The organism is Amylibacter marinus (assembly GCF_030160015.1).
Taxonomy (GTDB): domain Bacteria; phylum Pseudomonadota; class Alphaproteobacteria; order Rhodobacterales; family Rhodobacteraceae; genus Amylibacter; species Amylibacter marinus.
The window spans coordinates 1-57,671 of sequence record NZ_BSNN01000008.1; the positions used below are offsets into that span (position 1 = coordinate 1).

Below are 57,671 nucleotides of genomic sequence, written 5' to 3' on the forward strand. Positions count from 1 at the left end.
TCTTGGTATGCGCCCACCAGCGCCAGAAACCTTATTGGAGAAACCGCAAATTTGTGGAACTGAAATTGGGGGCTAGACAACAACAAGGTGCTGATACGTCTTTTTGGTTTTTCTCAAAAAACAATGTACCCTCCTCTTTCAACGCAAACAATTCGGCATAGAGAGCTCGGTGCTCATTTTCAAAATCGGCATCGTCCAACTTGTCCTCTGGTAACATGCGCAGAGATGAGATTCTTGAAGCACAGTTGAGACAACGCTGACCCCATTCAAAAATATGTTTGTCGACTTCGACGCCTACAGAACGTTCCGCGATTGAATTTGCTTGTCTGGCTATCATAATCGCGCCGTAGGCAAGTGCAGAGGTGGCAATAAGAGTAAGAATTTCGATAAGCATGTTGTTCCTGTTTTTTGATTTTGTTGTAGTGAGGTATTACCAATACGGAGTCGGTTCATTTGGGTCTTCGGGTGGATCTTCCGCAATTTCCGTCTCTGACCCTAAATCCGAATAGTGGTTGGCATAGTCGCGGCGCATCTTTTCTTGCAGGGCCGTTCGTTGATCAGCACTCATCTGCTGCAAGGCTTCCAAAAAACCAAACGGGAACTGCAAAGGTACGGCCTGCTTTGTGGTTCCCCGAATGTGTGCAGCGAATGAGCCTTTAACTTGAGCTTCGATGAGGCTTGGTTCGCAATACATCTGGGACGCTAGTGTCCGTGCGTCCTTGGCCGACACCCCACCTGCAAACTTTATGGATGTGTTGGCAGCGAAGGCTTCTTGGAGAGATGAACTTAACTGCCCCATGTACTGATGAGCCAAAACCATGCCGACATTGTATTTCCGTGCCTGCGAAAGGATGAGACCAACATTCCGGTCGAGATAGTCTGCGGCCTCGTCGATATACACCATCGTGGGCATTCGTTCGCTCTCAGGCAGAACAGCGCGTTCTTGTGCGGCTTGGGCAATCATTGCGATAAAGAAGCGGCCAAAGATTTCTGTACCGCTTTCCTTCAACAGGTCCTTGGCTGTGTTCACCAGAATGACCTTGCCAGCGTTCATTTCGTTGAAGAGATCAATTTTCGACTGAGGGTGCGAGAACATCCTTTCGAATGTTTGGTTCTCTAGAATTCCCCAAAGACGGCGCAATACTTGACGTTTCGTCTGTTCAAACTCGCGGGACGAAAATTCAGTTTCAAAGAAATGCTTGGCACTGCCTGAAAGTTTGGCGATGTCACCCGCAAACTTCACCTCAGCTCCCGGCTCCATCAGCTCTCTGAGCGTATGGATAGTTGCGTTGGGGATATGTAACATCAGACGCGTGACATAGCGAAAGATGACAGACTGTTTTTGCGTCATCTGAGCATCAAGTAAAGTTCCCAAAACAAAGTCGTAAAGCTCAAGGATGGAATTGGACAATCGTTCCCGCTCAAGAGGTCCATAGTCTGAAAGTCGATCCTGTCCTACGTCGAACAGGTTTAACGAAACAGGATATTCTACATCGGTCGGGTCAATAATGACGATGTGGTCATGCAAATCACCACCTTCAGCAAACACAGACAGATTTGAGATGTTGCGTATGAGGTCGCCTTGGCTATCGAGCACAACAACTGAGCGTTCACTTCGGGTCACGGCCTCGATGTCTTGCGCGATCAAATATTGCAAAGTTTGGGTTTTACCATGACCCGAACCTGCAACAATATGGTGGTGTTCAAAACGGGTATCGTTTGGAATTTCAAAGTCCAAATGCCCACCGAAGACATCAGCTAAGGGTGTCCCACCCAGATATGTATGCACTAATTCATCAGCGTTTCGGATGTCTGACTTTGCCGCGTACTTTGGGGCGCGGGAAAAGATTTTAGGATCGTGAGGATTGCCACCGGAGGCTAGAATGAGTTTTGTCTCCAGCGTCGAACGTAAGGCTTCAAATACTAGTGGCTCATCCAAAACTTTGGCGAACGGTAAATCAGCGCAAGCATGTACTGTAGCCCCTAAGTCAGCAATGTGATGAATGAGCTCGGAGCGCACCCGTATGCCACCCGAAGCCTTAGAATGCGGCACATCACCCCAAACGCAACTGAGCGCCTCGTAGCATAAATCTGCAAGCTGGGATTGGACTGCTTCGACTTGCCCTACAAGCATCGACTGCCGTTCGATTAGTTCTTTCAGCTCCCAAGTCTTGGTAATTGGCAAAGGTCGCTTGAAGTCAACATAGGGCAATTTGAAAAGGCTTTCGTAATCCAATAGCCCGAGAACCAAATTATTGACGTCTTCAACTTTCTGAACGTCATCAATGACACCCAAAGCTTCGATAACCGTTTCTGATATTTCTTTTGCAAAATTAATACGCTGGGCTTGCGAAAATATCCTTTCGGATTTTAGTTTAGCTTCTACATCTTTATACAACCTAACCAGCTCAAGATGTTCTGAGGGCTGCCCTATCCCATTGAGCATTGCATGCAAACGTGCCCCGAGGTGTAAGGGCATTTTAAAGCATGGGTCCAGCAAGGATAAAGCGTTTGGCTTCTTCTGGCGGTAGAGGTTCAATCGGTTTGCTTTGAGTGCCACCCCAATGCTTTGCGCTTTCTACCACTTGGCGGAAATATCCGGTGATGGATTCCAAATGAGCTTCTCGTCTTGCAAGTTCGATGATTGAACGGCACTTAAAAATACGACCATGAATAAGATCGCTGACATAAATTGTTTCACGCTTTTCATGGAAATATGCGTATCCGATGATCAATCCTAGTATGACGGATACGGTCATCGTTTGGGCTGTGCCTAAGCCAGCAACGATAGCTACTACCACTGCACTCCCAAGAAATCCGAAGATACTGACGATCAACGAACGACGAATGAGTCCTGGCTGAATGGCTTCAACCAGGACAGCGTTATGCATTTTGTATTTCTCAATGAGATTTTGTTCTTCATCTGTTAGTTCAGCCTTAGCCCAAAGATTGAACGTAATGCGTCTTCCGGCTTTCTGTGACCGTTTGAATAATAAATTCATAAAATGATCTCCAATCTAAAAATATACCTTAGATTGAAACCAGAAGTGACCGCGCACGTCAAGAACATCAAAAGCGTCAAGTTGCATATACGGTTATATGCTTCTTCATCATGAAATGATGAAGAAGTCACATTGGTGACCAAGACGAGAATGCGAAGGCTTAGTCACCAATGTGACGCGGTGTTTGCACATAGATTGAGGGGTAAAATGCATATATAGGGATATGCATTTTTAATGCACTTTCATTAGCTTGAAAATGGCATCCAATAACTCGGGTCAAGAAACGATTTTGCTTTTCGTTTCCCGAACAATGCTTCACTCAAATCACGCTTAAGGTCACGGTCTACGTCAGCATTCGAATAGCTATTCCAAGCTGCCTCTAGCGCCGAGTTTGTGCCGTCTTGAGCAGCCACTTGGAAGTCTTTGAGTCTCGAATAGGTCATACCTGCAAAAATTCTTAAGGCCTTCGAATTCCCTCCTTCGAGCGCTGGTATCAGAAGATTCCTAAGAACATTATCCTTCTCGTTCTTGGATATCGAACTGCCAGTTTTCGCCACGTCTGACATTAGTCCGGGGCAAAGGCGCATGGCCTGTTCGAGAGAGTTTCCAGTCACCCCAGATATAGTTTCGCGCAACGTCCGCCAAATTTCTTCATGATACTTGTCGTCCATAGCGGTCAGCAGCGTATCGAGCGCCCCGTCACCAGCATCAAGCTCAATCTGTCCAGCTAACACACCTTTAATAACTTCTATGTACGGAGCTCGGAAAGTTCCGCCATCGAGCGTGCAGCCCGACGACCCCAGTTTTTCGATGAGTACCTCTACTGTCGCGTCCATAGCCCTGATATGTTCGGGCCAAGCGCTCGAGTGTATGCCATGAAGCAGCTCGTCGACCTTAGCGTGCAAAGAATCCCATTGACGTGAACCGACTTGGTTGGTTGTCTTCAAGAATCCTAGGGGTAAGTCATCCAGTTCAAGTTTCTCAATCTCGTCCGTTTTGGCTCGCGCTGAATATTTGGTGAGCGCACTTGAAAGTGTATCGGTTGATAAGAGCTCGCGAAGGTAAGAAAAATGCCCCATTAGGCCGCTGAGCGTTAGGTACGGCGGCACCTCTCGCTCAAACATTTGGGCGACAACTTGACGAACAGCAATGTGGTCATGGTTTGCACTTCCGTATGATAGCCAGTGAGATGCACTGAAAGAATCTATCGCTTTCGCGGCGACGATGTCAGCTTGCGAGCTGGTTAGTTCTCCCTCGCCATTTAAGATGGCTTTGAACTCAACAAAGGCATCAGAACTGTCGGCGGGTCTAGTTCCATTGGGCAGTAACTTTGTGGGGGGAACAAGAGCTTCACCGAGCTTTTCCCTGCAGAGGAAAAACAGCAATGCTTGAGGCAAATGACCTTTCTCGCCGTTAGACAGATTCTTGAAGAAATGGCCGTCGGCAAGCGCGTCGTCCACCTCAATCTCTGGACGCTTTTTTGTATCCACGTGCTGCCATGTTAGCACAACAATATCAAGAAGATGCTTTACTCTCTCTTCGTCTAATTCTTCGCCTTTGCATTCTAACAAGCAGGCGTTCGCCAGCGACACCCATTCCTCATCGGTAAGGAGCTTGCACTCCTTGAACTGTTTGAGCGCGTTCAAGGCATTCGTTGGATACTTAGGAAACTCAGTTTCGAAATAATCAGCGTCAGCATCTTCGCCAAACATTGAAGCGAAGGTTCTAGATATATTGGTTCTTGGGACTATCGCAGTGCCAAAGTCCGCCAGTTTGAAACCGCTCTCTGCAATGGAAGCGCTCAGGCCAAAAACAAAATCTGGCGACATGGGCAGTTTTTGACCGCGCAAAGACTTCCTCAAAGCATCGTGGCCGTTAAGGTCCGCCAGAGCCTCATCACTCTCTGTTAGAAACTTGGAAACGTTCATGCCAGTGGAGTAGTTCGGGGTTTCCTGAGCGTTCACACTTTCCATGGCCGCTTTGGTGTAATTCTTGACAGTTGAATCTAGCGAACCGTTCGTTGCCAGTTTGAAAATGGGAATATATGCGAGGTGTTCTTCTTCCTCGACTGAGATGCTTTCAACTTTCTTGAAACCGTCAAGTAGTGCTCGAGTGATGTAGTCCTTTGCGTCTCCACTATAACTACGCAGCAGGTCCGAGGCGTTCCCAATGGACTGTTTCAAGTCACTCGTACTTGTCCATTCACCAATATTGTCTTGCAGAACGTCATCGACCCGATAGTCGAAGCCAGGCGCAGAGGAAATTTTGATCAAATCTTCCGCATTTTCAGAGATAAATGCGGATGCAATTTCATCATCAAGCAGGATTTGAAAAGCCAGCTCCTCATCCACATTGAAAACCATCGCTGCGAGTTGCTCAGCGAGCTTTGGGTTCGCTGTCAGTCGAGTAATCTTGGCATTCAAGCCGTCCTCGCTATTGAGGATTGTGGGGTTGTTGGTCAGCCGATCTTGATGGGCGATGAATGCGGCAACTGTGGGAAGCTCGTACTTTCCATCCTGAAGTTCGTACAAGCTACTCAAGTCATTAACGAATGAAACGATTTGGCGCGGTGTCGTCACCCCACCTTCTACACGCAATAGCTCGCAGAAAATTCGGTACGTTCTGAACCTATCGTCTGCTGACACCTGTTTAGGGAGCGCTTGCTCCAGCTTTTTAGCAAAAAATTCCCGTGCATTTGAAAGCACGGGTGGGGCCACAACAAGTATCTCATCGAACGTCTTTGAGAAGAGTTCACGCGATGCAAGACTGGTTAGGTCGCTTTCAGTCTCCGATTCATCGCCATCTTCGTTAACGTTGGCTTCAATGAGTTTGCGGTCGTAAGGAACGATTGCAGTTATGTCGGCATTTTTACCTGAGGCATGTTCTCCCTGCGTGCGCGAGAAAATTGACCGCACCAAGGCCCAATACTCTTTGATTTCTTTTTGAGGTAGCCTGTCGATGTTGTCTAAGACGACTACAACGCGGTCTGTCTTGGTCTGAACAACACTCAAAATTTCTCGAAGGGTCGAGTGAAATTCGTAGTCGTTCGGGTCAATTTCGCGGACTCTTTGAACAACTTTTTGGTCTTGATGCTGACGTGAACTGATAAGTAACAGTCTGGATATCGAAGTTCGGTAGCTTGACCACCATTTCTCATCTTTTTTTCGCTCAATGCGATATACGGCCAAAATAAGAGTTATCGCCAAAAAACCGAGCAGGATGAGAAACGGTAAAGTTACTAGAAAACGCCATAAGCCTAAATCTGGGGCCTTGTTGACGGTGTCGAACGCGCTTTTCGCCCAGAAATAATACAAAGGAAGGAACGGCAAAAAAACCAATACGCATACCCCGTACCAATCGAGGATAGGTTGGTTATTGGTCTCGATTTCCTTTGTCTTGCCTTGAATTTGTTTTTCTATCTCCTTGAGCTGAGGCTTTTTCTTTGGGAAGCTCTGTTTGGCCCACGTTATGAAATGTTCTAAGTAGGACCTGCGGAAACCAGAGCCCTGAGATTTCCAGATATCAAAGGTGAAAAAGTGGTACGTCTTCTTACCCTTGCCGTTTTGCTCTTCAAGTTTCCTTGCTGCCATCTCGACAACACTGGATTTGCCGCTACCCCAAGAACCATCAAGGCCGATTGCACGGTCCCCGTCATCAAACTTGACGATTGCTCGAGACAGTGAATGTGCTGTCCGTTCATGACCACCTCCGTGAAACAAGTCGGTCTTTGTCGGTTCATCTTGAATTATTTTTCTTATAACTTTTCTGCTCATAATCTCGCCTTGAAAAACACTTTGCTCTACCAATAATTGATTTCGCGCTTGAAATCACTCCCCAAAAGACGACCCTAGTGTTCACCTCGGGCCGTCCATGCTCCAAAGAAGCATGTGGTTACTCTCGAACGAGTAAACGCTCTTCAAGCCATGCCTAAACTTCACTCTCAATTAAGCTGCATCTTCATTCTTAAACTTTTCAGACTTGATTAGTTCCTTGGCTAACTTCCTCGCCTGATTAATGCTTTGCTTAAAATCATCCGCTGCAATGGAAAGCGATTCAGGGGTTGTTGCCCGATCTAAGTCATCGCTTGTCCAATCTTCCGCTCGCCGTTTGCTAATAGCAAAACATGCGGCCTTGCCAACTCGGTAGGCAAGTGAACGGCGTGCGACTTTCAGTATAACTTCGCGAACAAATTCCGGTTCAGCCAAATTGCGTAATTCTGGTTCTAGCTCGCCGGCCATACGATCAATCACAGAATAGAGTCCATTGATGAAAAGCGTTTGAGATTCTTTGTAGTAACGCCCAGCCCTTCCCTTGAGTTCTTTCTCGGCGATATCCTCTGGCTCAATTAGAATTTCAATTTCTGGCACTCTTTCAAGTGCAAGAGAAGATCTTGATGCCCGTGCACCATCAGGAGCTTTTCTCGCCTTATCCTTTTGTGCTCGTTGATTCCGTTCTGAACTATCCGCTGGATGATCGCTTATTTCCTCATGCAGCTCTAGTTTTTCAAAATCGTTGTCCACATTAGTACACTCCGTTGTATCAAAACCTTCTTCACTGTTTGACGAAGCAACGGCGGATTTATGATGAGATGGACGAAGGGTCGGCGTGGGCACACGAAATTCATCAAGAAGCTTCTGAAGGTCAGCTTGAATATCATCAAGCTTATCGTCGGACTTTGGTGATTCTGATTTGACAATGTCCTTCACCCAATCTGGCATCAACTCCCGTACATAGAACGCAAAATCGTTGGCTTCCATAGGTGAACGGTCGTTTGGCCAAGTCAGACCGTCTCGATATTGATTTGGCAAAGCAAGCTCGTCATCAATTTCTATTTCTACTGTGATTACCTTTGATCCGAATGGTACTCCAAATATCGGAGCAACCGCCGACCAACCTTTACCTGTTTTCAAATCATAACGCTCCCCTTTGTGCACAATTGCACAAAATGTCGTCGAGGCTGTAGCGGGATTAGCTAAGGCACTAAGAGAGTGGCTGTAGTTTTTGTGCTTGGGATCATGGATGTAATGCACACATACGTCACCTTCTTTGATCCGTTCATGACGAGGCAGCTTCTCCAATACGCTTTCAAGCGTTTTCAACTGGCGCGTTTTGCCTGTTTCATCCTTGCCACCTCCTTTTGTCATCGCAACATCAATTCGTACATCCAGTCCCTCTTTAAAGGATGCAAATCGTCTAAAAATATTGGATGTTATGTAACTGCGATCAACCTTTACCCCCAAACCGAGTGGGTAAACAACAGTGTCATGCTCGGGGCTTTCCCCAAATAAAACTACTTCCGTCCAATCGAATGTAACGTCAACGCCCTCTGCCGTTACTTGCTCAGTCACATCAAGGACAGTTTCAGATGATCCGTCTTGGAGTTCAAAATCGTATCGAACATACGTACCTTCGTTGTCATCGAAGCCAATCGTAACCTCGTTCACTACACCGCTCTTACATGAACGATAGCGAATGCCATGCTTCGACATCGTCAAACCAGAGACCTTGGCACCAATACCAAAATTACCCTCTAGAGACATTTCTTTGTTAATGGAGGACGAAAGGTCTGTTGCCCGCCTTAGTTCTTCATCATCCATTCCAATACCAGTGTTCCAAAACGCCAATTTTTTCACGCCATCTATTACGACGGGATAAATCTTAACCTTGCGATCCCCCTCTGTAGCAGTTGCCGCGCTCTCCTCTGCATTCTTAAAAAACTCCCTTACAAGCGTACTCTTGGGCGCTTGATCAATTAAGCGGTTAATCAAAAAGCGTTCATCATTAATCTTTAGTGGCTCGGATGCCATACAATCACCTATAATTTAAATTTATTGTCACCATTATTTTCAGTAGACGAGTTAAACTTGCGCTCAACTTCGCTAGTTGCATCGCGCAGCGCTTTAATCAATTTTTTGATGTCAGCGTCCGAGTATTCATATGCTCGGCGATTGGAAAGATTTCCAATTTTGCGAATTGCATCAAGCGCACTTTGCGCCCGACCTTCCGCCAATCTTACAAATTTCTCTCTCTTTTCGCTTACAGAAACCACCATATACCTCCTGAAATTCATCAAATATTTTATAAATTAAAATCCAAAAATATGCAACAAAGTTATAAATTTCTTTGAGATATTCATAAAATACGAGAATAAAAAACCGTATCACATTGTAAATTAAAAATTTTTAGAAACTATTTACATTAATAATATGCTCTTTGAACTGACAGGTCGGTCCTTTGATTTAGTTCAACGATGTTCAAAATATAGCATTGTGTTTATGTCATAGAGATGATTCCAATCTCAACTAAACGCCATCAATGTTCACATTAATACATTTGAGTTGAAGAACGACCCAACCTTTGATAGTCGGGCCGCCCCGCTCCGAAAGGAGCTTGCTGGTTACTCTCGTTGCAATAAGCGCCGTTCCAGCCAGTCCAATATTTCCTGTTCAACCCATCCCACCCTGTTTGGACCCAGTTGTACCCGTTTAGGGAATAAACCTGCCTTTTCCAGTCGTGCTATGTGTTGGGGCGAATATAAAACCAACTCTTTCAGCGCCTTCTTCGATAGTATCCTCATCACAATGTCTCCTATGTAAATAGGAGCATCGCGATGCCCCAAGGGTTAAGCCTCGAGAACACATCCTTTCTATCATGGGTTGATTGAATTGAAAGCACTTAGTAGATTGAAGCTGCTAAGGAAAACGAAAATTTATAGCAATTTTAGGAAACATATAGATGCCCAGTGAAGCCACTATACCAATTGTTACGGCAATTATTGGCGCTGTGGTTGGTGCGATATTGGCATGGTTATTAGGCTTCGTCGATTTACGAACTTACCCGCCGAAGGCAATATTGTCTCCCTCAGGACTTGTGCCCATAGTAGCTGGTGAACTTGTAGAATTTAATGGTGCTAGTTCTAACGATCCACAGCAGCAGGATTTGGAATATCAATGGTCAGTTGCAGGCTCCAAAATTGATGAAACACACATCGCTTCATGCAAGTCAAAGAAACGAGAAATTTTAGAATGTAAATTTTTTAGACCGGGTACTTTTGGGGTAACGTTAAAGGTTACCAACGAAAAAGGGTTAACTGACTCAACAAACAGTTCAGTTCAAATTTCGACATCAAGAGGGTACGCTGTACTGGTTCTAAATCGTGAGAACCCAAAAGAAAACAATCAACTACAACGCATTTTTTCAAAAGCAATCAACTGGCCAGAGGTTGTTGCCCTGGCTGACGGCGAAATTCTTGCCCTCTGGAATCCTGATAAAGAACAATTTATCTATGCAACAACTTTAAATCAAAACTTAGATGAAGCTGTTCAGCTCTTATCCAACTTACCTGAACCACACTCTGGAACATTAGTTATTACGAGATGGATGAGGCCTGCCGCAAAAATGATTCAAGACCAGTTAGGCGAAATAGGCTTTAAGCTAGAGCTTGAAGATGCTCCGACAAGTAATATCCGCTCAATGAGCGTAGAAGATAGAAAATCTGGATTTGCGCATGTCGGTTCTTTGGAGGACATTCGGAGCTTTTTTGAATGAATTTCAAGAACCTATTGGGTGCACTAAATAGGCGTCATATTCTGAAACTGCGTGGCGCATTTCATCCATATATGAATGCCTGTTATAAACAGCCGCCACCCCACTAATCGTCCCCGAAACATGATTCAATAACTTCTCGGTAACATGAATGGGTGTGCCGATCTTGGCATGCACTGTGGCAAATGTACGACGAAGGTCATGTAGGGTATACGGCTCAACATCCTCCAAACCTTCGTCAAAACGCTTCTTATGCCAAGCCCACGTGGTAAACGGCTTTTCATAATCCGTGGCGGCAGGAAATAATAGATCACCTGTATCAGGCAATCGTGCAATTAATTCTTGCGCTAATGGCGACAATGGGAAGCGATGCTCTTTCTTGTTCTTGGCAAAACCATGTGGAAACACCATTTCGCCATCATTGATCCAAGATCGGCGGAACTGCCCTACTTCCGAACGTCGTTGACCGGTTAGTAAAAGCAATTGAACAATTGGGCCAAATGGAAACGGTGTTTCGATGGCTCGTAAGTAAACCTTCCGAAGTTCATCTTCGGATAGGACGCGGTCACGTTGAACCGAATTCTGCTTCATTGGTGGTACAACCGAGTGATCAATCAATCCGTGACGAACGCACCAATTCATCATAGTGCGAATAGCGACATAGGCATGAGATTGTTCCGAAGGAGTAGAAGAAAGTTTGGAAATAACTTTCATCACCTGTTGGCGATCGACTTCTCGTATCTCACCTTTAAACTTAAAGTGCTTGTTTAATAGGCGGCGATAGTCAGCAACAGTACGTGGTTTGTTACGGCTTTCGCAGTCAGTGAGAAAACGTGACTTCGCATCTTCGAAAGAAATCACCTGTCCCCGTGGCACAACAAGCTCCTCTTCCAACGCGTTAGCTGAAAGCAACTGTTTGGCTTGTTTTCGTGCATCAGAAAGTGAAAGCTCTGGGTAACGCCCCAAAGTCTTGCGTCTTCGTTTTTCTCCCAGCAATACGATATACGATTTACTACGCGTCGAACACCGAATGCCAAAATTGGGTGTTAGTTCATCCCAATAGGTCACTTGCCCATTTTGAGACAAAGGTAACTTCTTCACAGCTAGATCAGTCAATCGAATACGCATCTTAGGCTCATTTTAGGCTCAGAAATCACATCCGTAATAGCGGTATCTTATGTTCAGCTATGTGCATGATTTTCATATTTATGTATATAAAATATATAGTTAAGTGAACATATGTTCAACAGTAAGTTCATACAGACACTGATTGCAAATCCGTGTACACCGGTTCGATTCCGGTACTCGCCTCCAATAAAATCAGATCGTTAGGTATCTTTCGGCGTAACTATTTTTGATGACGTAATTGGACCGAATACTCCTTACCAATTAGCCCACGACCGCTTTAAATTTCTCTATTTTTTTGATGTACCTTACTCATTAAGACTACCAGTAATCAGGCTCCCTTGACTATTCAAATGCTCATGTTTGTCCCAAAGACGCTGACGCCTGATGGTTTGTAAATCGACAATTTCCGCTTTGGTTTTCACGCGGCATAACGTAGACATCATCCGTTTCTTCAGACCAATTGCGTGGTTATTACACGAAGCCCCGTTTTCTCGGGTTCCAAGACTGGCAGGAAGCTGACAAAACATAGCATGTAACTCGATCGCACGGGGTCACAACATGCGCTAAAAATTGATCGACCCCTTCACATTTTCAAGAACTTGTCTTCTGGTCGGTCGCCAGAAATTCCAACCACATCCGCGCTGAAGATGTTTGTCGATATGACAAACGGCGTAGATAGAATTGGCGTTAATTTCATGGGAATTACCCCTTTAGAGTGATGTACGGACTTGGGGCTGAGCCGCCCTCTAGAATTCGGGCGACCCAGACAAGGGATTTAGGACGCCGCTTTGATTTGCGCGACAGCTTCTTGCGTAGACCAAACAGCATTGGCCATGAAACGGAAATTGATTAGCGCAGCAAGGTAACCATCACCTTCGGGCAGCATCGCAGCAGCGGTCGCATCACGGACAACCGCCACTTCAAAACCGTCTTCAAGCAGCTCACGCATATGAGATTCTGTACATAGGTTTGCTGACATACCTGCGAGGATCACCTGATCTACACCTTGCTTACGCAGTTGAAGTGACAGGTCATTGGTATCGTTGCCGTAAACCTTGTGTGGTGAAGTTACGATGGTCTTTCCATCGTTAATATACTGCTTGTACTGGGGCATCCAATCGGCGCCTGATCCTTCGAATCCGTCAAGATTCAGCGGGCCGGGGCGATCAAACATTCCGATTTTATGCATCAACTTTTCCAATGCGCCTTCAAATTTCCAACCGTGATCGGTGGGATAGTAATAGTGCGGAGATACGGCGACGGTCATATTTGCCGCCTTGGCGGATTTAAACAGAGTCTCAATGTTCTCGACTGTGTTATGTTCCTCGACGCTGGCGCCGATCACGCCCCATGTCACACCATCTGGGTGCAGGAAATCGACCTGTGGATCAGTAACGACAAGTGCGGTGCGGCTCAGGTCTAGTTTCATATTTGATGGCGGAAGCGCGGGTTCCGCCGGCGGGGCATAGGGGTTGGCGGTTTGCGCCTGGGCAGAGGTTGTTGTCGCGGCCGCGGCGGCGGCGGTAACGGTCGTTGCCACACCGCCGCGCAGCGCGGCCCGCCGTGTTATCCGGCCATGATTGTGTTTTGGGTCATCGCATTGGCACATAATCTGTTCCTTTCAGTGTTTGTGTGATTTCAGGCTACAGCGCCCAATGTGCCTTTTTGTCTCGAATTCGTGCCCTTACTTAATATCTAGTGCCCATTCGTCCAAAAAGAGTTATAAAAGCGGTCATGAGGTACGATTATATATTCGACGAGCTTGAGATTACGACCGATCCCTTCGCCCTATGCGAATTAAGTGGAGCGTGCACTTTGGGGATGGGGCAGGATACATCGGCGACTCTACACTATATATTGTCCGGCGATGGAGAGATCACATTCAAATCGCGCCCTCCACTGAAGGTCGCTCGCGGCTCGCTCGTCTTTGTACCGGCATTGCAAAAGCATAGCCTGAACAACTTTGGAACCGGTGGCGATCCTGTTCCAGATTGCAAGCCTGCCGAGATGAATCTATCCCGTTTGATGGCGGGAACATGCGAAACGCACGCCGGGCAGATGACCGCTCTTTGCGCGCATGTCGGTGTGGGGCTGCGCGGTGTAAACGATATCATTGACCTAATCAAAGAACCGTTGGTGGAACATGTGTCGTCCTCCCACAATATGCGTCCAACCTTACAAATGTTGTTGCGAGAAGTGTCGCATCCGGGATTGGGAAGCCGCGCGATGATCAAGGCCTTGTTGACGCAATGCATGATCGCAATGCTGCGCGAACGCCTATCATCACAGGATGCTTCATTTCAATGGATGGCGGCCCTAGCCGACCCATCTGTCTGGAATGCGCTGCGGTTGATGTTGGATAGGCCGGGTGACCCGCACACTGTCGAAAGCCTTGCAGACAGCGTACGAATGAGCCGATCTGCCTTTGCCAAGCGCTTTGCTGCCGCATATGGATCAGGCCCGATGGAGTTATTGCGAGAATTACGTATGCGCCGCGCTGGCGTCCTACTACGCGATACAGACCTTCCCGTGAAGCGTATTGCAGAGATGGTCGGCTTTGCATCCCGCAGTGCCTTCACCCGTGCCTTTGAGGGCCAAGCTGGGCTGTCTCCTCGAGCATTCAGAACGGCACAACAATCCTAAATGTTTAAGGCGTCGTCTGCGCTTTAGCGTCAAACCTTTCGGCATGGTTTTCTCTAGCCTTACGTCAAATCGGATTTTCACGAGAATCCAATGGCTTTGTGATCTCAGCCTGAAGGGGGATCGTGGAGAAATCATCATTTCACACACTAAAGGCAATCTCTTTATCTTTAATGTCACAAAATTTAGCCGGATCGATTTTAGGCGAACAATTTGTCGCGCTAAATCCAGCGCGAGGCGCTAGAGCAATAGCCCCATTACCTCTCTAGTGAAGCAATGGGCGTTTCTGTGGATCGGTTTCTTCTATGATCAAAATCACCCTCAGCGCAGACACGCGAAAATCACGGCTCAAGACTTGTGAAGCTGATGCTCTCGACACGCTTGTCTTGCCCAAAGACAATAACCGCATTCATGTGTGCAATATCTTGCACCCCCTCGGAGCAAACGAAGGCGCTGAATCTGTCCGCATCAGGTGCCGCACCCCTTGGAAGACCACCTAGTATCGCAATAACCTCGCCCCGCGTCAGACCAACCCGCAGCCCCGATGGCATGTCCCAAACCGGATCCGTGGCGCTCATCCCAATTACAAGGTCATTCAGGATATCAATTTCCAAACCATGCGCGCTCACCCGGTTAATCTCGTGTCCATCCAACCGGAACAGCCCCGTTGGCTCGGGTGATCCAAGTTTGTGAAGTGTTGACCCGCGATCGCCCATCGCGATACCGCCAAACATAAATTCGGTTCCTGCCAAGCACCCGCCTGTCTCATCCAAAAACAAGATGGGTTCTGGGGGCACTACATCCCCTATCCAAGTTTTACTACGATCATCCCAGACCAGACCAGCAGCGTCCTTGGCATCATAGATTCCGCCGCCCCACCCATAGGTTACTGTGTCGGGAATGCATTCCAGCCTGCTTAGATTTTGGCCGTTCTGGGCTACATTGATCCAACCAAAGCGTCGGGGGCCAAGCGCCATCTCCTCTTCCGAAAACGGTCGATCAAATCCGCCAGCAACCTCATAACTGAAACCCTTGTTGTAGAAAGTGACCGTTTCACTGATCGCCTTACCTAAGCCCGACCATGGTTCAAAATCTACCTGTATCACGGTGTCTGACAAGACAAGATCAGGCGTTCCCGCGACCGGCCCGTAGCGATAGGTAGCGACCTGATCGTCAAAGCAAACAAAAACTTCGGTATTGCGCCCCTTGATCTGACAGGAGTTGAACACCTCTTGCCCCACCGGACAATCCGCCAACGCCACAGTGCCAAAAAGGCCAGCGAATCCGGCAAGATAAATTGTTAAATTTCGACCCATATTTTGGCCCTTTCGTAATATTATACTGCTCACCATTACGGTGTTGAAAAACCCACCAGAGGCGCTGGGAGACCATTAATAAATCAAGTTATACCGCCATTTCCGTTGCACCGGTATATGGGATCAATGCGGTTGCCATAAGCTTCCTCAGGCGATCATCTAAGGCACATCAACGTGCAATGTCAAAACACCAAAATTCGGCCCAACGGGGCCTATGCGTCTCAAACCCACCTATCTAAACTATTTGTTGGTTTGGATGAATTTTCCCTGAAAACTCTGACATTTTTTGTGTCAAGAAGCCAAATGAGACCTGCTGTTGAGTTCACCTTGCCATTTCACCAGATCTTCGCTGGCGTCAGCCAAAGATATGCCTCGGATTGCCAACGCGTATTTGGTTTCATCGGTTCACGAGTTTTACAACGCTGAATTTAGCTTCGATTGTTGCATCACTGGCTACTTCGCCTGACATCTTCTACAAAGATGCTTTGGTGAAATCCGTCGATCCATTGTGCATGGTGCCTTGCGGAAAGGTCCTATACCGACCACACAAACAATAGTCTCGATTTGCATTAGCGTTAATCCATTTCTCATCATCCCGAAATGCGATGATCGGAATTATCAACGTCAGCGGGTACCATTGCTACAAGCCCGAATGAAATAGTGGATCCTAGTTCTGGTAAAGCTAGGCCTGATTATCGTGTGAAAATTATCCACCCGCGCTTAGATCATGTGGAATCCATGACCACGAAGCGCGTTCGCTGCGTGGTTAAGATATTTGTTGCAAATGCAACAAATACAATAGAAAGATACGATACTACAGGAGGATAACATGACAGTACTGTATGATTATTGGCGCTCTTCAGCCAGCTACCGTTTGCGCATCGCGCTTGGATTGGCACAAATGGAATGGGACACGGTTGTGGTGGATTTGTTAAGTGCGCAGCACACCGAACAGTCCTATTTATCCCGCAACCCACAGGGCATGGTTCCTACATTAGAAATTGACAGCGAAATGCTGACCCAATCTCTTGCGATTATAGAGTACCTTGACGAAACCCGCACTCTTGGCTTTTTGCCCAAAGACCCGCTGTCCAAGGCTCGGGTGCGGGCATTGTCTTATGCTATCGCAATGGACATTCATCCCATTTGCAACCTAAGCGTGGCCAAATACGCCCATCAGGCATCCGATGGAGCTATTCCCAATCCCCAATGGATGGGGCATTTCATCACCAAGGGGCTACGCGCCTACGAGGCGATGCTGGCACAGGGGCCCTATTCTTATGGGGCACAGATCACGATGGCTGATATTTGCCTGATGCCACAAATCTACAATGCCACTCGTTGGGAGATCGATCTAATCCCGATGCCAAAAATACGCGCGATCGCAGAACGTTTACAGAATATCCCTGCCTTCGCGCAGGCACATCCTGATAATTGCCCACGATAGGATGACGCATCCCTAGGCTACCCTTCGTTCAACATCTGTGATTTTCGTAAATGGTCGCGTGCAAAATCGACGAAGCTGCGCAGTTTGGCAGAGGCACGGCGCCCCTCTGGGTGCACCAGATGTATGGGCAGTGGATCTGGCTCGAATTCCCGTAGAACCGTTTCAAGCCTACCAGCCCTAAGGTCTGGGCCGATTTGATAAGAGAGCACACGCGCAAGCCCCCAGCCAGATTTCGCTATATCAATCGCCGCCGCGATGCTTGTTACCGCCAAGCGTGGGTGCAGGCGCACAGAGCCCTGATCCTTTGTACCAAAGCGCCACACCGCTGTATCCGCAAGAGAGGAGGCCGCCACAATTTTGTGGTTTTGCAGATCACTTGGCGTTTTAGGGCGCCCATTGGCTTCAAAGTACTGTGCTGATCCGCAAATGACGCGACGCACAGACCCCACTCTCACGGCCGTCAATCCCGAAGAGGGCAATGCCCCAATGCGTACACCGATATCCACCCCCTCCTCTACCAAGTTAACAACCCGATCCAGCATCAATACATCCGCTGAAACATCCGGAAAACGATCCAGATAGGCCGCTAGAATTGGGGTTATATAAAGGCGCCCGAATTCATTGGGGCAGGTAATGCGCAGGCGCCCCTTTGGTATAATCGCCGCGCCAGCTGCGGCGGCATCTGCCGCCTGCAACTGCGCCAAAATAGTACGCGCATCTTTTAGATAGGTTGCTCCGATATCGGTCAGTCTGACCTGCCGTGTGGTGCGGGTAAACAGGCGCACCCCCAGACGGGCCTCTAGGGCATTTATTCCGCGTGTGGCTGATGGCGCGCTTAGTCCAACGCTACGCGCTCCTGCTGCAAAACTTTGGGCCTCGCTTACGGCAACGAAAACCTCGAGTGATTGAATGCGATCCATGATTGCCTACAAAATTCAAAATAATAAATTTCATATTTAACTCATTCCTTCATCAAATCAATCGCTCTAAGATCCGCTAGCGCCGCCACAGGATGTGTATTTCTTGAAGAAACCCGATAAGTGCATTGGCGCTGCATATTCAAAGGACAGACAATGATAGACGCCAATGGTTTCGCGCCTATGGCAACGAAAACTGGATGCTTGATGACATGGGCCTAATGGAAGAGCGCCACGCAACTTACGCTCGCCTCTTGGGCCGCGCACAATTGATTTTCCAGCCTCAGCGCGCTGTGGCTATAGAACAAAGGATTCTAAACCATGACCTCTGTAATCAAATTATATCGCAATGCGAAATCTGGGCATTGCCACCGCGTTCAGCTGATGATGGCCTTGCTGGAAATACCCTATGAGACAATTGATTTGGATATGGAAAACGGGGCACACAAAAGGCCCGATTATCTAAAAATCAGCCCTTTTGGTAAGGTTCCGGCGATTGACGATGCTGGCTATACCCTATCGGATTCCAATGCAATTTTGGTTTATTTGGTGCAAACCTATGCCAAGGATAGCCACTGGATGCCCCAAGATGCCAAGACCGCGGCAGAGGTTCAGCGCTGGTTGACCATTGCCGCGCATAACGTCTTTTCTGGGCCCTGTACCGCGCGCCTTATTATGTTGTTTGGTGCTCCATTAGATCATGAGAAAGCCTGTAATACGTCAAATGACCTATTTGAAATCATGGAAAGACACTTAGCCGTTTCGGACTGGCTGGCGGCAGAAACAGCCACAATCGCAGATATTGCGAATTATAGCTATATTGCCCATGCGCCTGAGGGCGGCATAGATTTAGCCCCCTATACTAACATTCGCGCCTGGCTGGCACGAATAGAGGCATTGCCACGGTTTGTGGCCATGGCCACCTCGCCTATCCCCGCCAAAACATAGGGGTTTCCTGCTAATGTCAAAGGGTCTCAGAAACTTTCATCGTGGTGAGCGCGCGGTGCAACTGCGCGCCGAGGTCCCCGCTAAGTATAGCGAGATGGCATCCAGCGTTATTCGCACTGAAATGCCAGACCAACATCGCGGCTTTTTCGAAAGCCTGCCGGTTCTGTTCATGGGATTTGTGGATCATGGAGGGCGTGTTTGGGCCAGCCCCTTTATCGGCGGGGAAAACAGTATTCATAGCCCCTTGCCTGACCAACTGAACATTGACGGCCTGCCTTTGCTGGTCGATGAACTGGGTCTAGATCTAACAGTCGGAGCCAAGGTTGGCGCCGTAGGTATTCAGCAGGATACCCGCAGGCGCAATAGGGTAAACGGAACGATCACCCAGCACACAAACAAAGGGTTGCTGATGCGGGTGGATCAAAGTTTCGGAAATTGCCCCAAGTATATTCAGCTACGGCACCCAAAATGGAACGGCCCAACCAATCAGAAAATCACCAGCACGAAACTATCAAATCTAAATACCACCGCGAAAGCGATGATTGCTACCGCAGATACCTTTATCATTGCCTCGCGGCATGCAGTTTTATCCGATGCCCCAACAGCGGGGGTGGATGCATCACACCGTGGCGGGCGGTCGGGATTTCTGAAGGTAGATTCGGCTGGGGCCCTATCCTTCCCTGATTTTTCCGGAAATCGTTTTTTCAACACCCTTGGAAATATCGTCGATGATGGACGGGTGGGGATGTTCATACCAGATTTCGCCAGTGGCTCGGCACTTTTCATAACGGGGCGCGCCGTGATTGAGTGGGGCCGTGATCACGTCGCCGCCTTTAAGGGGGCCGAACGTTTGATACATGTAACACCAGAGGAAATTTGGTTGGCGCATGGCTTGGTTGTGGCCGGGGATGATACCGTAGAACCATCGCCCCATTTGCAAAGAACAGGCATATGGGAAGAGAAACATTGATCTGCAAACTCCCGATCAAAGAGATAATTCAAGCGCCATAGAGGAAACAGTACGGCCCTGTACGGCCTGCGCCTTGGCTTGAAACGGCGACTAGAGCCGTATGGGTTCTCCGCTGCGCGCGGCCTGATCCGCCGCATCAGCCAATATCTGCGCGCGCAGGCCGTCTTCTCCGCTCGGTGTCATTTCCCCGCCGGACATTAGGACATCTACAAAATGAGTCAGTTCGGCGCGGTATGCCGCAGCGTAACGCTCCAGGAAGAAGGGCTGTGTTGCGGCCGTACGAAAACCTGCACTGGTCGAGATTTCAACACTATGTTCGAGCATATTATCTGCGCGTAACATACCCTTGGCGCCGTGCACCTCGATGCGTTGATCATAGCCATAGGTGGCACGTCGGGAATTGCTGATCTGGCACAGTTTGCCACTGGGGGTTTTTAGAGTCACGACTGCTGTGTCAAAATCCCCAACAGCACCAATCTCTGGATCCACTAAGCAAGATGCGGCGGCACTGAGTTCATTGGGTTCTTCGCCCAATAAAAACCGCGCCATATCCAAATCATGAATCATCATATCGCGGAAAATACCACCCGAAGTTTTAATATAGCCAATTGGGGGCGGACTAGGATCGCGCGACAGGATCGTAACGATTTCTATATTGCCTATCACCTGATCGGCAATCTGACGTTGTAGATGCGCAAAGCTGGGATCAAAACGTCGGTTAAAGGCAGTCATAAACGGCACCGAAGCCATTTCGACAACCGCCAAACATTCGCGAATGCGCGCAACCGATAGATCAACTGGTTTTTCGCAAAAAATCGCCTTCCCCGCCGCCGCCGCCGCGTGGATCAGGTCGTAATGCGTGGTGGTTGGCGTGCCGATGATCACTGCATCTATCGCGGGATCGGCGATTATTTCATCCGAAGACATCACCTTGGCTGATGTTTGCGCCGCAAGGCTTTCTGCCGCTTTGGGTAAGAAATCTGAAACCGCAGCGACCCGTGCGCCCGCAATATTGCGCAGGGTCTGCCCATGGACCTGTCCGATACGCCCACAGCCCAAGATGCCGATATTTATCATGACTTCCCCAATAAATTTGCCAACACTTGGGCCGCGGCCTCTTCAGTTGGTTGTTGTGTTTCCCGTAGAATTGATACCCGATCAAAGCGTGATTGATCCGAATTTACCGCCCTGCGCAAGGCCTGCCCAAACGCCATGCGCAATTCTGTTCCGATGTTGAATTTACAGATGTTTGTCTGTTGCGCCAGTTTTTTGCGCTGGTGTGCTGGTACGCCTGAACCACCGTGAATAACCAATGGCACATCGGTCTTGGATTGGATAGCAGCGATACGTGCCTCGTCTAATCCACCCTGTTGATCCTGTTGCAGATGCACATTCCCCACCGAAATCGCCATGGCATCCACACCCGTTTCTGCGGCAAAAATGGCGGCCTCTTCTGGGTCTGTACCGGCCGAGGCCTCGCCATCCTCATAGCCCACAAAGCCAATTTCACCCTCGCAAGAAATTCCGCCACTATGGGCCATTTCTACAATTTGGCGGGTCTGGGCGATATTCTCAGCCAGTGATTGGCGTGACCCGTCAAACATCAACGAGGTAAAGCCAGCATCCAGCGCAGCCGCGCATTCATCATAGGTATAGCCATGATCCAAATGAGCCACGACCGGTACGCCGGCCTCCTCGGCCAAATGCCGATACATTTTACCCAATATTGGCAGAGGGGTATGGGCGCGACAACTCGGCCCCGCCTGTAGAATTACTGGGCAATTTTCTCGCTCGGCGGCGGCTACATATGCGCGCATATCCTCCCAGCCTAGCGTCACTAGCCCGCCCACCGCATAGCCGCCCTTAAGGGCGGGTTGCAGGACATCCTTTAGCGTAACCAGCGCCATTACTTGAACTTCGCAATCATATCTTTGATACCCGGAATAGTTTCTACCTGATAGGCATGGCTGGGTTGGAAATACTGTATTAACGAGCGCTGTGACAGACCACCAAGGATGGTGAAATAATACATCTGATACCCAGGCAAGACCGCGCAGGGATGATAGCCGGAGTCTAGACAAATCGTAGAGCCATCCACAATATGATAGGCATCACCCGCCACCCCGTCCTCACGTTGTAGCATCTGAACACCCGAACCATGATTGGGCTTAAAGCGGAAATTATAGGTTTCGTCATGGCGGGTCTCTTGGGGCAAGCGGTCTGTGTCATGCTTGTGACTGGGGAATCCCGACCAACCGCCCTCGCCTACTGTGAACAGCTCAGACACCAACAAACGGCCCACCTGTCCATGGTATTTCGATCCCAATATATGCTTGATTTTACGGTGTGTTTTCGTATCGTCCGATCCGTACTGAACCAGATCCAGCTCATCCGAGCGCACCGCAAAGGCATCTAATACCTTATCATAGCGGGCACCGGCCACAAATATTTCGGCGTTATCGCTGGTGCATACCAGTGTTGCCCGCGCTGCGGTGGGCACATACACACCCTCCGGCTCGCCATCCCACACATCCTCTTTACGCAGTCCAAGACCTAACACCTTGAAGCCCTCGATATCCACATCAACTGTGCCAGTGGCCGGTACGATGCAGGTTTCGTAGCCGGGTACTGCATACTCAAAAGCTTGGCCCTTGGTTAATTTTACGATATTGAAATAGTTCAAGGGAACCGTGGCATCATCAATATCCACAATTGGCGAGTTATGGTTTTCAAATGGTGGAATATGCATGGTTTTTCCTATGCTGACGTTGGGCCACTGTGATTGGCCAGAAATGTTTCAAGGGTTGCGGTATTGGCCATAGCAGGCGCACAGCCCGGTTGTGATACTGTGATTGATGCACAGGCAGAGCCACGCAAAATAGATGTCTGGATATCGTGACCATTGGCAATTGACGTTACAAACCCCGCCATAAAACTATCACCAGCACCGGTGGGTTTTAGCGCCTGAACAGGGTATATACCTGTGCGAATTTCACGCCCCTGCGCAAATGTTATCGCACCCTTGTTGCCCATTTTATAGACCACAATACGATCACCATCTTCGGCCAGTTCACGTGCCTTGTTTAAACCATTTTCGACATCTCCCGCCATGAAGCCGAATTCCTCGTCATTGCCCACGATCATATCACTGGCCTCTGCGGCGCGGGACAGAACACTAGATGCCTCTGCCGCCGATGACCAAGAATAGGGGCGGTAGTCCACATCAAAAATCACAGGCACCCCTGCGGCGCGTGCCAGATCAAAGGCGTGGAATGTAGCGCTGCGTGAGGGTTGCGCCGCAAATACTGTTCCCGCGGTTATCAACGCGCCATAGCCTGCGTAATCGACAGCGGTCACATCCTCTTGGTTCATCTGAAAATCGGCGGCACCATTGCGGTAGATCACTGATTGGTGGTCCTTGATGCGGGTTTCATAAACAGCCAATGAATTGCGATACTCGCCCGCGACAGGGGTCACATAGCGCGCATCAACGCCATAATGTTCCAACTGGTGAACACAGTAGCGCCCGATGCTGTCATCCGACACCCGTGTAACCAGCGCCGCGCGACCACCCAGCTTGCAGATCCCAGCGGCGATATTGGCCGAAGATCCCCCAAGGGCGACCTGCATATACTGTGCAGTTTCGGTCGTGCTGCCTGGCGGATCAGGGAACAGATCCATGCCTGCGCGCCCTATAATTACGAAATTATTCGCCTTTATCCCATTCAGAAGACGCGACATTTACACCCCCTTGCGTTGGCGGCTACGGGTGGTTTCCCACTCTTCATGCGCCTCGCTTACCCGCGCGCTGTTCGAGGTATGAGGGGTTCCGACCTCCCACCATGTATGGCCTTGCGTGGTCCAGCCTTCGTAGGGGTCTACTTGCATAACAATCACATAGGTTTGATCCGCCGCTTTGGCGCGATTGAATGCCTCGCTCAGGTCACTGGGAGATTGAACCGTTTCGCTAAGCGCGCCCAAAGATCGGGCATGGGCTTCGAAATCAACCCGTGCCTGATTGGTGGCCGTGGGGGTATCAGAGATCAAATTATTAAAGCTCTCGTTTCCAGTATTGTTTTGCAATTTGTTGATCACCGCAAAGCCACCGTTGTCCAACACCAAAACGATCAATTTTTTCTGTGTTAGAACCGAAGAATAGATATCCGAATTCATCAGCAAATACGACCCATCCCCTGTGAAAACGATGGTGTCTTGGTCTGGTTCCTTCTCAGTCTGTGCAATGCGTGCACCCCATCCGCCGGCGATTTCGTATCCCATACAGGAAAATCCGAATTCCACATCAACCGTGCCGATATCAAGCGTGCGCCAATTGGCCGTGACCTCGGCAGGTAATCCACCCGCCGCTGCCACAAGGCGATCACGCGGGTCGCAATGGGCGTTTACCACACCGATGGCCTGTGCATAAGAGGCAGGGCCATTACCTAACTGAGTATTTTGGGCCACATAGGCATCCCATTTCACCCGAAGAGATTTGGAAGAGGCAAGCCAAGCAGCAGGAGCTTGATGCTCACCCAGCGCCTGCCCCAGAGCGATCAGCCCCAATTTTGCGTCCCCGACTACCGTGGTGGACAAGTGTTTTGCCGCATCATGGCGAGCCGCATTCAACCCAATAATGCGAGCCTGTTTATCAAAAGCAGTCCAAGAGCCGGTGGTGAAATCCTGAAGCCGAGTTCCTACTGCTAAGATCACATCAGCCTGCTCGGCAATGGCATTTGCGCTGTCTGATCCAGTTACACCTAATGGGCCCATATTTAGTGGATCACTTGCCAGCATATTGGCCCGTCCTGCGATGGTTTCTACCACGGGAATTTGGTGGCGATGGGCAAATTCGCTCAGCTGCTGCACGGCACCTGAATATTGCACTCCGCCGCCCGCGATAATCATCGGGCGTTGCGCCGTTTTCAGCAGATCAATAGCGTCCGCTACCTCCTGTGCATCAGGGGCTTGGCGGCGAATACGATGGGTGCGCGGCGTGAAAAATTCCTCCGGATAGGAATAGGTCCAGCCCTGTACATCCTGCGGCAAGCCGATGAATACAGGGCCACAATCAGCTGGATCCAGCATCGTCGCCAGCGCCGCGGGCAGGCTATTTAACACCTGGGCCGGGTGGGTGATCCGATCCCAGAAACGGCTAACCGCCTTAAAAGCATCGTTCACCCCAAAGGTCGGGTCGCCGAAATGTTCCAGCTGTTGTAGAACCGGATCCGGCAGGCGCGTGTTAAATGTATCGCCGCACAGCATCAACATTGGCAAGCGGTTTGCATGGGCCAGCGCCGCACTGGTCAACAGGTTAGCCGTACCTGGACCCGCAGACGCGGTACAAAACATGAAACGACGGCGCAGATGGGCCTTGGCATAGGCCGCTGCTGCAAACCCCATGCCCTGTTCGTTTTGCCCTCTATACAGAGGCAAGGTCTCTTGATTTTCATAAAGCGCTTCACCCAAGCAGGTGACATTGCCATGGCCAAAGATACCAAACCCTCCCCCGCAGATACGGGTTTTTATGCCATCTATTTCGATGAACTGCGCGGATAGATAACGCACGATTGCCTGGGCAACGGTAAGTGTGATTGTTTTTTCTGATTGTCCCAAAATATTCCCCAAACTTGGCATAAAGGAGCGATTAACAGGCGGATGCCCTGATTTAGATATCCAGATTGCACCTACATGCAATCGGTTGCAGAATTATGTTTCCCCGAAGATGTCTGGATCAATTCGACCAAATAGATTGGCTGACATCTTGGTATTGTGCCCACGCGCCCGATGCGCGCGTCATGGTTGTTAGTCTTCGTCGAGGTCGGCGTAATCAATGGTTGCAAAACGCCAGGCGCAAATCACCCCCACACCGATAAAAATAACCGCCCACATGGCCCGCCCTGTGGTCAACTCGAATATCCCCCAACAGATCAGGACTATCACTACCGAAATACGGGTAATAACCGGCTGAAAAAAGGGATGGTTTAGGTCGATCAATTTCATGCAGCACCTTCGAATTGAGCGCCCGTTTTGGCGCCGGTAATATAGGCCACGACATCCTGCCCATCCGTTTCTTTTACATCCAGATCCGCGACCATGCGCCCCCTGCGAAAGACTATGATACGATCCACCAAATCGAACACTTGGCGCATATTGTGGCTGACCAAGATCAGGCTCTCGCCCTGTTCTTTCAGGGTGCGCACGATATTTTCAACCTGTGCAGTCTCTTGTACCCCAAGCGCGGCTGTTGGCTCGTCCATGATCGTCAGTTTGGAGGCAAATGTTGCGGTGCGGGCGATGGCCACACATTGACGCTGTCCGCCCGACATATTGGCAATGCTGTTGCGAATATTTGGGATTTTCACCCCCGTTTTCACCAACCCCGCCATGGTGGATTCGCGCATGGCCTTATAATCAAGTATACGAAACGGTCCTAAGAAATTCCATTTGGTGGCCTCGCGACCCAAAAACAAATTGTCAGGCACATTCAAATCATCGGCCAAGGCCAAGGTTTGAAAAACTGTTTCTATCCCTGCTTCTCGGGCATCTAATGGGCCTGCGAAGTTGACCTCTTGGCCATCAAAAATCACAGTACCACGGGTGCGTTGCTCTACCCCAGTAATTTGACGTACAAATGTAGACTTCCCCGCGCCATTATCGCCCATGATAGCCACATGTTCGCCACGGCGCAGGATGAAATCTGCATCTTCCAATGCATGTACCCCGCCGTAATGTTTGGTTAGGCCTTTGGTCTCTAAAATAATTCCAGACATATCTTTTCCTCCTTCAGGCGCGGCGCGCGGCGCGTTGTTGTTGCCATTGATCCAGCGCAACCGCGCCAACGATGATACAGCCTAGAACCATTTCTTGGTAATAGGCCCCAAGACGTAGGAAGGTGAAGCCAGAGGTGATAACCCCGATGATCAAAGCCCCGATAACGGTGCCTATTATCGATCCACGCCCGCCAAAGAGCGACACCCCCCCGATTACGGCCATCGCGATGGCATCCAATTCATATGAAAGCCCCATGCCGGATTGCGCAGTTAGGTTTTTCGAGGTGAGAATGACGGCAGACAATCCAGCCAGCATTCCAGCAATCGCATAGACCAGAACTAAGTGGCGCGGCACATTGATACCAGACATACGGGCCGCAGCCTCGTTTGAGCCAATGGCGTAGGTGTGTTTCCCATAAACTGTGTAATTCATGATCAGATGAAACAGCACTGCAAGCGACAGGAATATTATTACAGGCATCATGCCAGCACCAATAACCGCATAGGAGTCGGTGGGAAAAGATACAGGTTTGCCACTGGACCACCACTGGGCTACACCGCGAGCAAAGAGCATCATACCCAGTGTAGCGATAAAGGGTGGGATACGTGAGAATGCCACCAATATTCCATTTATCATCCCCGCAAGCAGACCACAGCCAAGCCCCACAAAAATAGGTACAATAACGGGTAAATCTAGAAAGGCCGGCCCAAAGATTGCCTTGGGATTTGGATTACCATTGACCACAGAAACCTGTGCAAAACTCATGGCGATCATGGCCGTGGCCCCAAGAACCGAACCAGAAGACAAATCAATTCCAGCGGTGATGATGACCTGGGTCACCCCCAAGGCGATAATCCCAACAATGGCCACCTGAATGATGATAATTCGCAAACGCTGTTCGTTAAAAATACTGTCAAAGCGATCTTTGGTATCAAAAAGCAGGCTTTGCCCCATGAAGATTGCGCCCAACACTTCGAAGATGATGACAATCAAAATCAGAGCGCCCAGAACATTCAGCTCGTTTGGCCATTGCCGTTTTGATTTATCATAGGTCAGGCCGCCTATTCCGTGGCTTGTATCTGACATTTGCCTACTCCCGGTAAAATTCAATGTAGTGCAGAGCACCTATTGGGTGCTCTGCGTTTGTATTGGGTTCCTAGTTTAGGAAATCACCGATGTTTTCAGGTGTTACCAATTTGAAGGGAATAAACACCGTTTTATCAACAGCTTCGCCTTTTGCCAATTTCAACGCCGTATCGATTGAACCAACACCTTGGCCAGCCAAATCTTGGAATACAGTCACGTCCATATCGCCAGCTTGCATCGCCAGAAGCGCATCAGAGGTTGCATCGACACCGCCAACGACGACATCGTCCATCGAGATGCCAGCGGCCTTCATTGCCTGGATCGCACCAATAGCCATTTCGTCATTGTTGCCAAATACAGCGTCAAACTCTTCGCCAGACGAAATCCAGTTGGTCATCAAATCTTGTGCTTTGTCACGAGACCATTCAGCAGTTTGTTCATCAATAAGGGTGATGAAGTTACACATATCCATACCGATAACATCATGGAAATCCTTGGTACGTTGAACGGCAGCTTGATTGGACAGCTGGCCCATCAACAGATAGGCTTTCGCGCCGCCTGATTTTCCCTGAGCACGCAGATCTTGGCACATACGGAAGGCGGCCAATGTGCCGGATTCGATTTCATTTGAAGCAACAAATGCCTGACCATCAGGCAGGGTATCCATGTTAATCGGCTGGCGGTTTACATAGACTAGCGGTACGCCTGCGGATGCAGCGGCAGCTGACATGGCTTCTGTAGCGTTGGTATCCACAGCATTCACAATGATTGCATCCACACCAGAGGCGATGAAGTTATTGATCTGATCCAGCTGTTTTGCCACATCGTCTGTTGCGTCTTCGACCTGTAGGCTAACACCCTCTAAGGTATCAGCATAATCTGTCATGCCGTTACGCATAACGGTTAGGCCGTTATCGTCAAAACGGGCTACAGACACCCCAATTTGTTCCGCCAAGGCCGCAGAACCTAAGAGCGCCGTAAGACCAGCGGCTACGAAAAATTTCTTCATGTCATTCCTCCACAATATGTGCCCGGCGCACGGTTGAATACCGGGGCCTCTTTTCGAGGCAGTCATCAGGTGGGCAAAGCCCAAGCTATCTTAGCCGTTCCTGGCGATTTCGATTGGTAACCCAGCAAGATGCGTCAACCTCTTGGCGGGTGAATTCAGATTGGGTTTGTTTTTTTGAACCCGCAGCAATTGCCTCCAACATCTGCGAACTTGTTGGGGTCATGGTTAATATTTCGCAAACCCGAAACATCAATTCCCCCCTTAAACCCAGTTGATTCGAGATAATCCTACGTGAGCCCAAGCAATATTGCAACCGGTTGCATTATTGGTGGCACGCACTTGGATCCCACCAATCAAGCCAATTCCATATCTCACAACAGGTTTCATCACATTGGTGTCGAAAACTGGCACCAAAGATCACTGGCACGAAAACGCCGGCAATGGTTTGAATTTTTTGGGAATTCATAAGCTTGCAACACCGCAATCCGCTGGATGGAATCCAGGGGTGGCCCCTGTGCGACCTAGTATCGTCAATTGATGTGAAGACGAAAATTATATCTGTAATTTATCGGCACAGATTATAATAGCGGGCGAAATCTCTGCGTGATGCGCCCTAGTCTTCCTCCGTCAATAGGCTAGACAAGCGCGCGGCGGCAGCCTGAAGCTTGTCGACATGGCCCAGCGCCATTTCAAACGACACCCGCTGTGTTGGGGCGTGAAAAGACAATGTGGAAACCAAACGTTCGCCATCAACTTTTATCGGGACTGCAACCCCGACCATACCATCCATAAACTCGCCTGTATCTGTTGCATAACCTTGGGTGCGGATCTTCTGAATTTCGCGCACTAGCTTATCAGGGTCGGTTTGGGTTGCGTCGGTTTTGGCGTCTAGATCGGTGGATTTCACGTAATTGCGCAGATGGCGTTGATCTAGACTGCTAAGGTACATTTTCCCACTGGCAGTACAATAAAAGGGGACGCGGGTGCCCACCGGCAATTGAATGCGCAGAGGCCATTTGCTTTCTACGCGATCCAGATAAATCATCGTGTCCCGATCTGGAATAGCGATATTACAAGTTTCGCCAATCTCCTCTGCCAGCTTGCCCAAGATCGCAGTGCGCGCCGTGCGGATGCGCAACGAAGAAAGGATACCTGTGGACATCTTACGCAGACGAAGGCCGGGGGAATACCCCCGGCCATCTATTTCTCGTTGAATAAACCCTTGCTCTTCTAGGGTGTTAAACAGGCGATGTATGGTGGGTTTAGGCAGGTTCAGCTCTTGATTAACCTCGGTTGGGGTCACCGGAACCCCTGCCCGTGCCATAGATTCCAAAACGATCAACAAGCGCAGATTTGTTGGGATAGCCCCCTCTGCTCCAGAACCTTCAACCATATTCGCCTCGTATCCATTTTACCAATATTAGCCCGATGGAATTAGCATTGTCGAGAGCGCGGGCACAAGGGCTACAATGAACCAAACGCTGAGCAAGGCCAACAGATAAGGGATTGTATAGCGCAACAGCCGGAAATAAGGCACACCCGTCACACCCGAGGCCACATAAAGGTTAAGCCCATAAGGGGGTGTGATAAATCCGATAGATGCCCCGACCAAGAAGATCACGCCAAACTGCACCGGCTCCACCCCAACGGAATGGGCGATAGGGGCCAAAATCGGCGCAAGGATAATGGTCACCGGGAGGCTCTCTAAAACCATGCCCGCCACGAAAACGATCGCCATAGATGTGAACAGTATTGCGTAATACCCACCCATCCCTAGGACGAAGTTCCCGATGATTTCTTGGGCACCAAGAACCGACAGAATTTGTTGCATCACCACTGAAACCGCGATCAAGGGCGCAAGAATGCCCGCGATCTGTGCAGAGCGCATAGTAATTGACGGAAGTTCACGTGGGCCAAACCCCTTGACCACCAGATACTCGCTGACGCTGCGTTCCTTGAAATCACGATCCTCGGATGGAGAACCCATCATCTTGAAAATCGGTAGGCTAACAAAGCCCACAATGATACAGAACCCCACAGTTACACCAGCGGCCTCGGTTGGCGAGAATTTACCAGTGTAAATACCCCATAGCACCAATCCAATTGCGAAAAACCCTAGCCAAGCACCAACGGCAGTTTTCATCACACGGCCAAACTCCAGCTTGATCAGGTAGCCCCAGCCATTGCGTGTACAAATTACAAAAGCAACAAGCATCATCGCACCTACCATCATTGCCCCAGGAATAATCCCAGCCACGAACAATTCGGAGATAGGCAAGTTCAACAGGAATCCGTACACGATAAAGATAATCGATGGGGGAATGATAATCCCTACGGTTCCACCAGCGGCGGCAGTGGCCGCAGAGAAGCGTTCGTCATATCCGCCCTTGACCATTTCGGGATGCAGCATCGATCCGATAGTAGCAGTTGTGGCCGAATTTGAACCCGAGATCGCAGCGAACAATCCACAGGCCCCAAGGCTGGCCATGGCCAGACCTCCGCGCAACCAACCAAGGCAAGCATAGGCAAAATCCGACAATCGGCGCGCGATGCCCGATCTGTTGATCAGATCCCCCGTTAGGATGAAAAGCGGCATGGCCAGCAAGGCAAAGCCATCGGTAAAAACATCCGCAAGCGCAGAACCTGTATTAATAAGCGGAAGGCCTAGCACGAAGCTCATGCCAATTACCCAATATCCGATCACCAAGAAAACCGGCACGCCGAGCATAAACAGCACGGTAACACCGATTGATAATAATGTGGTCCAAGATCCATCTGTCATATCGTTATCCTCAATCTGAACCAATTGCGACAGGCTTAATCAGCACTTCACCGGCGCGTAGGTTTTTAAAATCAATCAACCAGTTTTCCATGGCCCGTGCGGTAACAAGCAAGAAGCTAATCGGAACCGATACAAGGAACCACCACTGTAGGACATTGTCTGTTCCCAGTAGTATTTGGAAATTAGCGGCAGAATTTGCGGCCACTTGGGTAGACGTGACAATCACAATCCACGAGAATCCAATCCACAAGATGGCATCCAGAGACAAGCATGTGAATTGCAACGGGCGCGGCATATTCATGCGAAACTCGGAGAACGATAGATGCGTGCGCAGCTTCACGTTATAGGCACATCCTGCCCATGTCATAATCAGGAACAGGAACGGTGGCAAAGTGGTCGACCAAGGCGCCTGAACATTCAGAATAAATCTGCGAAAGACTTCTACAAAGATAATAGCGCCTATCAGTAAGTAAGTCGAAACCATCACTGTGGATTCAAATTTGCGCTCGATCCAAGGTACATAGCGATAGATCGCCACGATCAATGCACCCCCAAATAGGGTTGCAAATGCCCCGACCACCCATGCGGCATTGGTTTTAAGCGACTCGCTGATCATCCATGCATCATTCGATAGAACTGCGCTGAATATCTCTGCGATCTCGTTAGCAATAGTTGTCATAATCCGTCTCCTCCCTGAGACCGACCGTAGCGTAATACAGCTGTAAATAGATTAAAAAAGCGACGGCAGGTCATAACCTGCCGTCCTCCAAGGGGATTAACCCTTCCACCAGCGACGTGGCTCCACGTTTTCTGGTTTCATATCCGCTGGCACTTCTCGTGCAATGCGGTGCAGTTCAGTATAGGTATCAAGCCCGCCAGCCCAGTTATTGAGCCGCTCGCGCCATTGCGCCCATGGCTCTGGATTGTATTCTGGCGAACACATTTCCTCGGCCATTTTGATTTGATCATCTGCTAGGAATGCTGGGCGTACATTGTGTTCATCGAACAATGTGCCAGGCATAACCGGATCAGAGAACCCTACGGTTTTAACCAAGGCTGCCTCGTTGGCGGCCTGTACATGCACCTGTGCCAGATAAGACGATTCCATAACCGCATCCTGCAAATGACCATCCAAGCTGTCGAAAACCTTGGCAGACATAGAGGTGTGCTCAGTACCACAGAAGAAACGCAGATCAACCGATTGCGAAACAACAGGTGACATATTGGCATATGCCACGGCTGACGCCCATGTTTCCGCGCCGTCGATCAAGCCAGTTTTCAGACCATCAAGCGTTTCTTCCCATGCAACAGGAACAGGGTTTAGGTTCAACAATTGCATCGCGATACGACCCAATTGGGTGCCGGTCACGCGGTTTTTGGTGCCAAATAACTCTTCCAGTTTGGTAACTGTTGGTTTCTCTGCAAAGTTTTGGCCCATTTGCAGACCACGCAATTCACAATGGCTGAACAAGAATTTCAGACCGTGGCGTTTTTCCAACGGCTCGCGCAGAATCTTGTTAGATTCCGGGCTGTATAGGAAATGATATTGTGATGCACGCCCCGGGAATACATAGGCATAATCCAGCACGTTTAGATAGGGCGCACCGCCAGCAGAGTTTTGAGTAGAGGCTGCATAAATGTCGACAATCCCGTTTTGGGTTTTCTCGACACAGGACAGCTGACCACAGATTTGATTATCGCCAATAAACTCTACGCGGATTTCGCCATCTGTGCGTTCCTCTAGATCGCGGGCAAATTCCAATGCACCAGCACGTTCAATCAACAAGTTGCGCGCATTAAACCCCGAGGCACCAAATTTCAGCGTGTGCTTTGCAGGTTTCTTGAACCGCTTGTCATAGGTCGATTCGGCCGCCGCCGCCAAGGACGGCAGTGTGGCAACACCAGCAACAGAACCGGCCGCCAACAATGTGGACGACATCCCGTAAGTGCCCGTTAAGCGAAGTAAATCCCGCCGGGAAATCCCCGCTAGTTTATCTGAAACTTTCATGCATTCCTCCTCTGCATAGTTTATTTTCTCATTTTTGAGACTTGCAGTATCATTAATAATCGATTATCGTTAATTGCGCAAGAAAAACTTATTTTCAGCCAATATGCAGACGTCGAGGGAGCGAAGTAATGCAATCAAGGAATACGGATTATATCGTGATCGGTGGCGGTTCTGCGGGCTGTGTTTTAGCGAATCGCCTTAGCGAAAGCCCAAAAAATAATGTAACCCTGCTAGAGGCGGGCCCGCGCGATTGGAATCCGTGGATTCATGTGCCGGTGGGGTATTTCAAAACTATGCATAACCCATCGGTGGACTGGTGTTATCGCACCGAACCTGATTCAGGTTTGAATGGGAGATCTATCGATTGGCCCCGCGGTAAGGTCCTTGGCGGGTCATCTTCGTTGAACGGGTTGTTATATGTGCGTGGTCAAGCAGAAGATTATGACCGCTGGCGCCAAATGGGAAACCAAGGCTGGGGATGGGATGATGTTTTACCCCTCTTTAAACGTAGCGAAGACCAAGAACGCGGAGCAGATGAATATCACGCAACCGGCGGTGGGCTTTCGGTTTCGAATATGCGATTGCAACGCCCGATCTGCGATGCTTGGGTCGCGGCAGCGCAGGCGGCAGGATATCCTTATAATCCCGATTACAATGGTAATCAGCAAGAAGGTGTTGGGTATTTCCAGCTCACGACCCGCAAGGGGAGGCGCTGCTCTTCGGCCGTCGCCTTTCTGAACCCTGCGCGAAAACGGCCCAACCTGAACATCATAACCAATGCACAGGTTCAAAAGATCCTCATCGAAGAAGGGCGCGCCACCGGGGTGATTTACCAAGATAAGGCTGGACGTGATCATAGCCTTCAGGCCAATCGCGAGATTGTTCTCTCTTCGGGGGCATTGGGTTCACCGCAGGTTTTGATGCTATCTGGTATTGGTGACCCCGAGCATTTGAAAGAACACGGTATCGGTATTGTTGCCGATCTGCCCGCCGTTGGCAAAAACATGCAAGACCACCTTCAGGCGCGATTGGTATTTAAATGCAATGAACCCACCCTAAATGACGAGGTTCGCAGCGTATTTAATCAAGCCCGCATTGCCGCCAAGTACGCCCTGTTTCGCGCAGGCCCGATGACCATGGCCGCCAGCTTGGCTGTTGGATTTATGAAAACCGGCCCGCATGTAGATACGCCAGATATTCAATTCCATGTACAACCGTGGTCGGCAGACAGCCCAGGCGAAGGTGTGCATCCCTTCTCGGCCTTTACCATGTCTGTATGCCAACTACGCCCAGAAAGCCGCGGTGAGCTAAAACTGAAAAGTGCAAACGCCAAGGATAAAATCAAGATACACCCCAACTACCTATCTACCGATCTGGATTGCCGCACACTTGTAGAAGGTGTGAAAATCGCCCGCAGAATCGCCCGTCATGCTCCGCTTGTAGGCAAAATTTCCGAAGAATTCCGCCCCACCAAGGAGCTGGATATAGATGATTACGAGGGCACATTGAATTGGGCGCGCAATCATTCCTCCTCGATTTATCACCCCACGGGTACCTGTAAAATGGGCACAGGGCCAAACACGGTGGTCGATGCGCGCCTGCGGGTTCATGGCATTCAAGGACTTCGGGTCGCCGATTGCTCGATCATGCCCGAGATCGTTTCAGGCAACACAAATGCCCCCGCAATAATGATTGGCGAAAAGGCCAGCCAGATGATTCTGGAGGATGCGGCAACCGCCTAATCCCCCGCAACGGTGCCGTGCATCTATTTAGTTAACCAGAGTATCAGGAGATCTCCGATGAGAATGACAACAGAAGAAGCCTTTGTGAAGGTATTGCAAATGCATGGGATTGACCATGCATTTGGTATAATTGGATCGGCCATGATGCCGATCTCCGATTTATTCCCCGCCGCGGGGATCAAGTTCTTTGACTGTGCGCATGAATGTAATGCCGGTATGATGGCAGATGGATTTACCCGCGCATCGGGCGATATGTCTATGATGGTCGCCCAAAACGGCCCAGGCATTACCAGCCTAGTCACCCCCATCAAAACCGCCTATTGGAACCACACCCCCCTATTGGTGGTTACACCTCAGGCCGCGAATAAAACCATTGGTCAAGGTGGTTTTCAAGAGGTCGAGCAAATGGCGCTGTTGGAGGATATGGTCGCCTACCAAGAAGAGGTACGTGATCCATCACGCATGGCTGAGGTTTTAAATCGGGTGATCCTACAGGCCAAGCGCGCTTCGGCCCCGGCACAGATCAATATACCACGCGATTTCTGGACCCAAGTGATCGATATCGAACTGCCGGCAGTAGTTGAATTTGAGCGCCCTGCTGGTGGCGAGCAGGCGGTTGCCGAGGCCGCAAGGTTGCTGTCTGGCGCCAAATTCCCTGTAATTTTGAATGGGGCTGGTGTGGTCTTGGGCGATGCTATTTCTGAATCGATGGCGCTTGCCGAGCGCTTGGATGCGCCAGTTTGTGTGGGCTATCAACACAACGATGCCTTCCCAGGCTCGCACCCGTTGTTTGCGGGGCCACTGGGCTACAATGGCTCGAAGGCCGGCATGGAGCTGATTTCCAAGGCAGATGTGGTCTTAGCACTAGGAACACGGCTGAACCCGTTTTCGACCCTGCCCGGCTATGGTATTGATTACTGGCCCAAAGATGCCAAAATCATTCAAGTAGACATCAACCCTGATCGCATTGGCCTGACCAAACCCGTAACCGTAGGGATTGTAGGCGATGCCAAGAAAGTTGCCGGCGGCATTCTAGAGCAATTGGGCAATGACGCAGGGGATGCAGGGCGCAGTGCACGCAAAGAGACCATCAGCACCACCAAATCAAGATGGGCCCAAGAACTAACCTCTATGGATCACGAAGATGATGATCCGGGCACCACGTGGAATGAACGCGCCCGCGGCCGAGAGCCACAAAAGATGAGCCCTCGTATGGCCTGGCGTGCCATTCAATCCGCACTGCCCAAAGACGCGATCATCTCGTCGGATATTGGCAACAACTGTGCGATTGGTAATGCCTACCCATCCTTTGACGATACCCGCAAATATCTGGCCCCCGGCCTGTTCGGGCCTTGCGGATATGGGTTCCCTGCCATTTGTGGTGCCAAAATTGCCTGCCCAGACACACCCGTGGTCGGCTTTGCGGGCGATGGGGCTTTCGGGATATCAATGAACGAGATGGTTTCAGTTCAGCGCGATGATTGGCCCGCGATCACCATGGTGATTTTCCGCAACTATCAATGGGGTGCTGAAAAGCGCAACACCACGCTGTGGTTCGACGATAACTTCGTGGGCACCGAATTGTCTACCGAGGTGTCCTATGCGGGTATTGCAAAAGCCTGCGGTGTGGATGGTGTCGCGGTCACCTCTATGGAAGAACTGACCGACGAGTTGAACAAGGCAGTGACCCGCCAGATGAAGGAAGGCAAAACAACATTTATCGAAGTTCTGTTGAACCAAGAACTGGGCGAGCCATTCCGCCGTGATGCAATGACCAAGCCCGTCAGTGTTGCGGGTATCAACATTGCCGATCAAACGTCAAAACGCAATATTGCGTAACAGACCCCTTTTCGGCGCCTCTGTGCTCCGCTAAGGCTAGCCCCCTCTTCTCTTCCCAAAAGCAGAGGGGGCTTCTTTTTGCCAAAAGGATATCAAATGAGCGATCTTAGCACGAGAGTTTCAGAGTTTTACGGTGCGCATTGGCGTGGATTTATGGTTTCGGTTGTGGTGGCTGTGGCGGCACAGTTTTTATCAGAACACTACGGTGCACCAGCGATGCTAATGGCGCTGCTGCTCGGGATCGCATTTCATTTTCTAGCCGAGGACGCCGCCGGCGCCTGCAAGGCGGGGATAGATTTTACCGCCCGCACCGTTCTGCGCTTTGGTGTTGCGCTGTTGGGGGTACGCATCAGTGTAGAGCTAATGGTTGGACTGGGGGCAAATTTGATCCTTGTTGTTGTTTTGGGCGTGATTTTCACCATTCTCTTTGGCCTATTGGCCGCGCGTTTGTTAAGGCGAGGCTGGCGCTTTGGGCTGCTAACAGGCGGATCTGTTGCCATCTGCGGCGCATCGGCGGCCATGGCGATATCGGCAGTATTGCCCAAAAACGAGCAATCAGAGCGCAACCTGATATTCACGGTGCTCAGCGTGACGGTATTGTCCACATTGGCAATGATCATCTATCCTATTTTAACCCAGACCTTTGATTTTAACGACGAGGTTGCGGGGGTATTCCTTGGGGGTACAATCCATGATGTGGCACAGGTCGTAGGGGCTGGATTTTCCATATCAAACGAGGCGGGCGAGGTTGCCACATTGGTCAAGCTGATCCGAGTGGCCATGCTGGCCCCGGTAGTTTTGGTAATCTCGATTTTGGTGCGCCGCTATGCGGAAGATACAGATAATATGGGCAAACGCCCGCCAATTCTACCGATGTTTGTGATTGGGTTCTTAGGCTTTGCCAGCTTGAATTCTCTGGGAATGATCCCTGCGGTTGTTGCGGATGGTATGGCCAGCCTTTCGCGCTGGGCGCTATTGGTATCCATCGCCGCTGTAGGTATGAAAACATCTCTAAAGCGCATTCTAGAGGTTGGCGGTCAAGCCATTGCTATGATCGTGCTCGAAACCCTATTCATCGCAATGTTCGTTTTGCTGGGGGTCCTGGCCTTCGGGCATTAACCCCGATTTCGTGGAATTATTTTCGCGGGTTTGCGATGATTTTTGCTCACCCGATTTTTAATGGGCCAACAGAGGTAATCAACCTGCGGAAAATTTCAGATTGACCTGTACCCTAAAACCGCGTTAGATAACCTCATTGCAACCGGTTGCAATTTTACATACATCGCGGGGGAGATCACTATGCAGGATATCGGAATAGGCATCGTTGGCGGTGGTTATATGGGCAAGGCCCATGCGACGGCCTATGCGGCAGTAGGCAGCCTGTTTGAAACCAACCTGCGCCCACGCCTAGAAATGGTCTGCGCAACATCGGATGCTAGCGCAGAGAAATACCGCACCAAATTTGGCTTCAAGCGCGCGACCTCTAACTGGAATGAACTGGTCAACGACCCTGCGGTAGAGGCCGTGATCATCGCATCTCCGCAATCCACCCACCTAGAAATCGCCAAGGCTGCCTTTGCCGCCGGCAAACCTGTTTTCTGCGAAAAACCATTGGGCGAAACCGTAGAGCAAAGCCGCGAAATGCTGGCCGCCGCACGGCAATCTGGCTGTATCCATATGGTTGGATTCAATTATATTCGCACTCCGGCATCCCAATATGCCCGCCAACTGATCGCCCAGGGGCGCATCGGGGATGTCACATGGTTTCGAGGTGAAAACACCGAAGATTTCCTGGCCGATGCCACCCTACCCGCCACTTGGCGCACCCAAGGTGCCGCAACGGGCACCATGGGAGACTTAGCACCCCATATGATCAACGCCGCGCGCGCGCTGATTGGCCCAATAACTTCGCTGGTGGCCAGTGTTGAGACCATCCATGTAGATCGCCCTGGCGGTAAGGTAACCAATGATGATCAGGCGCAGATGATGTGTAGGTTTGAGAATGGGGCACAGGGGCACATGTTTTTCAGCCGCGTGGCGACGGGACGTAAAATGGGCTATGCCTATGAAATATACGGCACAAAAGGCGCTATCCGATTTGATCAAGAAGATCAGAACGCCCTACATTTATATACCATGGAAGGCCCAGAGGCCGAACGAGGGTTTCGCAAAATTCTAACCGGCCCCGCTCATCCGGATTACCTACCCTTCTGTCAGGGGCCGGGCCATGGAACTGGATATCAAGATCAGATCATCATCGAGGCACATGACTTTCTACGCGCCATCGAAGAGGATCGCATCATCTGGCCAAGCTTTGAAGAGGGTATGGAAGTAAACCGCGTGGTCAAGGCCGCGCTCGAGTCCAGCGCCAAGGGTGCTTGGGTGAACATCAACGACTATTAGGACGAGAAAAACCTATGATTAAAATCGGTAATGCCCCCTGTTCGTGGGGTGTGGAATTCGCGGATGATCCGCGTAATCCGGATTGGCGCACGGTTCTTGCAGAAAATGCCAAGGCTGGGTTCAATGGCATCGAACTGGGCCCCATTGGCTATATGCCCGAAAACCCAGACGCTCTGTCAGAAGCCCTGAATGCGTTTAACCAAGAGCTGGTTGGTGGGGTGATTTTTCAACCCTTCCATGATCCTACCAAATGGGCGGACGTTATGGATGCATCAAAACGCACCTGCAAGGCCCTGCAGGCCCATGGTGCGCAAAATCTGGTGATCATCGACAGCATATCCGAGCGCCGCGCCCCGACCGCAGGACGTGCCAGCGAGGCAGAGCAAATGGATGACGCAGAATGGGCCGCATTTCGCGGTCGCATTGCCGAAGTTGCCCGCATTGGTGCCCAAGAATACGGGCTAACAGTTGGCATTCATGCCCATGCGGCTGGGTTCATCGATTTTGAACCAGAACTAGAGCGCTTGCTGGACGAGGTCGACAGCAGCATCCTGAACATCTGTTTTGATACCGGCCATCACTCCTATGCAGGATTTGACCCCGTAGCCTTTATGAAGCGCTACATCGCCCGCATCAGCTATATGCATTTCAAGGACATTGCCCCCAAGGTAAAGGCCGAGGTGGTGGAAAAGCGCACCGACTTTTACGAGGCATGTGCACAGGGGATTTTTTGCAATCTTGGCGAGGGGGATGTGGATTTCCCTGCTGTGCGCCAAGTGTTGCTGGACAATAATTTTGAGGGCTGGTGCACTGTGGAACAGGATTGCGACCCCGCGGGGGATACATCCCCGATTGATGATGCAATCTTAAACCGTAAGTATCTAGAATCCATTGGTTTTTAAGGGAGAGAAACCATGACTAAACTACGTTGGGGCATGATTGGCGGCGGCGAAGGTAGCCAAATCGGCCCAGCCCATCGTCTGGGATCTGGTCTGGATGGTCTGTTTGAATTTTGCGCAGGTGCCTTGGATCATCGTGCCGCCGAGGGGATCGATTACGGGCAGCGTTTGGGTCTGGGGGATCGCGCTTATGGCAGTTGGCAAGATATGCTGGCGGGCGAAAAGGCACGCGATGATCGCATCGATCTAGTAACCGTTGCCACCCCCAATTCTACGCATTTTGAAATAACCAAAGCCTTCTTGGAAGGAGGGTTTCATGTATTATGCGAAAAACCAATGACCATGACCGTGGAAGAAGGCGAAGAGATTGTTAGAGTTGCAGAGAGAACTGGCAATATCTGTGCAGTGAATTACGGGTATTCCGGCTATAGCCTTGTGCGCCATATGAAGGCGATGATCGCGCGCGGCGATATCGGCAAGGTGCGTCTGGTGAATGCAGAGTTTTCCCATGGTCACCACGCAGATGCATCGGATGCAGATAATCCCCGCGTTCGCTGGCGCTATGATCCCGCACAAGCAGGGGTCAGCGCGCAATTTGCTGATTGTGGCATCCATGCCCTACACATGGCTAGCTTTGTTACCGGCCAAGAGGTCACCAAGCTCTCTGCGGATACCATATCTTGCCTAGAGGGAAGAGAGCTCGAAGATGACGCTATGGTGAATTTTCGTATGGATGGAGGGGCAGTTGGCCGCCTATGGACATCCTCGATCGCCATAGGGCGTCAACATGGGCTTGGCATTCAGGTTTTTGGTGAAACAGGCGGTCTGCGTTGGTGCCAAGAGCAACCAAACCAACTGTTTTACATGCCTCTAAATCAACGCCTTCAGGTGATCGAACGCGGTGAGGCAAATCTATCGCCAGAGGCCGATCGCACCACACGCGTTACCATCGGCCATGCCGAGGGAATGCCCCTAGCTTTTGCCAATATATACACTGATTTAGCCGAAGCGATTAGCGCACGTAAGGAGGGCCGTGCAATAGATCCTGCGGCAAATCTATACCCCAAGGCGCCCGATGGTCTGCGCTCAATGTCGGCTGTGGTTGCCGTAGCGCAATCCGGCCAAAACGAGGGCAAATGGTTGGATGCCCGCCCGCCTATGTTTAGAGAATAATCTAAAATTTAGGGCGCGGGGCGCAGGGTCCCGCGCTCTACCAATGCGCACTTAAACAGATGCATCTGTGGCACGATAGAATTATCTTTGGTTAGCGCATCAACGCGATCAATGGATGCGGCGATAATGCTCTCCAACGGGTTGCTGATGGTGGTCAGGTTGATGCTCTCCCAGCCCGCCATCGCCATATCGTTCAGCCCTATTATCCCCACATCGCGCGGCACCTCCAGCCCGGCATCCCCAAGAGCAGATAGCGCGCCGATAGACAGTACATCATCCCCGCAGAAATAGGCATCAGCTGGCTCAGAACCCAGCAGGCGTTGCATCTCTGCGCGCCCTGCATCAAACGAATAGGCCTGAGCAAAACTCACGGTGAATTCAATCTGTGGGTGTTCCTTTAGGGCGCTTACGAATCCTGCCTCGCGGTCCATGGTAGAGGTTGCCTGCGCCGGCCCACCTAAGAATCCTAGGCGTGTATACCCCCGCGAGATCAAAGTATCCGCCGCTAACTTGCCTGCCGCAATGTTGTCGATACCAAGGATATCAACAGGCGGGTTTTCCCGGTGCCGCCCAAATGAATGCACAACCGGCATGCCTGCATCACGAAATGCCGATGAAAACCCCGGCGGTAATGTAGAGGATGCCACAATCACCCCATCCACAGAATACTGTCGCAGCATTTGCACCGAGGCATCTGGATCCGTCCCATCGGTTAGATTAACCAACAGTGGGCGCAGGCCCCTTTCCTGCAAGCCACGCGTGAAGAGATCAAAGACCTCTAGGAAAAACGGATTATGAAAGTTGTTTGAAACCAAGCCTATCATCTTGGTACGCCCTGTGGTCAACGACGAGGCCAATGCATTAGGGCGATATCCCAATTCAGCGGCGGCCTGCATAACCTTGGCACGTGTCTTGGCCGAAACGGATGCCCCCTCGGTAAAGGTACGTGATACCGCCGAGCGCGATACATCTGCCAGTTTTGCCACATCTTTTAGCGTAACCGCCATGCGCTCTCCTATGGTTGCCCAAAAGCGTATCGCGAAAGCAGGATTTGTGCCATGCAAAAATGCGAAAACAGTATATTTAACCCAGCTTTGATGATTTTTTCCCGCAACTGTGCGGTATTTAGGGGTCAACCCCACTGAACATCGAATTTCCGCACCAAAGACCGTATCTGGGGGTCGCTAAGCAAGCGCAGGTTGGCGCCGCGCGTAATCAGGGCAAGCTTTGCGGTCTCTTCCAGCTCTTCCATGGCAAAGATCGCCGCCTCTAGGGTTTTGCCAGCAACCACAGGGCCGTGATGCGCCAGCAACACAGCCGCATGTTTAGCCGCAACACCGCGCAGCGCATCACCCATTTGCGCATCGCCGGGCAAAAAGAACGGCAGTAATTTCACCTTGCCAACCCGCATCACCCCATAGGCCGTCAGTGCCGGCAACACATTGTCTTCATCAATTTCTGGCATCACCGAAAGCGCAACAGAATGTGTAGAATGCAAATGCACCACCGCACCCGTACCCCCGCGCGTGTCATAGAAGGCCCGATGAAGCGGCATCTCTTTGGTTGGGGCCTGGCCGGACAACAGCCGGCCATCGGTATCGAGATGCGCGATATTTTCCGGCTCAAGAAACCCCATAGAACTGCCCGTGGGGGTCACCAACAAACTGCCATCCGAAAGGCGCAGGGAGATATTGCCCGATGAGCCCCCCGTAAGACCGCGATCGAACAGCGACTTGGCCCATTTTGCTATGGTATCGCGTTTGGCGGTTATTTCGCTCATTCTGTGCCTTTCAAGATATCCAGTGCCGATTGGAAGAAATCCTCTGCACCAAAATTTCCAGACTTTAGCGCAAGGGCCAAATTCAGATCCGGCACCGATACTGCGGGCACACCTGCGGCAATACGCGGGCCAATTTCCAAGAGCTCTAGCCCAAGGCCGCGCGTGACCGCCCCCGAGGTCTCTCCCCCTGCCACGACCAATCGTTCTATCCCGCGCTGTGCCAAGGCCTGTGCCAAGGATGCAAAAAAGTCATCAATCTTTCGAGCCACATTTTCACCGCCAAAGGTTTTCTGGGCGCTTTCCACATCCACCGGATCGGCCGATGAGTAAATTAAAGGAGGGGCTTCTTGGGCCATAACCCAATCACAAAGTGCGTCCAAATTATATCTATCGGCCATCAAATTGTCGACGATCAAACCAAGCGAGGGCGCCTGCTCTTTGTAACATTTGATCTGGGCACGGGTCGCGCGAGAACACGACCCCGAAAGAACGACGCCCTGCCCTTTTTGTCCCGAAAATATTGGGCAAGTACTTGTTTGTTCAAAATTTTCCGGAAGGCCCAGCGCAATCCCAGATGCGCCAACGATCAGTCTTCGCCCCTTTAGCGCGGGGGCGATGGCCCGCAGGTCAACATCACTAATTGCATCGATAATGACCATGGCTTTGGGGCCTTGTAGAACCGTTCGAATTTCCTCACTCCCCTTCGATACCGTGGCATAGGGAATATGGGTTACATCCCAAGTCGTTTGTGCCTTTAGCACGCGGCGGATATCGGGATCAGTCATTGGGGTTAGAGGGTGATTTTGCATCCCGCTTTCATTTAACAAACGCCCCTGTACGAACAAATGCCCCTGAAAAAGCAGGCGCCCGTTTTCTGGGAAGGTAGGGCAGATCGCTACGCGGGTTTCGCCCACTTCATTCGCCAGCGCCTCGGCCACAGGGCCGATATTGCCACTAGGGGTAGAATCGAAGGTCGAGCAGACCTTGAAAATGACCTGCTCGGCCCCCTGTTCGCGCAACCATCGACAGGCCTCTAGGGATTGTGCCACGGCCTGTTGCACAGGTTCCGTTCTGGATTTCAGGGCCACAACTCCTGCATCAACCTTGGGTGGGGGTTTGGACGGAATGCCATTGAATTGTGCCACCCGCATCCCTCCCTCGGAAAGAGTAAGCGCGATATCAGACGCACCGGTGAAATCATCCGCAATCACGCCGATTTTCACGATGGAATCTCTTGATTGGGGCCTTGGTCTAGGCGGAATACAAATTCTGGGCCATCAACAGGAAAGTACTGCCGAACCAGCGGGTCATGGCCGGGGATGATCAGTTCCGGACGGCTGGCCAATTGATAGAGGCGCTCGAACCCTGCCAGCATCTCATCCATATCGGCCACAATGGGGAACGGCTTTTTCTGTGTGAAATTTTCATAGTAGTGGGCGGCGTCAGAGGCCAAACACACCCAGCCCACATCGGTTAGCACCCGCACGGCTTGCAGTCCCTTAGAATGGCCACCGATGCAATGCACGCTTATGCCCTCTGTGATCTGGCCGTCGCCTTGATGGAAAACCACCTGCCCTGAATAGACCCGTTTTACGGCCTCGCAAATGTGATCCGCGGTGAAGGGTGCGCGCAGCGCATGATCGCACATGCACGCCCCCGTGGCAAAGGCCATCTCGGCCTCTTGCAGGTGCAATGTGGCATTTGGAAACAGGTGCAAACCACCGGCGTGATCGTAATGCAGGTGGGTGACAATGACCTGCGTGATATCTGTGGCCTGTAGGCCAATGCTGGCCAGCGCTTTGCGTGGGTCCATCTGAATGGGGCGCTGACGGGCCGTCGCCTCGGTAGCATCATAGCCTGTATCAACCAAGATCACCTGATCGTCTTTTCGCAACACCCAAATGAAATAATCCATATGATGGGGCGCATCATGATTGTCATCGATGATGAAGCTGTCGGCGCGGGTGCGGGCATTGCGCCCTGCGTATTTTAGCGCGTGGATTTTCCAGCTCATTGCACCACCTGTGTATAGGTCGATATTTGTTTTTCTTCAATCATATCTGTTGCTATCCGATTGAACTCTAGAAAATGCGCGGTTTCTAGGTGGGTTTCAAACCCTGCCTTATCGTCATAGATTTCATATAGAAATACGGTCTCTGGGGTGTCTGAGTTTGCGCAAACATCGAATTGTTGACAGGCCGCTTCGCCTCGCGATTGGCGGGCATTTTCGATTACAAGGGGCAAAAATGCCCCTTGATACTGTGGCTTGATGGTGAAGGTTACAATCACTGCATACATTGACTTAGTCTCCATAATTTATCGGAACAGCTCGACCATGGTCATTGAAACCGCTGGCACATAGGTAACCAACAGCAATGCACCGATTGCCGAAATATACAATGGCGCCATGGCCCGCGCGATTGACAGCACACCAACCCCCGATATCCTAGAGGCTACATATAGCGTTGCCCCAACCGGCGGCGTAAACAGCCCAACCGCAACATTACAGGTCATGATAACCCCAAGATGAACCGGATCCACCCCAAAGGCCTGTGCGGTAGGCAAAAACAGCGGTGCCGTTAGCAGGATTGCCGGAACCGGATCCAGAACCAGACCCAAGATCAACAAGACCACATTGACCAACAACAAGAATACCCACGGGCTGGACGACATATCCTGTACAAATCCCACAAGAATTTGCGGCATTTGCTCTAAGGTAATTAGCCAACCCAAAACAGTGGTCGCACCAATCACCACCATAACTGTAGCACTCATAACAAAGGCATCGATCATCAACTTTGGCAAATCGCGGATTTTGAAATCGCGGTAGACAAACATGGTAACAATCAATCCGTAGACCACCGCCAGCGCCGCCGCCTCGGTTGGGGTAACCCATCCGCTGAAGATACCGCCCAAGATAAGGATCGGCATGAACAAGGCAGGTGCGGTGCCCACAAATGAGCGCCACAATTCCCCAGCGTCCGTCTTATACCCCCCAGGATCACAGCCGCTGGCCTTACCCACACGGTAACATACCGCCATAAAGAACAGCCCAAACAAGGCACCAGGGACCATACCGGCCAAAAATAAATCAGCAACAGATACGTTGCCCACAAAACCATAAATCAGCATGGGAATGGATGGCGGAATGATAATGCCAATAGTTCCTGCCGCCGCGACCAGACCCGCGGCAAAGGCAACGCTATAGCCTTGCTTGCCCATATTTTTAATCATCACCGATCCAATTGCTGCACTATCCGCAATGGCAGATCCTGATATTCCGCCAAAAATCATCGAGGCCCCAACAACGACCATGCCAAGCCCACCGGGCATGAACCCAAAGGCCGCCTTGGCAAAGCCGATAATGCGCAGACCGACGCCACCGCGACTCATCAATTCGCCCGCAACAATAAACAAAGGGATCGCCAAAAAATGATTGGGTTCAACACCGCCTATGAAATTCAGGTATAGCGCCTGAAGAGGAAAACCCAAATCAAAGACAATGATAGGTAAAACCGCAGTCAACAAGATAGCCCAGACAAGAGGCACCCCCAAGAAAACCGTGGTTAGGAATACGAATACGACAAATAATAGGGTCACAGAAGCTCCTCCGCGTCAGCGCCATCAGTGTGATGCGGGCTTTGGGGATCGGGCATGTTGCGCAGATCCGTGTAAAAATTGTACAGGTGAAATATCAAACTCAACGCAATTCCAACCGGCATAGAGGCGTATAACAGCCCGACAGGCCAATATAGTACGGTGGTTTTCTGCGCCCAAGTATGCTGTGAGATGCTATAGCCCGTCACGATCAGACTAAGCAGTACGCCGACGATGATAATATCGATGGCAATACTGAGAACCCGTTGTCCCCTCTTTGGGATCAAGCTTTCGACAATTTCGGTTACACGCATATGTGCACCGCGTGCCATGGCGGCAGCACAGCCCAAAAACGTGGTCCACAGTAGTAAGAATGCCGTAACTTCCAGCGACCATGCCAGATCAAATCCCGCAGCGCCGCGCAGGAATGCATTCACAAACACCAGTAAAACTATCGCACCACCGCCTAGAACAAGGCTGATATCAACCAGATTACTAAGCAGGCGTAAAGGCGCAGGATAGAGCGGTCGGTAATCCATCATATTCTCCCGATCGAATGATCGGGGCAAATGCCCCGACCAACATTTTATTATTTTGCGTCGCGAATTGCCTTGGCATCAGCCAAAATGCCATCAACGGCTTCGCTGCCATAGACATCGCGCGCCTTGTCATAAACGCTGGCTACGGCATCGCGAAACGGGCCAATTACCGGTGTATTCACCTTGGCACCAGCGGCGGTCATTTCCGCTAGCTGGCTTTCGACCGACCCCTTTACCAAATCGCGACTAAAGGCTGCGGATTCCGCGGCGGCCTTCGATATTGCGGCCTTATCCTCGGCAGAGAACGATTGCCATGTTGCCTCAGCAACAGTTAGAGGCAGCGGGCTGTAAACGTGGCGCGTTAGGGTGATATTGGGGGCAACTTCGTAAAAGCGTAGTGATTTGATGGTATCAACGGGGTTTTCCTGCCCATCCACTGTGCCTTGTTGGATAGCCAGATAAACGTCGGTGATCGGCATGACCACAGTTTGAAAGCCGATGGCCTCCATTGTCCAGCGGATCATATCATTTGGGTAAACCCGCATTTTGCGGCCCTCGGCATCTGCAGGAGAGTTTAGCTCCATACCCGTGGTATAGCTGCGAAATCCCGCCTCCCATGTAGATAGAACGCGAAATCCTTTTGCGGGTAGCTTGTCAAATTCACCCTGCAACCATGCGGATTTATCATACAACTCCCAGCCCTGCTCGAATGTATCAACCAAAAATGGCATTGCGGTTAGATTCAGGGATGGCAGGTGCGTTGCATATGATCCAGTAGCGGAAACCGTAAAATCGATGCCGCCCAATTGCAATTGTTCGATCGCCTTTGGATCATTGGCCAGTTGCCCTGCGGGGAATATACGCACCTCATGGCGACCATTGGTATACTCAGCTACCTTTTCTGCAAATATTTCCGCTGCGGCTTGACGAGACCCACCTGGATTATCGGTATGGCTGAATTTCAAAACATCGGCCAGCGCGGCAGTGGTGCCCAGCGACGCGATTGCGACTGTTGCCAACAATTTAATTAGTGGTGTTTTCATAATGACCTCCCATGGTCTTCAATTTGTTATTGCATTTTTTAACGTATACATTAAAAAAGACACTGTCAACAAACTCATTATCCCCAAATCGCAACACCGCGCTTCAGGGGAACAATTCACCAAGCTAGGGAACCCTATGACACAAAAATTTAAGATCGCAGTCTTCGAAGGAGATGGTATTGGCCCAGAAATTATGGCCCCCACGGTTGCGATTCTGAAGAAATTTTCACAACTTCGTTCTGACTATACCTTTGAATTCAATACGGTTCCTGCGGGGGCCGCGCACTACGCCACAACTGGGGAATCGCTACCAGAGGCATCACTACAAACCGCCAAAGATTCTGATGCTATTCTGTTGTCGGCCATGGGATTACCATCCGTGCGCTATGAAGATGGTACCGAAATTTCTCCGCAGATTGATCTGCGCAAGGAGCTGAATCTTTATGCGGGGGTGCGTCCTGTGCGTATTTCAAGGGGTCAGCGCACCCCCCTGAAATCAGAAGCCGAGGTTGATTTCATATTGATTCGGGAAAGCACAGAAGGGCTATTCCATTCCCAAGGCTCTGGCGAGGTCAGCGATACAGTTGCCCGCGAAACATTACAAATCAGCCGCGAAACCTCTGAAAAGCTGTTTAAGTTTTCATTTGAGTTAGCCAGACTACGGCAAAAATCAGGTCGAGGCCAAGGCCGGGTTACCTGTGTTGATAAGGCCAATGTGTTCCGCGCCTTTGCCTTCTTTCGTGCTATTTTTGATGAGGAGGCCGCCCGATATCCCGAGCTGATCGCAGATCACGCCTATGTTGATGCGACCGCCCTGTGGATGGTAGAAAAGCCAGAATCCTTTGATGTGCTGGTCACGGAAAATATGTTTGGTGATATCCTGTCGGATCTTGGGGCTGGCTTAATGGGCGGACTTGGATTGGCACCTTCGGCAGATATTGGCGATACTGCCGCGGTTTTCCAGCCCTGCCATGGGTCTGCCCCAGATATCGCAGGCCAAGGCATCGCTAATCCCTTTGCCATGGTTTTATCTGCAGCGATGATGCTAGAGTGGCTGGGAATCAATCACAATCAGCCCACCATGGTTGGCGATGGAACGCTTTTGCGTCTGGCAGTCGAGGCGGTGGTCGCGCGCGGCGTATATACCACGCGCGATCTGGGCGGTTCTGCAAATACGGAACAGGCCTGTGCGGCGGTCCTTGAGCATATATTGGAAAGTCTATGACTGTAAGACTACGCGTGGCCTGTTTGGGGGCTGGATATTTTAGTCAGTTTCATTACGAGGCTTGGGCGCGGATTGCGCGCGTAGAATTGGTTGGCGCCGCCAATCGAAACATCGCCAAGGCCGCGGCGACCGGCATTGCTGCCTTTGGCGATGTCCAGAGCATGGTTGAGGCGACCAAACCAGATTTATTGGATATCATTACCCCCCCAGAGACCCATCTAGCGGCAATTCGGGTGGCTATTCATGGAGGTATTAAAACCATCATTTGCCAGAAGCCATTCTGTCAAGATTTGGCCGAGGCCAAAGAGGCCATTGCCCTCGCACAAAACCATGGTGCGACCATCTTAATCCATGAGAATTTTCGGTTTCAGCCATGGTATCGGATGATGCGTCAGCACATAGATGCGGGCACCCTTGGGGATATTCAACAGATGACATTTCGAATGCGCACGGGCGATGGACAAGGCCCTGATGCCTATCTGGAACGCCAACCATATTTTCAAAAAATGCCCCGCTTCTTGGTACATGAAACGGCGGTGCATTGGGTAGACACCTTTCGCTATCTGTTGGGCGATGCCACCACCGTCTATGCGGATTTGCGCAGACTGAACCCGGTGATTAGCGGCGAAGATGCTGGGATTATTTTGATGGATCACACATCGGGGGCGCGCTCTTGCTTTGATGGCAATCGTCACTTGGACCATCAATCGGATAACCACCGCCTAACCTTTGGCGAGGCCCTGCTAGAGGGTACCCAAGGCACACTCTCCCTAGCGGGGGATGGATCTCTAGAATTGCGAAAATTTGGCACGACCAAAGCCCAGCAAATACTGGCACCGCTCAGCTATGCGGGCTTTGCGGGGGATTGTGTCTTTGGCTTGCAAAATCATGTGGTTTCGGGTCTGTTAGATGGAACTGAATTAGAGAACCCCGCGCAAGAGTATCTGCGGGTCATCGAAATTGAAAATGCTATCTATACATCTGCTTTAGAAGGCAAAAAACTGGAGCTATAACACGTGACCTCTTCTGTAAAATCTCAATCCAATTCCCAGAAAGCAGTTCAGGAATTAAGGTGTTTGATTTTCTCAGGCGAGCTGGCGGCCGGCACAGATCACCTAGAGGCAGAATTGGCCGCGAGACTAGGCATGTCACGCACCCCCGTGCGCGATGCGACCTTGATCCTTGCCTCCCAAGGTTTGCTGGAAGTGCGCCCCAGAAAAGGGGTACGCATACTAACGCTATCCGCTGATGACATGCATGAGATATACGAAGTTCTTACAGAGCTAGAGAGCCTATCCGCCGCCAGTGCCGCGCGTAAAAATTATGGCCCCAAAGACCTAGAGATGCTGGCAAAAACCGTAACAGATATGGAAACAGCATTAGCCGAAGAGGATCTCCAAGCATGGGCGAATGCAGACGAAGCGTTTCATAGCGAATTGGTGCGTCTTGGCGGCAACCGTCGCATCGCAAGTATTGTCGAGAACTTTAACGATCAGGTGCGGCGCGCGCGCGCAATGACTTTGAAAATACGCCCAATGCCTCATCAATCCAGCAAGGATCACAGTGCCCTTTTCCAAGCGATAGCACGCGGCGATGCCACCGCCGCACATCAGATACACTGGCAACATCGCGATAGCGCCCGTCAATTGATCACCGGTCTGTTAGAACAGCTAGGCCTTAGGCATTTTTAGCTTTGGCTGTCGCTCCGTTTTGGATTTCTAGTGCGCGCAGATAGGCGCAAATGGGTCAATGCGCCAGCACCGTATAACAGAATTACTACCGCAAAAACGCCCTCGTCCCCCATCCGCTCTAATACAAACAACAAAACAGGAGTCCCCAAATTCCCCATTTGCGCCATAGTGCCATTTGACAGTGCACGGTGATGCGCACTTTGGTTCAGCTCGGACACCGCCGCAAAACTCGCGCCTTGAACCAAGCCAAGACATGCAAAGACCGCGATCAACACCGCCTGCACATCTCCCCCCAGAAAAGCCATTCCCATCACTGCAGCGGATATTGCAAACCCCACTGCCGCAACCTGTACCGCACGCATAAACAACAGCAGGACAGAAACCACCCCCAACGCCACCGCAATCGTTAGAAGTGGCATCAGCAACACAATGAAAGAGGTATCTTGCCCTATCAACAGCCTTGGCATTAGCGCCAACAAGGCCACAAATGTAGCGGCATAGAACAGCCAACCGATCCCCGGCCCAAAAATACGGGTTTGCTGATAGGCTACTTTGTGATCTGCCCAGATTGCCTTTTGGGTCATGGGGGTATTGGGGCGCTTGATCTTCAGATCCAAATTGCGAAACCCAAAAAACACCACCAGAGCAAGCCCCGCCATAAATACCCCATGCCCAAACAATACCATGCCAAGACCAAACTCCTGTACAAGGGGTAATCCCAGCCACGCCATCAGCGCAAATGCTACACCGAAAAACGTGCTCCAGAGGGTCATGGTAACATGGCGTATTGAAGCAGGGCTAATCTGTGCCATCAATGTGGGGGCGACCACCACAACGATCAAGTGTGACACCCCTTCGAGCAGACGCAACAGGATCATAATGCCAAAACTAGGTAACAGGGATTGGCAAATCGAGGTAACCGCGCCAATGACCAGACCAATGACCAACAGGCGCTGATACCCGAATTGCGCGGCAAATACCCCGGCCGTTAAGCCAAAAAATATTCCAATCAGGCTGATGATAGACAGCAGCCACCCCAACCCTGCCCCAACATCGGGATAGAGGGCGCGATAGCTCTCGAAAGGAACAGCGATTTTCGCAAACTGCAACGCCGCACCAATTCCCGCAAGCCACAGAAGGCCGACTAGAAAAATTGCGCGCGCGCGCCCATCACCCATGGCCAGAGTGCCATAGCTTGGCAAAGGTGAACTGGCCTGCGAGGTTGGTCATCTATGCGCCTTCAGAGACACCAGCCTCGGCAAATGTTGCCATGCCGGAATGACAGGCAATTGCGCCGCGCAGAACCCCCAGAGCAAGGGCTGCACCCGATCCTTCGCCCAACCTTAGTCCTAGGTTTAACATTGGTTCCTTGCCGAGCTGGGCCAACAACGCTGCATGGGCCTGTTCATTGGATTGGTGCCCTGCAACACAGTGATCAAGAGAGTTCTGAGCACTGTGTTGCAAACATGCCGCGGCCGCACAGCAGATAAACCCATCCAAAATCACTGGAATAGAATGGGCGCGCGCGGCAGCGATTGCGCCGACAATGGCCGCCAATTCTCGCCCACCTAAACAGCGTAGGGCCTCTAGGCCATTTTGTCTGGCGGATGGATTTGCCTCTAGCCCCGCCTCCACCACTTGGGCCTTGGTTGCAAGACCTGCGGCGTCTACCCCAGTACCTGCTCCGACCCAATCGTTGCCCACACCTCCATACAGCGCCAAGGCAATTGCCGCAGCAGAGGTGGTATTGCCGATACCCATCTCACCAGCAACAAAAACATCAGCCTCTGGATTCACAGCCTGCCAACCGGTCTGAATCGCGTAAATACAATCAGCCTCGCTCATGGCGGGGCCTTTGGTGAAGTCACCCGTTGGAGTATCTAGGTTCAAATCAATGGCGCTTATACTTGCACCGAATTCTTGGCAAAGCTGATTGATCGCGGCACCGCCATGACGGAAATTCGCAACCATCTGTGCGGTTACATCCGCTGGAAAGGCTGAAACCCCCTGTGCAGTAACCCCATGATTGCCAGCGAAAACCACCACCTGAGGATTGGTAATCCGCGGCGCAGCAACGCGGCGCCAAGAGGCAAACCAAATTGCTAGATCCTCTAGCCTGCCAAGAGCCCCCGGCGGTTTGGTCAATTGCTCGTTTCGCTCTTTGGCAGCCAGAGCAACATCCGCATCAGCATTGGGTTGCCTGCCCAAAATATCGGCAAATTCCGCCAGCGAATTAAAGAGAGAAGAGTTCATTTTGGCACCCCGATGTAGGTTAAGGATAGTCTTGCAATGTCATATCGCCATTTAGTAAAAGGTGAAATCCTAAAAACGAAATGATTACCCAGTGAACGACGAAATTTCAGAACCGCTCTTTGAACTCCATGACATTTGGGCGGCATTTAGCATATTAACCCGTCTGCCAGTGCCGGTAGATCATACCCGCGCGGGTCTGCGCGCCAATAAGGCTGTCTGGGCCTATCCATTGGTGGGCGCTGGAATTGGGGCGATCGCAGCAGTGTTTGGTTATGCATTGCTGGCGTCATCCGTACCAGTTGAGTTCTGCGCGGCGATTTGTATTTTGGTCTTAATCGCGACCAGTGGCGCATTGCACGAGGATGGCTTGGCCGATTGCGCCGATGGGTTCTGGGGGGGGAATAGCACAGAGCGGCGTCTTGAGATCATGAAAGACAGCGCTATTGGTGCCTATGGCATGTTGGCCCTAATTGGTTTTTCGCTGGCGCAGTGGTCCGCGGTTGCACAGTTAATGCAAGAAAATATTTTTGCGTTGTTTATCGGGCTTGGCGCGATTAGCCGTCTACCGATGGTACTGGGGATGTGGATCATACCCAATGCGCGCGCAAATGGCATGTCAGCCAGCGTGGGAATGCCCAGCGCGCAATCCGTACAATTGGCCACAGGACTAAGCATAATTATAGCGGTGATCTGTTTTGGCTGGCAGGGTATTTTTATTTGCACCGCGGCCCTGATTGCCGCGGGCGGATTGTTTGCCTTGGCCGATAAAAAAATTGGCGGCCAAACGGGAGATGTGCTGGGAGCCAGTCAAAAATGCGCCGAATTAGGCGCATTTTTATGTATTTTCATGTTATAGGGCCACTTGCATTATTCGGCCGCAATGGTTGCCTTGGCCTGTTTATAGGTCACCAAGCGGCGTTCTGCCTCGTCCCATAGGTTCAGCTTAACACCTTGGATGCTCTCTTTGATCGTTAGGCGCTGAGCCTCTGCTAGAACGGGATGGTCACGCAGGATATCAGGCAGGCGGTAAAACGGAATGCGCGCATAGAGGTGGTGCACATGATGAATGGCAATATTCGCGCTAAACCAATTGAGAACACCAGGAAGAACGTAGTGAGAGCTGCCCTCTAGGGCCGCTTCGTGGATATCCCAATCTTCTTCACGATCCCAATGGGTATCTTCGAACTGGTGCTGAACATAAAACAGCCAAACACCCAAGGACGCAGCGATGATGGTGCTGGGCAAGAAGATCAGCAACAGAGGCTCTAGCCCGCCAAAGTAATATATGGTGCCCAAAATCGCGGCGATCAATGCATTCGTACCCATAGCGCTGGTCCAATATTTGATACCCGCACCCATAAATCCAATCGGTAGGCGGTTTTGCAACAGGAACAGATAGCTGGGCGCAAGAATAAACAGTACGAAAGGGCTACGATACAGACGGTACAACCATTGATCACGCCCAGATAATTCGCGGTATTCCCGCACTGTCAGCGTGTGGATGTCGCCCATGCCCTGACGTTCTAGATTGCCGGATGCAGAGTGGTGGATAGCATGTGAGCGACGCCAAACATCATAGGGGGTAACGGTCAAAATACCCAAAGCACGCCCGACCCAGTCTGCGACTTGGCGGTTTTCAAAGAACGATGCGTGGCCACAATCATGTTGGATGGCAAACAGGCGCACAATTAGCCCGCCGATAACCACTGAAATTGCCAGTGTTAGCCAATAGGATACCGACAAAGCCCACCATGCCAAGGCCCACAGCGCTACAAACGGAAAGATTGTGACACAAAGCTCAAAAATACTACGGCCATAAGAGGGCGTACGATAGGTCGCTAGAACCTTAATCCATTCACGCGCGGATCTAACCCGATCTGCGTCATCGCTGGTTTCGAAAACTTTGTTCATATTGCTCCCACCTTGCTTCATTCATTCACCGCGCTGCTAACATGTGCGGCCCGACGAGGGATTAGCCTGCCGGTATTTCTGCGCTCCTGTTTTTCACTTAATGCGGTCTGACGCAACGGAAGAGTTGATAAAACACCAAGTTTTTGGCCCAAATTCTTGAATATTATCGGCACAAAGGTCTTTGACCTTCGTTCCATGCCACGCTAAACCCGCAGAAAATAAAGTGGTGCTAAAATGAGCGAAGACCTTAATCCGCAAATCTATTTGATCACACCGCAGGTGGCGGAGCTGTCGTTTTATACAACAACCCTGCCATTGCTGCTGGATCAGGCCGATATATCATGTCTGCGATTAGGTTTAATCAGCAATGATGAAACCAGTATCAGTAAACATGCAGATGCCCTGCGCGAGGTTGGTCATGCGCGCGATATTTCGGTGGTAATCAACGACCACTATCGCTTGGTAGAGCCATTGGGTCTGGATGGTGTGCACCGTGTTGATGGCGCAAAATCTATACGCGATATTCGCGCCGAATTGGGCACCGAAGCGATTGTTGGCGCACATTGTGGGGTTTCAAAACACACTGGGATGAACGCGGGCGAAGCTGGGGCTGATTACATCTGCTTTGGCCCTGTGATTGCAAATAACCTAAATGATGGTCAGATTGCAGAATACGAAACCTTTCATTGGTGGTCAGAATTCGTCGAATTACCTGTCATCGCCGAGGGGGGGCTAACGCTTAGCGCTGTAGAGCAGCTAGCTCCTGTTGCGGATTTCTTTGCCTTAGGCGAAGAAATTTGGCAGGCAGGTGACGATGCGCCGGCGCTATTGGCGCAGTTTTCAGAGCGCCTTAACGGGTAGTTAAGTCTTGGCGCACGATGGTTTCCGCCTGTTGGGCAAGCGCCTTGCGATCCTTGAAATCTGTGACCTTTAGCGGAGCGTGGAAGATGATTTCGACGCGACCTTGGCGCAGACTGCCGACAACCATAACAAAGGCCTCGACGAAATCCATATCCCCCCACCAACCATAGAAATCATCGCGCTGACCGCGCGGCGACAGATAGTTCACGGTTACCGGTTGAATCCACGTAAGGGCTGCCAGCTCTGGTTCGAAAAAAGCGGCAAACAGCGTGGGCTTAAATGGCAGAACCCGCTTGCCATCGGTGCTGGTGCCCTCTGGGAAAAACAACAGTCGATCCCCCGAAGATATTCGATCCAAGAAAACCTGCTTTTGAAGGGCAGCATCGGTGCGCTTGCGCCGAATGAAAACCGTGCCAATCCCCCGCGCCAATGCACCCACAAGTGGCCAGCCCTCGACCTCGTCTTTTGAAACGAAATAGATTTTCTGAACCGCATTCAACGTTAGAATATCAATCCAAGACCCATGATTTGCTACCACCGCACCAGCATGTTGCATGGGCGCACCACGACAAGACACCCTAAGGCCGATGATCCCTACAGAGATCCGACAGGCAACCCTAACGATGGATTGCGCTAGATTGCGCGCACCCAGCCTACGGGCCAGAAACATCGGGCCAAAAAGCCCAAAGATTACCACCGCCATAGCAACGACCCGCAGCCCAAGGGCCACCCAGCCAAGGGCCGTGGGGCGGCGCATTTCCGTACCTTCACTATTCCCCCATGAATGCATCTACCGCACCCCCTGCGAATACAGCTGTCTTTGTTTTGGGTTCATACGCTGAACATCCAGTAACAGGCAGACATCCAATGTATTAAAGGCCGTATCGACAAATGCCCCCTGCCCCACAAATCCGCCCAAGCGCAGATATGATTTAATCAGAGGCGGAATTTGCCCAAGGGCCTTTAGGCGGTCTATTTGGTGTTTTTCGACCATATCCATCGCGACCGCGTTTTCACCGATGGCCTGTACCCGTAAGTCATCTGGTGCCAAATGATAGTGATGCAAATAAGATAAGGCCTGCGCATAGTCCCTTGGCTCGATCCCCGAGAAAGACGCTACCCCAAACAGAACATCAATTTCATTTT

54 protein-coding genes (1 of these 54 running past the window's edge) are annotated in these 57,671 nt (G+C 50.7%); 17 read left to right on the top strand and 37 right to left on the bottom strand.

What is annotated here, in order from left to right; all coding sequences use genetic code 11:
* Positions 1-31 precede the first annotated feature (31 nt).
* The 7 genes from QQL62_RS11460 to QQL62_RS11490 form a co-directional block, all read right to left on the bottom strand.
* Positions 32-394, bottom strand: a complete 363-nt coding sequence (locus QQL62_RS11460) for a hypothetical protein (RefSeq protein ID WP_284379276.1) — start codon at positions 392-394, stop codon at positions 32-34.
* Positions 395-430: 36 nt separating this feature from the next.
* Positions 431-2,560: a type IV secretory system conjugative DNA transfer family protein gene (locus tag QQL62_RS11465; RefSeq protein WP_284379279.1), complete on the bottom strand. Its 2,130-nt coding sequence runs from the start codon at positions 2,558-2,560 to the stop codon at positions 431-433.
* Positions 2,481-3,002: a hypothetical protein gene (locus QQL62_RS11470; RefSeq protein WP_284379281.1), complete on the bottom strand. Its 522-nt coding sequence runs from the start codon at positions 3,000-3,002 to the stop codon at positions 2,481-2,483. The genes QQL62_RS11465 and QQL62_RS11470 overlap by 80 nt, the downstream gene beginning before the upstream one ends.
* A gap of 245 nt (positions 3,003-3,247) precedes the next feature.
* Positions 3,248-6,775, bottom strand: a complete 3,528-nt coding sequence (locus QQL62_RS11475; protein ID WP_284379283.1) for a P-loop NTPase fold protein — start codon at positions 6,773-6,775, stop codon at positions 3,248-3,250.
* Between the two features lie 171 nt (positions 6,776-6,946).
* Positions 6,947-8,809 (bottom strand): ATP-binding protein, encoded by a 1,863-nt coding sequence (locus QQL62_RS11480; protein WP_284379285.1) that lies wholly within the window; start codon positions 8,807-8,809, stop codon positions 6,947-6,949.
* An 8-nt stretch (positions 8,810-8,817) separates the two neighbouring features.
* Positions 8,818-9,054 carry a hypothetical protein gene (locus tag QQL62_RS11485; RefSeq protein WP_284379287.1) on the bottom strand — a complete coding sequence of 79 codons (237 nt, stop codon included), beginning with the start codon at positions 9,052-9,054 and terminating at the stop codon, positions 8,818-8,820.
* A 345-nt stretch (positions 9,055-9,399) separates the two neighbouring features.
* Positions 9,400-9,579 carry a helix-turn-helix transcriptional regulator gene (locus QQL62_RS11490; protein ID WP_284379289.1) on the bottom strand — a complete coding sequence of 60 codons (180 nt, stop codon included), beginning with the start codon at positions 9,577-9,579 and terminating at the stop codon, positions 9,400-9,402.
* A gap of 158 nt (positions 9,580-9,737) precedes the next feature.
* On the opposite strand from QQL62_RS11490, the gene QQL62_RS11495 reads away from it, so the two are divergent.
* The gene (locus QQL62_RS11495; protein ID WP_284379291.1) at positions 9,738-10,550 is read left to right on the top strand and encodes a PKD domain-containing protein; all 813 of its coding nucleotides are present in this window, start codon (positions 9,738-9,740) and stop codon (positions 10,548-10,550) included.
* A 3-nt stretch (positions 10,551-10,553) separates the two neighbouring features.
* Here the strand turns inward: QQL62_RS11495 and QQL62_RS11500 are convergent, their stop codons facing one another.
* On the bottom strand, positions 10,554-11,675 hold the full coding sequence (locus QQL62_RS11500) for a tyrosine-type recombinase/integrase (protein WP_284379295.1): 1,122 nt from the start codon (positions 11,673-11,675) through the stop codon (positions 10,554-10,556).
* A 775-nt stretch (positions 11,676-12,450) separates the two neighbouring features.
* The gene (locus tag QQL62_RS11505; RefSeq protein ID WP_284379299.1) at positions 12,451-13,284 is read right to left on the bottom strand and encodes a cysteine hydrolase family protein; all 834 of its coding nucleotides are present in this window, start codon (positions 13,282-13,284) and stop codon (positions 12,451-12,453) included.
* 125 nt (positions 13,285-13,409) lie between these two features.
* Between QQL62_RS11505 and QQL62_RS11510 the strand changes: the two genes are divergently transcribed.
* Complete coding sequence (locus QQL62_RS11510) at positions 13,410-14,318, top strand: helix-turn-helix domain-containing protein (protein ID WP_284379301.1); 909 nt, start codon at positions 13,410-13,412, stop codon at positions 14,316-14,318.
* A gap of 338 nt (positions 14,319-14,656) precedes the next feature.
* Here QQL62_RS11510 and QQL62_RS11515 read toward each other — a convergent pair whose 3' ends face one another.
* Positions 14,657-15,631 carry a hypothetical protein gene (locus QQL62_RS11515; protein ID WP_284379303.1) on the bottom strand — a complete coding sequence of 325 codons (975 nt, stop codon included), beginning with the start codon at positions 15,629-15,631 and terminating at the stop codon, positions 14,657-14,659.
* Between the two features lie 829 nt (positions 15,632-16,460).
* Between QQL62_RS11515 and maiA the strand changes: the two genes are divergently transcribed.
* Complete coding sequence (gene maiA, locus QQL62_RS11520; RefSeq protein ID WP_284379305.1) at positions 16,461-17,078, top strand: maleylacetoacetate isomerase; 618 nt, start codon at positions 16,461-16,463, stop codon at positions 17,076-17,078.
* Positions 17,079-17,095: 17 nt separating this feature from the next.
* On the opposite strand, the gene QQL62_RS11525 is transcribed toward maiA, so the two are convergent.
* Complete coding sequence (locus QQL62_RS11525) at positions 17,096-17,998, bottom strand: LysR family transcriptional regulator (protein WP_284379307.1); 903 nt, start codon at positions 17,996-17,998, stop codon at positions 17,096-17,098.
* 125 nt (positions 17,999-18,123) lie between these two features.
* Between QQL62_RS11525 and QQL62_RS13500 the strand changes: the two genes are divergently transcribed.
* The 3 genes from QQL62_RS13500 to QQL62_RS11535 are packed head-to-tail and all read left to right on the top strand — an operon-like array spanning position 18,124 to position 19,913.
* Positions 18,124-18,408 carry a DUF1348 family protein gene (locus QQL62_RS13500; RefSeq protein ID WP_431355770.1) on the top strand — a complete coding sequence of 95 codons (285 nt, stop codon included), beginning with the start codon at positions 18,124-18,126 and terminating at the stop codon, positions 18,406-18,408.
* Positions 18,317-18,943 carry a glutathione S-transferase family protein gene (locus tag QQL62_RS11530; protein WP_284379310.1) on the top strand — a complete coding sequence of 209 codons (627 nt, stop codon included), beginning with the start codon at positions 18,317-18,319 and terminating at the stop codon, positions 18,941-18,943. Before QQL62_RS13500 ends, QQL62_RS11530 begins: the two co-directional genes overlap by 92 nt.
* Positions 18,944-18,956: 13 nt before the next feature.
* The gene (locus tag QQL62_RS11535; protein WP_284379313.1) at positions 18,957-19,913 is read left to right on the top strand and encodes a pyridoxamine 5'-phosphate oxidase family protein; all 957 of its coding nucleotides are present in this window, start codon (positions 18,957-18,959) and stop codon (positions 19,911-19,913) included.
* 90 nt (positions 19,914-20,003) lie between these two features.
* Here the strand turns inward: QQL62_RS11535 and iolG are convergent, their stop codons facing one another.
* The 13 genes from iolG to QQL62_RS11600 form a co-directional block, all read right to left on the bottom strand.
* Positions 20,004-20,990: an inositol 2-dehydrogenase gene (gene iolG, locus QQL62_RS11540; protein ID WP_284379315.1), complete on the bottom strand. Its 987-nt coding sequence runs from the start codon at positions 20,988-20,990 to the stop codon at positions 20,004-20,006.
* On the bottom strand, positions 20,987-21,820 hold the full coding sequence (locus QQL62_RS11545; RefSeq protein WP_284379318.1) for a class II fructose-bisphosphate aldolase: 834 nt from the start codon (positions 21,818-21,820) through the stop codon (positions 20,987-20,989). The genes iolG and QQL62_RS11545 overlap by 4 nt, the downstream gene beginning before the upstream one ends.
* The gene (locus tag QQL62_RS11550) at positions 21,820-22,662 is read right to left on the bottom strand and encodes a 5-deoxy-glucuronate isomerase (protein ID WP_284379320.1); all 843 of its coding nucleotides are present in this window, start codon (positions 22,660-22,662) and stop codon (positions 21,820-21,822) included. Before QQL62_RS11550 ends, QQL62_RS11545 begins: the two co-directional genes overlap by 1 nt.
* Before the next feature lie 8 nt (positions 22,663-22,670).
* Positions 22,671-23,654: a 5-dehydro-2-deoxygluconokinase gene (gene iolC, locus QQL62_RS11555; RefSeq protein ID WP_284379322.1), complete on the bottom strand. Its 984-nt coding sequence runs from the start codon at positions 23,652-23,654 to the stop codon at positions 22,671-22,673.
* On the bottom strand, positions 23,655-25,547 hold the full coding sequence (gene iolD / locus QQL62_RS11560) for a 3D-(3,5/4)-trihydroxycyclohexane-1,2-dione acylhydrolase (decyclizing) (RefSeq protein WP_284379324.1): 1,893 nt from the start codon (positions 25,545-25,547) through the stop codon (positions 23,655-23,657).
* 168 nt (positions 25,548-25,715) lie between these two features.
* Positions 25,716-25,913, bottom strand: a complete 198-nt coding sequence (locus tag QQL62_RS11565; protein ID WP_284379327.1) for a hypothetical protein — start codon at positions 25,911-25,913, stop codon at positions 25,716-25,718.
* Complete coding sequence (locus QQL62_RS11570) at positions 25,910-26,683, bottom strand: ATP-binding cassette domain-containing protein (RefSeq protein WP_284379329.1); 774 nt, start codon at positions 26,681-26,683, stop codon at positions 25,910-25,912. The genes QQL62_RS11565 and QQL62_RS11570 overlap by 4 nt, the downstream gene beginning before the upstream one ends.
* Positions 26,684-26,696: 13 nt before the next feature.
* Complete coding sequence (locus tag QQL62_RS11575) at positions 26,697-27,770, bottom strand: ABC transporter permease (RefSeq protein ID WP_284379331.1); 1,074 nt, start codon at positions 27,768-27,770, stop codon at positions 26,697-26,699.
* 70 nt (positions 27,771-27,840) lie between these two features.
* Complete coding sequence (locus QQL62_RS11580) at positions 27,841-28,779, bottom strand: sugar ABC transporter substrate-binding protein (protein WP_284379333.1); 939 nt, start codon at positions 28,777-28,779, stop codon at positions 27,841-27,843.
* Positions 28,780-29,392: 613 nt separating this feature from the next.
* Positions 29,393-30,172, bottom strand: coding sequence for an IclR family transcriptional regulator (locus QQL62_RS11585; RefSeq protein ID WP_284379336.1), 780 nt, complete (start codon positions 30,170-30,172; stop codon positions 29,393-29,395).
* 27 nt (positions 30,173-30,199) lie between these two features.
* Entirely contained in the window at positions 30,200-31,561 is a 1,362-nt protein-coding gene (locus tag QQL62_RS11590; RefSeq protein WP_284379337.1) for a TRAP transporter large permease, read from the bottom strand.
* A 10-nt stretch (positions 31,562-31,571) separates the two neighbouring features.
* Positions 31,572-32,240 (bottom strand): TRAP transporter small permease, encoded by a 669-nt coding sequence (locus tag QQL62_RS11595; protein ID WP_284379339.1) that lies wholly within the window; start codon positions 32,238-32,240, stop codon positions 31,572-31,574.
* Between the two features lie 96 nt (positions 32,241-32,336).
* A complete protein-coding gene (locus QQL62_RS11600) occupies positions 32,337-33,569 on the bottom strand; it encodes a TRAP transporter substrate-binding protein (RefSeq protein ID WP_284379342.1) in 1,233 nt (410 codons plus the stop codon).
* A 128-nt stretch (positions 33,570-33,697) separates the two neighbouring features.
* Between QQL62_RS11600 and QQL62_RS11605 the strand changes: the two genes are divergently transcribed.
* The 6 genes from QQL62_RS11605 (at position 33,698) to QQL62_RS11630 (ending at position 41,625) form a co-directional block, all read left to right on the top strand.
* Complete coding sequence (locus tag QQL62_RS11605; protein WP_284379343.1) at positions 33,698-35,311, top strand: GMC family oxidoreductase; 1,614 nt, start codon at positions 33,698-33,700, stop codon at positions 35,309-35,311.
* Positions 35,312-35,368: 57 nt separating this feature from the next.
* Positions 35,369-37,150 (top strand): sulfoacetaldehyde acetyltransferase, encoded by a 1,782-nt coding sequence (xsc, locus tag QQL62_RS11610; RefSeq protein WP_284379346.1) that lies wholly within the window; start codon positions 35,369-35,371, stop codon positions 37,148-37,150.
* A 96-nt stretch (positions 37,151-37,246) separates the two neighbouring features.
* Entirely contained in the window at positions 37,247-38,269 is a 1,023-nt protein-coding gene (locus QQL62_RS11615) for a YeiH family protein (RefSeq protein ID WP_284379349.1), read from the top strand.
* A 180-nt stretch (positions 38,270-38,449) separates the two neighbouring features.
* Complete coding sequence (locus QQL62_RS11620; protein ID WP_284379352.1) at positions 38,450-39,553, top strand: Gfo/Idh/MocA family protein; 1,104 nt, start codon at positions 38,450-38,452, stop codon at positions 39,551-39,553.
* Positions 39,554-39,567: 14 nt separating this feature from the next.
* Positions 39,568-40,455, top strand: coding sequence for a TIM barrel protein (locus tag QQL62_RS11625; protein WP_284379354.1), 888 nt, complete (start codon positions 39,568-39,570; stop codon positions 40,453-40,455).
* Positions 40,456-40,467: 12 nt separating this feature from the next.
* Positions 40,468-41,625 carry a Gfo/Idh/MocA family protein gene (locus tag QQL62_RS11630; protein ID WP_284379355.1) on the top strand — a complete coding sequence of 386 codons (1,158 nt, stop codon included), beginning with the start codon at positions 40,468-40,470 and terminating at the stop codon, positions 41,623-41,625.
* Between the two features lie 8 nt (positions 41,626-41,633).
* Here the strand turns inward: QQL62_RS11630 and QQL62_RS11635 are convergent, their stop codons facing one another.
* The 8 genes from QQL62_RS11635 to QQL62_RS11670 all read right to left on the bottom strand — a co-directional run bounded on the left by QQL62_RS11635 (position 41,634) and on the right by QQL62_RS11670 (position 48,584).
* Entirely contained in the window at positions 41,634-42,632 is a 999-nt protein-coding gene (locus QQL62_RS11635; protein WP_284379358.1) for a LacI family DNA-binding transcriptional regulator, read from the bottom strand.
* A gap of 125 nt (positions 42,633-42,757) precedes the next feature.
* Positions 42,758-43,405, bottom strand: coding sequence for a 3-oxo-tetronate 4-phosphate decarboxylase (otnC, locus tag QQL62_RS11640; RefSeq protein WP_284379360.1), 648 nt, complete (start codon positions 43,403-43,405; stop codon positions 42,758-42,760).
* A complete protein-coding gene (gene otnK / locus QQL62_RS11645) occupies positions 43,402-44,628 on the bottom strand; it encodes a 3-oxo-tetronate kinase (protein ID WP_284379363.1) in 1,227 nt (408 codons plus the stop codon). The genes otnC and otnK overlap by 4 nt, the downstream gene beginning before the upstream one ends.
* Positions 44,625-45,419: an N-acyl homoserine lactonase family protein gene (locus tag QQL62_RS11650; RefSeq protein WP_284379366.1), complete on the bottom strand. Its 795-nt coding sequence runs from the start codon at positions 45,417-45,419 to the stop codon at positions 44,625-44,627. Before QQL62_RS11650 ends, otnK begins: the two co-directional genes overlap by 4 nt.
* Entirely contained in the window at positions 45,416-45,703 is a 288-nt protein-coding gene (locus QQL62_RS11655; RefSeq protein WP_284379368.1) for a putative quinol monooxygenase, read from the bottom strand. The genes QQL62_RS11650 and QQL62_RS11655 overlap by 4 nt, the downstream gene beginning before the upstream one ends.
* An 18-nt stretch (positions 45,704-45,721) precedes the next feature.
* Positions 45,722-47,005 carry a TRAP transporter large permease gene (locus tag QQL62_RS11660; protein WP_284379373.1) on the bottom strand — a complete coding sequence of 428 codons (1,284 nt, stop codon included), beginning with the start codon at positions 47,003-47,005 and terminating at the stop codon, positions 45,722-45,724.
* On the bottom strand, positions 47,002-47,544 hold the full coding sequence (locus QQL62_RS11665; RefSeq protein WP_284379377.1) for a TRAP transporter small permease: 543 nt from the start codon (positions 47,542-47,544) through the stop codon (positions 47,002-47,004). The genes QQL62_RS11660 and QQL62_RS11665 overlap by 4 nt, the downstream gene beginning before the upstream one ends.
* A 47-nt stretch (positions 47,545-47,591) precedes the next feature.
* Positions 47,592-48,584, bottom strand: coding sequence for a TRAP transporter substrate-binding protein (locus tag QQL62_RS11670; protein ID WP_284379380.1), 993 nt, complete (start codon positions 48,582-48,584; stop codon positions 47,592-47,594).
* A gap of 136 nt (positions 48,585-48,720) precedes the next feature.
* Here QQL62_RS11670 and QQL62_RS11675 point away from each other — a divergent pair, with 136 nt between their 5' ends.
* The 3 genes from QQL62_RS11675 to QQL62_RS11685 are packed head-to-tail and all read left to right on the top strand — an operon-like array spanning position 48,721 to position 51,500.
* Complete coding sequence (locus tag QQL62_RS11675) at positions 48,721-49,809, top strand: isocitrate/isopropylmalate dehydrogenase family protein (RefSeq protein WP_284379381.1); 1,089 nt, start codon at positions 48,721-48,723, stop codon at positions 49,807-49,809.
* Entirely contained in the window at positions 49,806-50,822 is a 1,017-nt protein-coding gene (locus tag QQL62_RS11680; protein ID WP_284379382.1) for a Gfo/Idh/MocA family protein, read from the top strand. Before QQL62_RS11675 ends, QQL62_RS11680 begins: the two co-directional genes overlap by 4 nt.
* Before the next feature lie 3 nt (positions 50,823-50,825).
* The gene (locus QQL62_RS11685) at positions 50,826-51,500 is read left to right on the top strand and encodes a GntR family transcriptional regulator (RefSeq protein WP_284379383.1); all 675 of its coding nucleotides are present in this window, start codon (positions 50,826-50,828) and stop codon (positions 51,498-51,500) included.
* Here the strand turns inward: QQL62_RS11685 and QQL62_RS11690 are convergent.
* A complete protein-coding gene (locus QQL62_RS11690; protein WP_284379385.1) occupies positions 51,497-52,678 on the bottom strand; it encodes an MFS transporter in 1,182 nt (393 codons plus the stop codon). The genes QQL62_RS11685 and QQL62_RS11690 overlap by 4 nt on opposite strands.
* 52 nt (positions 52,679-52,730) lie before the next feature.
* On the bottom strand, positions 52,731-53,753 hold the full coding sequence (cobT, locus tag QQL62_RS11695) for a nicotinate-nucleotide--dimethylbenzimidazole phosphoribosyltransferase (RefSeq protein WP_284379391.1): 1,023 nt from the start codon (positions 53,751-53,753) through the stop codon (positions 52,731-52,733).
* A 91-nt stretch (positions 53,754-53,844) separates the two neighbouring features.
* On the opposite strand from cobT, the gene cobS reads away from it, so the two are divergent.
* Entirely contained in the window at positions 53,845-54,609 is a 765-nt protein-coding gene (gene cobS / locus QQL62_RS11700; RefSeq protein ID WP_284379394.1) for an adenosylcobinamide-GDP ribazoletransferase, read from the top strand.
* An 11-nt stretch (positions 54,610-54,620) separates the two neighbouring features.
* Here the strand turns inward: cobS and QQL62_RS11705 are convergent, their stop codons facing one another.
* The gene (locus QQL62_RS11705) at positions 54,621-55,664 is read right to left on the bottom strand and encodes a fatty acid desaturase (RefSeq protein WP_284379397.1); all 1,044 of its coding nucleotides are present in this window, start codon (positions 55,662-55,664) and stop codon (positions 54,621-54,623) included.
* Between the two features lie 234 nt (positions 55,665-55,898).
* On the opposite strand from QQL62_RS11705, the gene QQL62_RS11710 reads away from it, so the two are divergent.
* Entirely contained in the window at positions 55,899-56,525 is a 627-nt protein-coding gene (locus tag QQL62_RS11710) for a thiamine phosphate synthase (RefSeq protein WP_284379399.1), read from the top strand.
* Here QQL62_RS11710 and olsA read toward each other — a convergent pair.
* The gene (gene olsA / locus QQL62_RS11715; protein ID WP_489146094.1) at positions 56,515-57,315 is read right to left on the bottom strand and encodes a lyso-ornithine lipid O-acyltransferase; all 801 of its coding nucleotides are present in this window, start codon (positions 57,313-57,315) and stop codon (positions 56,515-56,517) included. The genes QQL62_RS11710 and olsA overlap by 11 nt on opposite strands.
* Positions 57,316-57,671, bottom strand: partial view of a GNAT family N-acetyltransferase gene (locus QQL62_RS11720; protein ID WP_284379403.1) — the final stretch only. Its footprint extends 418 nt past the window's final position; 356 of the gene's 774 nt are visible here — the last part of the coding sequence; its start codon lies beyond the right edge, outside the window; the stop codon is at positions 57,316-57,318.

What these genes read in the sequence shown, in the direction of transcription:
- QQL62_RS11670 (WP_284379380.1), bottom strand. Translation starts at nt 48,584, where the DNA reads ATGAAAACACCACTAATTAAATTGTTGGCAACAGTCGCAATCGCGTCG.
- QQL62_RS11620 (WP_284379352.1), top strand. Translation starts at nt 38,450, where the DNA reads ATGCAGGATATCGGAATAGGCATCGTTGGCGGTGGTTATATGGGCAAG.
- QQL62_RS11675 (WP_284379381.1), top strand. Translation starts at nt 48,721, where the DNA reads ATGACACAAAAATTTAAGATCGCAGTCTTCGAAGGAGATGGTATTGGC.
- QQL62_RS11625 (WP_284379354.1), top strand. Translation starts at nt 39,568, where the DNA reads ATGATTAAAATCGGTAATGCCCCCTGTTCGTGGGGTGTGGAATTCGCG.
- QQL62_RS11600 (WP_284379342.1), bottom strand. Translation starts at nt 33,569, where the DNA reads ATGAAAGTTTCAGATAAACTAGCGGGGATTTCCCGGCGGGATTTACTT.
- maiA (WP_284379305.1), top strand. Translation starts at nt 16,461, where the DNA reads ATGACAGTACTGTATGATTATTGGCGCTCTTCAGCCAGCTACCGTTTG.
- QQL62_RS11690 (WP_284379385.1), bottom strand. Translation starts at nt 52,678, where the DNA reads ATGGGTGATGGGCGCGCGCGCGCAATTTTTCTAGTCGGCCTTCTGTGG.
- QQL62_RS11475 (WP_284379283.1), bottom strand. Translation starts at nt 6,775, where the DNA reads ATGAGCAGAAAAGTTATAAGAAAAATAATTCAAGATGAACCGACAAAG.
- QQL62_RS11565 (WP_284379327.1), bottom strand. Translation starts at nt 25,913, where the DNA reads ATGAAATTGATCGACCTAAACCATCCCTTTTTTCAGCCGGTTATTACC.
- QQL62_RS11545 (WP_284379318.1), bottom strand. Translation starts at nt 21,820, where the DNA reads ATGGCGCTGGTTACGCTAAAGGATGTCCTGCAACCCGCCCTTAAGGGC.
- QQL62_RS11705 (WP_284379397.1), bottom strand. Translation starts at nt 55,664, where the DNA reads ATGAACAAAGTTTTCGAAACCAGCGATGACGCAGATCGGGTTAGATCC.
- QQL62_RS11480 (WP_284379285.1), bottom strand. Translation starts at nt 8,809, where the DNA reads ATGGCATCCGAGCCACTAAAGATTAATGATGAACGCTTTTTGATTAAC.
- QQL62_RS11495 (WP_284379291.1), top strand. Translation starts at nt 9,738, where the DNA reads ATGCCCAGTGAAGCCACTATACCAATTGTTACGGCAATTATTGGCGCT.
- iolC (WP_284379322.1), bottom strand. Translation starts at nt 23,654, where the DNA reads ATGTCGCGTCTTCTGAATGGGATAAAGGCGAATAATTTCGTAATTATA.
- QQL62_RS11585 (WP_284379336.1), bottom strand. Translation starts at nt 30,172, where the DNA reads ATGGTTGAAGGTTCTGGAGCAGAGGGGGCTATCCCAACAAATCTGCGC.
- QQL62_RS11615 (WP_284379349.1), top strand. Translation starts at nt 37,247, where the DNA reads ATGAGCGATCTTAGCACGAGAGTTTCAGAGTTTTACGGTGCGCATTGG.
- QQL62_RS11590 (WP_284379337.1), bottom strand. Translation starts at nt 31,561, where the DNA reads ATGACAGATGGATCTTGGACCACATTATTATCAATCGGTGTTACCGTG.
- QQL62_RS11550 (WP_284379320.1), bottom strand. Translation starts at nt 22,662, where the DNA reads ATGCATATTCCACCATTTGAAAACCATAACTCGCCAATTGTGGATATT.
- xsc (WP_284379346.1), top strand. Translation starts at nt 35,369, where the DNA reads ATGAGAATGACAACAGAAGAAGCCTTTGTGAAGGTATTGCAAATGCAT.
- otnC (WP_284379360.1), bottom strand. Translation starts at nt 43,405, where the DNA reads ATGAGCGAAATAACCGCCAAACGCGATACCATAGCAAAATGGGCCAAG.
- QQL62_RS11570 (WP_284379329.1), bottom strand. Translation starts at nt 26,683, where the DNA reads ATGTCTGGAATTATTTTAGAGACCAAAGGCCTAACCAAACATTACGGC.
- QQL62_RS11505 (WP_284379299.1), bottom strand. Translation starts at nt 13,284, where the DNA reads ATGTGCCAATGCGATGACCCAAAACACAATCATGGCCGGATAACACGG.
- QQL62_RS11635 (WP_284379358.1), bottom strand. Translation starts at nt 42,632, where the DNA reads ATGGCGGTTACGCTAAAAGATGTGGCAAAACTGGCAGATGTATCGCGC.
- QQL62_RS11485 (WP_284379287.1), bottom strand. Translation starts at nt 9,054, where the DNA reads ATGGTGGTTTCTGTAAGCGAAAAGAGAGAGAAATTTGTAAGATTGGCG.
- QQL62_RS11605 (WP_284379343.1), top strand. Translation starts at nt 33,698, where the DNA reads ATGCAATCAAGGAATACGGATTATATCGTGATCGGTGGCGGTTCTGCG.
- QQL62_RS11525 (WP_284379307.1), bottom strand. Translation starts at nt 17,998, where the DNA reads ATGGATCGCATTCAATCACTCGAGGTTTTCGTTGCCGTAAGCGAGGCC.
- QQL62_RS11595 (WP_284379339.1), bottom strand. Translation starts at nt 32,240, where the DNA reads ATGACAACTATTGCTAACGAGATCGCAGAGATATTCAGCGCAGTTCTA.
- QQL62_RS11575 (WP_284379331.1), bottom strand. Translation starts at nt 27,770, where the DNA reads ATGTCAGATACAAGCCACGGAATAGGCGGCCTGACCTATGATAAATCA.
- QQL62_RS11535 (WP_284379313.1), top strand. Translation starts at nt 18,957, where the DNA reads ATGTCAAAGGGTCTCAGAAACTTTCATCGTGGTGAGCGCGCGGTGCAA.
- QQL62_RS11460 (WP_284379276.1), bottom strand. Translation starts at nt 394, where the DNA reads ATGCTTATCGAAATTCTTACTCTTATTGCCACCTCTGCACTTGCCTAC.
- QQL62_RS11680 (WP_284379382.1), top strand. Translation starts at nt 49,806, where the DNA reads ATGACTGTAAGACTACGCGTGGCCTGTTTGGGGGCTGGATATTTTAGT.
- QQL62_RS11665 (WP_284379377.1), bottom strand. Translation starts at nt 47,544, where the DNA reads ATGATGGATTACCGACCGCTCTATCCTGCGCCTTTACGCCTGCTTAGT.
- iolG (WP_284379315.1), bottom strand. Translation starts at nt 20,990, where the DNA reads ATGATAAATATCGGCATCTTGGGCTGTGGGCGTATCGGACAGGTCCAT.
- QQL62_RS11655 (WP_284379368.1), bottom strand. Translation starts at nt 45,703, where the DNA reads ATGTATGCAGTGATTGTAACCTTCACCATCAAGCCACAGTATCAAGGG.
- QQL62_RS11710 (WP_284379399.1), top strand. Translation starts at nt 55,899, where the DNA reads ATGAGCGAAGACCTTAATCCGCAAATCTATTTGATCACACCGCAGGTG.
- QQL62_RS11580 (WP_284379333.1), bottom strand. Translation starts at nt 28,779, where the DNA reads ATGAAGAAATTTTTCGTAGCCGCTGGTCTTACGGCGCTCTTAGGTTCT.
- QQL62_RS11490 (WP_284379289.1), bottom strand. Translation starts at nt 9,579, where the DNA reads ATGAGGATACTATCGAAGAAGGCGCTGAAAGAGTTGGTTTTATATTCG.
- iolD (WP_284379324.1), bottom strand. Translation starts at nt 25,547, where the DNA reads ATGCCAAGTTTGGGGAATATTTTGGGACAATCAGAAAAAACAATCACA.
- cobT (WP_284379391.1), bottom strand. Translation starts at nt 53,753, where the DNA reads ATGAACTCTTCTCTCTTTAATTCGCTGGCGGAATTTGCCGATATTTTG.
- QQL62_RS11500 (WP_284379295.1), bottom strand. Translation starts at nt 11,675, where the DNA reads ATGCGTATTCGATTGACTGATCTAGCTGTGAAGAAGTTACCTTTGTCT.
- QQL62_RS11510 (WP_284379301.1), top strand. Translation starts at nt 13,410, where the DNA reads ATGAGGTACGATTATATATTCGACGAGCTTGAGATTACGACCGATCCC.
- olsA (WP_489146094.1), bottom strand. Translation starts at nt 57,315, where the DNA reads ATGCATTCATGGGGGAATAGTGAAGGTACGGAAATGCGCCGCCCCACG.
- QQL62_RS11650 (WP_284379366.1), bottom strand. Translation starts at nt 45,419, where the DNA reads ATGAGCTGGAAAATCCACGCGCTAAAATACGCAGGGCGCAATGCCCGC.
- QQL62_RS11515 (WP_284379303.1), bottom strand. Translation starts at nt 15,631, where the DNA reads ATGGGTCGAAATTTAACAATTTATCTTGCCGGATTCGCTGGCCTTTTT.
- QQL62_RS11630 (WP_284379355.1), top strand. Translation starts at nt 40,468, where the DNA reads ATGACTAAACTACGTTGGGGCATGATTGGCGGCGGCGAAGGTAGCCAA.
- QQL62_RS11530 (WP_284379310.1), top strand. Translation starts at nt 18,317, where the DNA reads ATGACCTCTGTAATCAAATTATATCGCAATGCGAAATCTGGGCATTGC.
- QQL62_RS11470 (WP_284379281.1), bottom strand. Translation starts at nt 3,002, where the DNA reads ATGAATTTATTATTCAAACGGTCACAGAAAGCCGGAAGACGCATTACG.